The 57,671-nt window shown below is 65.1% G+C and carries 44 protein-coding genes (1 of these 44 cut by a window edge); 37 read left to right on the forward strand and 7 right to left on the reverse strand.

What is annotated here, in order from left to right:
* Window positions 1-316 precede the first annotated feature (316 nt).
* The 4 genes from BMY68_RS24820 (at window position 317) to BMY68_RS24835 (ending at window position 5,623) form a co-directional block, all read left to right on the forward strand.
* Complete coding sequence (locus BMY68_RS24820) at window positions 317-1,234, forward strand: LysR family transcriptional regulator (RefSeq protein ID WP_085533217.1); 918 nt, start codon at window positions 317-319, stop codon at window positions 1,232-1,234.
* Window positions 1,235-1,528: 294 nt separating this feature from the next.
* Window positions 1,529-3,073, forward strand: a complete 1,545-nt coding sequence (locus tag BMY68_RS24825; RefSeq protein ID WP_085533219.1) for an MFS transporter — start codon at window positions 1,529-1,531, stop codon at window positions 3,071-3,073.
* 25 nt (window positions 3,074-3,098) lie between these two features.
* Complete coding sequence (locus BMY68_RS24830; protein WP_085533221.1) at window positions 3,099-4,157, forward strand: HlyD family secretion protein; 1,059 nt, start codon at window positions 3,099-3,101, stop codon at window positions 4,155-4,157.
* Window positions 4,154-5,623 (forward strand): efflux transporter outer membrane subunit, encoded by a 1,470-nt coding sequence (locus tag BMY68_RS24835; protein ID WP_085533223.1) that lies wholly within the window; start codon window positions 4,154-4,156, stop codon window positions 5,621-5,623. Before BMY68_RS24830 ends, BMY68_RS24835 begins: the two co-directional genes overlap by 4 nt.
* Here the strand turns inward: BMY68_RS24835 and BMY68_RS24840 are convergent.
* Both BMY68_RS24840 and BMY68_RS24845 read right to left on the reverse strand, forming a co-directional pair.
* Window positions 5,586-6,305: a DUF3142 domain-containing protein gene (locus BMY68_RS24840; protein ID WP_085533225.1), complete on the reverse strand. Its 720-nt coding sequence runs from the start codon at window positions 6,303-6,305 to the stop codon at window positions 5,586-5,588. The two genes, BMY68_RS24835 and BMY68_RS24840, sit on opposite strands and share 38 nt — an antisense overlap.
* 2 nt (window positions 6,306-6,307) lie before the next feature.
* Window positions 6,308-8,479: a PA5441 family protein gene (locus BMY68_RS24845; RefSeq protein WP_085533227.1), complete on the reverse strand. Its 2,172-nt coding sequence runs from the start codon at window positions 8,477-8,479 to the stop codon at window positions 6,308-6,310.
* A gap of 247 nt (window positions 8,480-8,726) precedes the next feature.
* Between BMY68_RS24845 and BMY68_RS24850 the strand changes: the two genes are divergently transcribed.
* From BMY68_RS24850 to BMY68_RS24865, 4 genes are read left to right on the forward strand one after another with little or no spacing between them, the layout of a single operon-like run.
* The gene (locus BMY68_RS24850) at window positions 8,727-9,509 is read left to right on the forward strand and encodes an efflux RND transporter periplasmic adaptor subunit (RefSeq protein WP_085533229.1); all 783 of its coding nucleotides are present in this window, start codon (window positions 8,727-8,729) and stop codon (window positions 9,507-9,509) included.
* A complete protein-coding gene (locus BMY68_RS24855; RefSeq protein ID WP_085533231.1) occupies window positions 9,506-10,825 on the forward strand; it encodes an efflux RND transporter periplasmic adaptor subunit in 1,320 nt (439 codons plus the stop codon). The genes BMY68_RS24850 and BMY68_RS24855 overlap by 4 nt, the downstream gene beginning before the upstream one ends.
* Window positions 10,825-12,921 (forward strand): site-2 protease family protein, encoded by a 2,097-nt coding sequence (locus BMY68_RS24860; RefSeq protein WP_085533233.1) that lies wholly within the window; start codon window positions 10,825-10,827, stop codon window positions 12,919-12,921. Before BMY68_RS24855 ends, BMY68_RS24860 begins: the two co-directional genes overlap by 1 nt.
* Before the next feature lie 27 nt (window positions 12,922-12,948).
* Entirely contained in the window at window positions 12,949-13,452 is a 504-nt protein-coding gene (locus tag BMY68_RS24865; protein WP_009041587.1) for a GNAT family N-acetyltransferase, read from the forward strand.
* A gap of 60 nt (window positions 13,453-13,512) precedes the next feature.
* On the opposite strand, the gene BMY68_RS24870 is transcribed toward BMY68_RS24865, so the two are convergent.
* The gene (locus BMY68_RS24870) at window positions 13,513-13,824 is read right to left on the reverse strand and encodes a DUF6916 family protein (RefSeq protein WP_085533235.1); all 312 of its coding nucleotides are present in this window, start codon (window positions 13,822-13,824) and stop codon (window positions 13,513-13,515) included.
* Window positions 13,825-13,877: 53 nt separating this feature from the next.
* Entirely contained in the window at window positions 13,878-14,465 is a 588-nt protein-coding gene (locus BMY68_RS24875) for a phage tail protein (protein WP_009041589.1), read from the reverse strand.
* A 221-nt stretch (window positions 14,466-14,686) separates the two neighbouring features.
* Between BMY68_RS24875 and BMY68_RS24880 the strand changes: the two genes are divergently transcribed.
* From BMY68_RS24880 to BMY68_RS24910, 7 genes are all read left to right on the forward strand, one after another.
* Window positions 14,687-16,330, forward strand: coding sequence for a glycosyltransferase family 39 protein (locus tag BMY68_RS24880; protein ID WP_085533237.1), 1,644 nt, complete (start codon window positions 14,687-14,689; stop codon window positions 16,328-16,330).
* A 230-nt stretch (window positions 16,331-16,560) separates the two neighbouring features.
* Window positions 16,561-17,406: a sulfotransferase family protein gene (locus tag BMY68_RS24885; protein WP_009041591.1), complete on the forward strand. Its 846-nt coding sequence runs from the start codon at window positions 16,561-16,563 to the stop codon at window positions 17,404-17,406.
* A gap of 148 nt (window positions 17,407-17,554) precedes the next feature.
* Window positions 17,555-25,054 (forward strand): Ig-like domain-containing protein, encoded by a 7,500-nt coding sequence (locus BMY68_RS24890; RefSeq protein ID WP_175534873.1) that lies wholly within the window; start codon window positions 17,555-17,557, stop codon window positions 25,052-25,054.
* Between the two features lie 43 nt (window positions 25,055-25,097).
* Window positions 25,098-26,612, forward strand: a complete 1,515-nt coding sequence (locus tag BMY68_RS24895; RefSeq protein WP_085533239.1) for a TolC family protein — start codon at window positions 25,098-25,100, stop codon at window positions 26,610-26,612.
* Window positions 26,596-27,198 carry an adenylyl-sulfate kinase gene (cysC, locus tag BMY68_RS24900; RefSeq protein ID WP_053259187.1) on the forward strand — a complete coding sequence of 201 codons (603 nt, stop codon included), beginning with the start codon at window positions 26,596-26,598 and terminating at the stop codon, window positions 27,196-27,198. Before BMY68_RS24895 ends, cysC begins: the two co-directional genes overlap by 17 nt.
* Entirely contained in the window at window positions 27,195-27,986 is a 792-nt protein-coding gene (locus BMY68_RS24905; RefSeq protein ID WP_085533241.1) for an aspartyl/asparaginyl beta-hydroxylase domain-containing protein, read from the forward strand. Before cysC ends, BMY68_RS24905 begins: the two co-directional genes overlap by 4 nt.
* Window positions 27,974-28,969, forward strand: a complete 996-nt coding sequence (locus BMY68_RS24910; protein ID WP_085533243.1) for a sulfotransferase family protein — start codon at window positions 27,974-27,976, stop codon at window positions 28,967-28,969. The genes BMY68_RS24905 and BMY68_RS24910 overlap by 13 nt, the downstream gene beginning before the upstream one ends.
* Here the strand turns inward: BMY68_RS24910 and BMY68_RS24915 are convergent.
* A complete protein-coding gene (locus tag BMY68_RS24915; protein ID WP_085533245.1) occupies window positions 28,935-29,693 on the reverse strand; it encodes a slipin family protein in 759 nt (252 codons plus the stop codon). The genes BMY68_RS24910 and BMY68_RS24915 overlap by 35 nt on opposite strands.
* A 1-nt stretch (window position 29,694) precedes the next feature.
* A complete protein-coding gene (locus BMY68_RS24920) occupies window positions 29,695-31,080 on the reverse strand; it encodes an NfeD family protein (RefSeq protein WP_085533247.1) in 1,386 nt (461 codons plus the stop codon).
* Between the two features lie 223 nt (window positions 31,081-31,303).
* On the opposite strand from BMY68_RS24920, the gene BMY68_RS24925 reads away from it, so the two are divergent.
* From BMY68_RS24925 to BMY68_RS25020, 20 genes are all read left to right on the forward strand, one after another.
* Complete coding sequence (locus BMY68_RS24925; protein ID WP_062824058.1) at window positions 31,304-31,765, forward strand: aminoacyl-tRNA deacylase; 462 nt, start codon at window positions 31,304-31,306, stop codon at window positions 31,763-31,765.
* A gap of 137 nt (window positions 31,766-31,902) precedes the next feature.
* On the forward strand, window positions 31,903-32,148 hold the full coding sequence (locus tag BMY68_RS24930) for a DUF2789 domain-containing protein (RefSeq protein WP_009041599.1): 246 nt from the start codon (window positions 31,903-31,905) through the stop codon (window positions 32,146-32,148).
* 62 nt (window positions 32,149-32,210) lie between these two features.
* Entirely contained in the window at window positions 32,211-32,456 is a 246-nt protein-coding gene (locus BMY68_RS24935) for a type II toxin-antitoxin system Phd/YefM family antitoxin (RefSeq protein WP_062824057.1), read from the forward strand.
* Window positions 32,446-32,727, forward strand: a complete 282-nt coding sequence (locus BMY68_RS24940; protein WP_085533249.1) for a type II toxin-antitoxin system RelE family toxin — start codon at window positions 32,446-32,448, stop codon at window positions 32,725-32,727. Before BMY68_RS24935 ends, BMY68_RS24940 begins: the two co-directional genes overlap by 11 nt.
* Before the next feature lie 131 nt (window positions 32,728-32,858).
* Complete coding sequence (locus tag BMY68_RS24945; RefSeq protein WP_085533251.1) at window positions 32,859-33,287, forward strand: MarR family winged helix-turn-helix transcriptional regulator; 429 nt, start codon at window positions 32,859-32,861, stop codon at window positions 33,285-33,287.
* Window positions 33,284-35,368, forward strand: coding sequence for an FUSC family protein (locus BMY68_RS24950; protein ID WP_085533253.1), 2,085 nt, complete (start codon window positions 33,284-33,286; stop codon window positions 35,366-35,368). The genes BMY68_RS24945 and BMY68_RS24950 overlap by 4 nt, the downstream gene beginning before the upstream one ends.
* Window positions 35,365-35,574 carry a DUF1656 domain-containing protein gene (locus BMY68_RS24955; protein WP_007932080.1) on the forward strand — a complete coding sequence of 70 codons (210 nt, stop codon included), beginning with the start codon at window positions 35,365-35,367 and terminating at the stop codon, window positions 35,572-35,574. Before BMY68_RS24950 ends, BMY68_RS24955 begins: the two co-directional genes overlap by 4 nt.
* Window positions 35,571-36,467, forward strand: a complete 897-nt coding sequence (locus tag BMY68_RS24960) for an efflux RND transporter periplasmic adaptor subunit (RefSeq protein WP_085533255.1) — start codon at window positions 35,571-35,573, stop codon at window positions 36,465-36,467. Before BMY68_RS24955 ends, BMY68_RS24960 begins: the two co-directional genes overlap by 4 nt.
* Window positions 36,464-37,912: an efflux transporter outer membrane subunit gene (locus BMY68_RS24965; protein WP_085533257.1), complete on the forward strand. Its 1,449-nt coding sequence runs from the start codon at window positions 36,464-36,466 to the stop codon at window positions 37,910-37,912. The genes BMY68_RS24960 and BMY68_RS24965 overlap by 4 nt, the downstream gene beginning before the upstream one ends.
* Before the next feature lie 92 nt (window positions 37,913-38,004).
* Window positions 38,005-38,649, forward strand: coding sequence for an NADH:ubiquinone oxidoreductase subunit N (locus BMY68_RS24970; RefSeq protein WP_037004411.1), 645 nt, complete (start codon window positions 38,005-38,007; stop codon window positions 38,647-38,649).
* A 424-nt stretch (window positions 38,650-39,073) separates the two neighbouring features.
* Window positions 39,074-40,582: a YdgA family protein gene (locus tag BMY68_RS24975; RefSeq protein WP_085533259.1), complete on the forward strand. Its 1,509-nt coding sequence runs from the start codon at window positions 39,074-39,076 to the stop codon at window positions 40,580-40,582.
* Between the two features lie 312 nt (window positions 40,583-40,894).
* Window positions 40,895-43,372, forward strand: coding sequence for a poly-beta-1,6 N-acetyl-D-glucosamine export porin PgaA (pgaA, locus tag BMY68_RS24980; protein ID WP_085533261.1), 2,478 nt, complete (start codon window positions 40,895-40,897; stop codon window positions 43,370-43,372).
* 12 nt (window positions 43,373-43,384) lie between these two features.
* On the forward strand, window positions 43,385-45,382 hold the full coding sequence (gene pgaB / locus BMY68_RS24985; RefSeq protein ID WP_085533262.1) for a poly-beta-1,6-N-acetyl-D-glucosamine N-deacetylase PgaB: 1,998 nt from the start codon (window positions 43,385-43,387) through the stop codon (window positions 45,380-45,382).
* 3 nt (window positions 45,383-45,385) lie between these two features.
* Window positions 45,386-46,735: a poly-beta-1,6-N-acetyl-D-glucosamine synthase gene (gene pgaC, locus BMY68_RS24990; protein WP_062824051.1), complete on the forward strand. Its 1,350-nt coding sequence runs from the start codon at window positions 45,386-45,388 to the stop codon at window positions 46,733-46,735.
* Window positions 46,735-47,211, forward strand: coding sequence for a poly-beta-1,6-N-acetyl-D-glucosamine biosynthesis protein PgaD (pgaD, locus tag BMY68_RS24995; protein ID WP_009041611.1), 477 nt, complete (start codon window positions 46,735-46,737; stop codon window positions 47,209-47,211). The genes pgaC and pgaD overlap by 1 nt, the downstream gene beginning before the upstream one ends.
* Before the next feature lie 232 nt (window positions 47,212-47,443).
* Window positions 47,444-48,004, forward strand: a complete 561-nt coding sequence (locus tag BMY68_RS25000; protein WP_007930309.1) for a YbhB/YbcL family Raf kinase inhibitor-like protein — start codon at window positions 47,444-47,446, stop codon at window positions 48,002-48,004.
* A gap of 88 nt (window positions 48,005-48,092) precedes the next feature.
* A complete protein-coding gene (locus BMY68_RS25005) occupies window positions 48,093-49,844 on the forward strand; it encodes a vWA domain-containing protein (RefSeq protein WP_085533264.1) in 1,752 nt (583 codons plus the stop codon).
* Window positions 49,845-49,881: 37 nt separating this feature from the next.
* Window positions 49,882-50,463, forward strand: coding sequence for an RNA polymerase sigma factor (locus tag BMY68_RS25010; RefSeq protein ID WP_009041613.1), 582 nt, complete (start codon window positions 49,882-49,884; stop codon window positions 50,461-50,463).
* Entirely contained in the window at window positions 50,460-51,209 is a 750-nt protein-coding gene (locus BMY68_RS25015) for a hypothetical protein (protein WP_085533266.1), read from the forward strand. The genes BMY68_RS25010 and BMY68_RS25015 overlap by 4 nt, the downstream gene beginning before the upstream one ends.
* Window positions 51,210-51,291: 82 nt before the next feature.
* On the forward strand, window positions 51,292-51,483 hold the full coding sequence (locus BMY68_RS25020) for a hypothetical protein (protein ID WP_007930316.1): 192 nt from the start codon (window positions 51,292-51,294) through the stop codon (window positions 51,481-51,483).
* A gap of 12 nt (window positions 51,484-51,495) precedes the next feature.
* On the opposite strand, the gene BMY68_RS25025 is transcribed toward BMY68_RS25020, so the two are convergent.
* Window positions 51,496-52,047, reverse strand: coding sequence for a hypothetical protein (locus BMY68_RS25025; RefSeq protein WP_085533268.1), 552 nt, complete (start codon window positions 52,045-52,047; stop codon window positions 51,496-51,498).
* Window positions 52,048-52,965: 918 nt separating this feature from the next.
* Between BMY68_RS25025 and BMY68_RS25035 the strand changes: the two genes are divergently transcribed.
* Window positions 52,966-56,973, forward strand: coding sequence for an ATP-binding protein (locus BMY68_RS25035; RefSeq protein ID WP_139214905.1), 4,008 nt, complete (start codon window positions 52,966-52,968; stop codon window positions 56,971-56,973).
* A gap of 315 nt (window positions 56,974-57,288) precedes the next feature.
* Window positions 57,289-57,671 carry the start of a hypothetical protein gene (locus tag BMY68_RS25040; RefSeq protein WP_085533270.1) on the forward strand. The gene runs 1,111 nt beyond the window's last position, so 383 of the gene's 1,494 nt are visible here — the first part of the coding sequence; its start codon is at window positions 57,289-57,291; its stop codon lies beyond the right edge, outside the window.

Below are 57,671 nucleotides of genomic sequence, written 5' to 3' on the forward strand. Positions count from 1 at the left end.
ACCGCATGCGCAGATCTGGCGAGGACTTCGTCCTCGATCGCAGCCTGCGGCAGCGGCTACAGAGAGTGGTGTCCACGGTTGAACTGCCCTCCACGATCCTGTAGCCGCTGCCGAGCCCGCGAGGCTGCGATCGACGGCGCAGCCGGCGCAAAATCTGACAGCACTTTCTGTCTGGAACACCGCATGCGCAGGTCTGGCGAGGACTTTGTCCTCGATCGCAGCCTGCGGCAGCGGCTACAGAGAGTGGTGTCCATGACTGAAATGACCCTGCTAGCATTGCGCCTGACTCATTCCCGATCAGCCACGAGTGCTCAGCATGCAACTCCCGGACATGAACCTTCTGGTCGCCCTCGACGCCCTGCTCGACGAGGGCAGCGTGGTCGGCGCGGCGCGGCGCATGAACCTCAGCCCGGCGGCCATGAGCCGGACCCTCACGCGGATCCGTGAGGCATTGGGCGACCCGATCCTGGTGCGCGCCGGCCGTGGCCTGGTGCCCACGCCCAAGGCCCTGGAACTGCGTGGCCAGGTACGTGACCTGGTGGAGCAGGCGGCGCTGGTGTTCCGCTCCGGTGACCAGGTCGACCTCGGCACCCTGCGCCGGCGCTTCAATGTGCGCGCCAACGACTTCTTCGTCGGCGTCTATGGCGGTCGCCTGATCGACACCCTGGAGCGCCAGGCGCCCCATTGCGAACTGCGTTTTGTCCCGGAGGGCGATGGCGACGACGAGGCCCTGCGCGAAGGGCGGATCGACCTGCGCATCAGCAACACCCGCCCGCTGACCCCGGAAGTGAAGGTGCAGAACCTGTTCTCCACCACCTTTGTCGGCCTGGTGCGCGAGCATCATCCGCTGCTCGACGAGGAGATCACCGCCGAACGTTTTGCCGCCTTCCCGCACATCAGCATGTCCCGGCGCGGCCTCGCCCGCGGGCCGATCGACGCGGCGCTGGGCGACCTGGGCCTGCAGCGCCGGGTGCCGCTGATCGCGCCGAGCTTCCATGCCGCGATGTTCATGCTGCCGGACTCGGACCTGATCCTGCCGGTGCCCAAGGAAACCCTGCTCAGCGTGTCGCGCCTGGGCCTGCACCTGCGTTCCTTCGCCTTGCCGATTCCCCTGCCGACCCTGGTGCTGACCCAGGCCTGGCACCCGCGCTACGACAAGGACCCGGCGCACAAATGGTTCCGCGAAACCCTGCGTGCCTCCTGCAACGAAACCTGGCACGTCGCCCAGCCCTGAAAACCACAACCCTTGTAGCCGCTGCCGAGCAACGCGAGGCTGCGAACGAGGTCGGCGGCATCCGACTTAGCCCTCGCCAGGCAGCGCCCGCGATTGGCCTGTTGGATCAGGTCGCCTGGTGTTGCGACGGCTGCGCCGCCGATCGCCGCCGATCGCAGCCTCGCGGGCTCGGCAGCAGCTATATGTCATCCAATCGTTGCGTTTGGTGCACTTATAAGCTGCCGATAAGTCAGTTTTCGTCAGCTGTCGGGCTTTTTAAACTGCTTCGGTATTTCCATCGGAGTCATTCCCTTCATGAGTTCCCTCGCCGTGGCTGTGCCGGCACCCGTTGAAGTGGCCAGCAAACCGGCAGCTGTCAGCCCCGCGGTCTTCGGCCCGCGAATCATCATCGGCCTGCTCGGCGTATTGCTGGTGGTGCTGGTGTCGGGCCTCAACGAAATGGTGACCAAGATCGCCCTGGCCGACATCCGTGGCGCCCTGGCCATCGGCTATGACGAAGGCACCTGGCTGGTGGCCAGCTACACCGCCACCTCGGTGGCGGCCATGGCCTTCGCGCCCTGGTGTTCGGTGACCTTTTCGCTGCGGCGTTTCACCCTTTGCGCCATCGCCCTGTTCACCGTGCTGGGCGTGCTCTGTCCGTTCGCCCCGAACTACCAGAGCCTGTTGCTGCTGCGCACCGTGCAGGGCCTGGCCGGCGGCGCGTTGCCGCCGATGCTGATGACCGTGGCGCTGCGGTTCCTGCCGGCCAACGTCAAGCTCTACGGCCTGGCCGGCTACGCCCTGACCGCCACCTTCGGCCCGAGCCTGGGCACGCCGCTGGCCGCCCTGTGGACCGAATACGTCGGCTGGCAATGGGCGTTCTGGCAGGTGGTGGCGCCGTGCTTGCTGGCGATGCTCGCGGTGGCTTACGGCCTGCCCCAGGACCCGCTGCGCCTGGAGCGCCTCAAGGCCTTCAACTGGCGCGGCCTGCTGCTGGGGTTTCCGGCGATCTGCATGCTGGTGATCGGCATCCTCCAGGGCAATCGCCTGGACTGGTTCGGCTCGCCGCTGATCTGCCTGCTGCTGGGCGGGGGCGCGTTGTTGCTGGTGCTGTTCTTGATCAACGAATGGTCGCAACCGATTCCGTTCTTCAAGTTGCAGATGCTCGGCATCCGCAACCTGTCGTTCGCCCTGCTGACCCTGGCCGGGGTACTGGTGGTGCTGACCGCGGTGATCATCATTCCGTCCAGTTTCCTGGCCCAGGTCCAGGGCTACCGGCCGTTGCAGACCGCCCCGGTGATGCTGGTGATGGCCCTGCCACAGCTGATCGCGCTGCCGCTGGTGGCGGCCCTGTGCAACCTGCGCTGGGTCGATTGCCGCTGGGTGCTGGGCATCGGCCTGACGATGCTGGTGCTGTCGTGCCTGGGCGGCGCGCGGCTGACCTCGGCGTGGATCCGCGACGATTTCTACGTGCTGCAACTGTTGCAGATCTTCGGCCAGCCGATGGCGGTGCTGCCGTTGCTGATGCTTTCCACCGGCAGTATCCAGCCGATCGAGGGGCCGTTCGCTTCCGCCTGGTTCAACACCGTGAAAGGCCTGGCGGCGGTGATCGCCACCGGCGTGCTGGATGCCCTGACCACCCACCGCCTGCATTTTCACTCGACCATGCTGGTGGACAGCCTCGGCAACTCGCCGCTGAGCGCCGTCGACGCCAGCAACCTCGCCCAGCGCCTGCACCGCCAGGCCGTGGTGCTGACCTCCGCCGACCTCTACTACGTCATGGCTGGCGTGGCGGCGGCCTTGATCCTGCTGATTTTCTGGCTGCCGACGCGGATCTATCCGCCACGCGCGCCGACTTGAACGTTCACTGAGACAGAAGGTTTTTATGACGATCCACATCAAACACAAACTCGCCGTCAGCGTGGCGGCGGTCGCGGTCCTCGGCGTGCTGGTGTATCTGGTTACCGGCAAGGCCACCGAGCAGACCACCAACGATGCCTTCGTGAGCGCCGACTACACCCTGGTGGCCCCGCGCGTGGCGGGTTTCATCAAGGAAGTGCTGGTGGAAGACAACCAGCGGGTCAAGGCCGGCCAGTTGCTGGCGCTGATCGACGATCGCGACCTGCGCGCCGCGGCCCAGGCGGCGGACGCCGAAACCCTGGTGGCCAAGGCGCAGTTGCAGAACGCCCGCGCCACCCTCGACCGGCAAAGCACGGTGATCGCCCAGGCCCAGGCCTCGGTGGTGGCCGCGCGGGCGGAAATGGCCTTCGCCGAACATGAACTGAACCGCTACAACCACCTGGCCGGGGTCGGCGCCGGCACGGTGCAGAATGCCCAGCAGGCCCGGACCCGCATCGACCAGGCCAGCGCGCGGCTGGCCACGGCCACCGCGGCGCTGGCGGCGGAACGCAAGCAGGTGGAGATCCTCACCGCCCAGCGCGACGCCGCCGAAGGCGGGCTGAAGCGCGCCCAGGCGTCCCTGGAAATGGCCAGCTACGAGCTGTCCTACACGCGCATCGTCGCGCCGGTGGACGGCATGGTCGGCGAACGCGCGGTGCGGGTCGGCGCCTACGTCACGCCGGGCAGCAAGATCCTCGCCGTGGTGCCGCTGGAGCAGGCCTATGTGGTGGCCAACTTCCAGGAAACCCAGCTGGCCCACATGCGCGCCGGGCAGCCGGTGCAGGTGCGGGTCGACAGCCTGGACGGCGAAACCCTGCGCGGCCGGGTCGAGAGCCTGGCGCCGGCCACCGGGGTGACCTTCGCCGCGGTCAAGCCGGACAACGCCACCGGCAACTTCACCAAGGTGGTGCAGCGCATTCCGGTGAAGATCCTGCTGGAGCCCGGCCAGCCCATGGCCGAGCGCCTGCGGGTCGGGATGTCGGTGGAAGCGAGCGTCGATACCCTGGGCCAGGCCAGCTCCGCGCGTGAGGTGGCGAAGCGATGAGTCGTCTGCTCCAGCCGGTATTCGCCCTGAGCCTGTTGTCCCTGGCCGCCTGCAGTGTCGGCCCGGATTTCCAGCGCCCCGAAGGGCCGCGGGTCGAGGCCTGGGCCAGCCCGCAAAAGGCTGCGCCGAGCCAGGTGGTGAGCAGCCCCCTGGACGAGCGCTGGTGGGAGGTCTTCAACGATCGGCAGCTGTCGGCCCTGAGCCGGCGCGTGCTGACCGACAACCTCGACCTGCAACTGGCCACCAGCCGCCTAGAACAGAGCCGCGCGGCGCGCCAGGTGGTCACCTCCGAGCGTTATCCGACCAGCAGCGCCAGCGGCGGCTACGCGCGCAAACGCAACAGCGGCGAAGGCCTGAACGACCCGTCGGGTCACGAAGGCAAGTCCGCCTTCAACCTGTGGGACGCCGGCTTCTCGGCTTCCTGGGAACTGGATTTCTGGGGCCGCGTGCGGCGCGAAACCGAGGCCGCCGACGCGACCCTGGAAGTCGCGGAGAACGACCGGCGCGGGGTGCTGCTGGCGGTACTGGCCGAGACCGCCCAGGACTATATCCAGCTGCGCGGCGTGCAGAGTACCCGCGCGGTGACCGAGCAAAACCTCGACGTCGCTCGCCACAGCCTCAAGCTCTCGCAACTGCGCCTGGCCGACGGCGTGGCCACCGACCTGGACGTGGCCGAAGCCGCCGCGCAGGTGGCGACCATCGAGTCGCAACTGCCGGCCTTGCAGCAGCGCCAGGCGCAACTGATCAACGCCCTGAGCCTGCTGATGGGCGAGCCGCCCCAGGCCCTGCACGCCGAACTCGCGGCGGATGCGCCGGTGCCGCAAACCCCGCGCCAGGTCGCCATCGGCCTGCCGTCGCAACTGGCCGAACGCCGCCCGGACATCCGCCAGGCCGAAGCCCGCCTGCATGCCGCCACCGCCAGCATCGGCGTGGCCAAGGGCGACTTTTATCCGCGCATCACCCTGTCGGGCAACTTCGGCTCCCAGGCCATGCAGCTGTCGGACTTCGGCTCCTGGGGCTCGCGCCAGTTCGGCATCGGCCCGCAGTTCAGCCTGCCGCTGTTCGACGGCGGCCGCCTGCGCGGCATGCTGCATCTGCGCGAAGCCCAGCAGCAGGAAGCGGCCGTCGCCTACCAGCAGACCGTGCTGCGCGCCTGGCATGAAATCGACGACCAGCTGACCCGCTACAACAGCAGCCAGCTGCGCCGCGACAGCCTGGCCGAAGCCGTGCGGCAGAACCAGATCGCCCTGCGCACCGCGCAACAGCAGTACGTCGAAGGCGTGGTGGACTTCGTCAACGTCCTCACCGTCCAGGGCGCCTTGCTCGCCACCCAGGAGCAACTGGTGGAAAGCTCGACCGGCGTTTCACTGGCCATGGTCGGCCTGTACAAGGCCCTGGGCGGAGGCTGGGAGTCGGCGTATCCGTTGGCTAGCGCGGATTCTGCAAAAACACCACATACCCCCTGAACCACGGGCTGTCGCGCAGATAGCCCGGCTCCTGCCATTCGCCGCCCTGGATCAGCCCCACCTTGAACGGCAGGCCCATGCGATCGAGGCGGGGCAGGTAGGTGGCGTAGTTGGGGATGCTGTGGCGTCCCTGGTAGGTCTGCACCACCACTTCGTCGATGACGCCCTTGAGCCCGGCGATGGCCTCGGGGTTGGCGTTGCTGCCCCAGTCCATCAGCCCGGTGATGCTCAGGCGGTACTGCGCAGGCAGGCGCTGGCGCAGGTCACGCAGGAAGCTGGCGTACTCGTCGAGGTAGCGGGTGCGGGCGTCGAAATCGATCTGGATGCCGACCACCGGGTTGCCGGCCTGCTGCCAGCGCTGCACCTGGCCCAGCAGCTGGCGGTAGACCGGTTCCGGCCAGTGCAGGGTGTGGGCGCGATAGACCACCCAGACCTCGCCCTGGCGCAGGCGCGGAACGGCCATGCCCTGGGCGATGAAGTGCACGTTGCCGCTCGGGTCGCGACGCGAACGGCTGATCTGCCCTTGCAGGATGTACAGGGTCTTGGCCTGGCTCAGCACCGGCTGCGGGGCGACGCCGCTCCACAGCCAGAAGGCATCGTGATCGCGGGCGTCGACCGCCGCCTGGGCACTGCCGGCCAGCAACAGCCAGACCGGCAGCAGGCATCGCCAGAAGCGGCTCATGCTTACCAGTAGTACTGCTGCGACTTGCCCCACTGGGTGTCGGCGAAGGTGCCTTTGAGCTGGCGGAACCAGGCCTTGCGTACCGCGGGCTCCACGTCTTTACCGCCACAGCGGTTGTTGCCCGAGGAGGCAAAGCAATTGATCGCGCGGTACAGGGCGTAGGCGCGGTCGTCGCGTGGCGCCTTGCTGTTGGCGATCACCTGTTTGTAGCCCTCGAGGCGGGAGAACGCTTCGCCCTTGAAGGCCGACGGCGTGCCGCCCAGGGACAGCTTGTCGGGCTGGCTGTCCAGCGGCATGCCGTCCAGGCCGTTGCGCAGGATGAACTCACCGAGGCAGTTCAGGCCTTGCGGGCTTTTCCCATCCTTCTCCAATGCCGCCGCGGTTTCTGCGAGGCTCGGGCAGACGTAGCCGGACTCGGCCTCTTTGCCGTTCCACTGGAACAGCTTGAGCGACTGGCCGTTGCTGTAGACGTAACCCAGGCTGTAGCCAAGCTTGTCTTCAGGGGCGCTGGCGGGAAGCTGCCCAAGGTCGCTGGCAAAGGCCGCGTACTGGCCGCGCAGCAGGTCCTTGTAGAGCAGCACGAACTGCGCGGTATTACGTTCCACCGGGTCGGCGGCCTGGCTGATCTGCTGGCGCAGCAATTCGGCGTCGGCCACATGGCGCAGCAGGGTGAAGCGCACCTGCGGGCTTTGGATTGGCGAGTCGACGGCGAACACCTTGGCCAGCTGGTGGTTGCGCTCGTAGTTCATCGCCAGGGCCAGCTCCAGCTGTTCCCGTTGCAGCGGTTGCTTGGCCAGGGGCAGCAGTTGCAGCCATAGGGCCTGTGCGCCCGAGGCGTCGTTCTTCGCTTCCAGGGCCAGGCCGCGCAGGGTCTGCTGGCTGAAGGCGAGGTAGTCGAGCTTGGCCGCAGGCTCGGCGGGCAGAAGTTTCAGCGCGGCGTCGGGGTCGTTGTCGACGTACAGGGCGAAGGCCGCTTGCAGGTAGTCGTACAGCGCCGGTTGCCCGGCGAAGACCGCCTTTTGTTGTTGCAAGGCGTCGCGGGTCAGCCGGCCTTCGGCTTGCTCGCGCATCCACATCAGGTCGTTGACCGCCAGCAGCAGGGGCGTGCTGACCGGGTTGCGGTTGACCATCAGCAGCTTGGTGTCGACTTCTTCCACCAGATCGTCCAGCGACAGGTTGCGCTGTTCGTCCTTGGCCTGGGTCATTTGCCAGGCGTAGTCGGCGGCGAGTTTGTCGGGATTGCCGTCCAGCCAGTGCACCCGGCGCAGCAGGCCCTTGGCCGAGGCGACGTAGGCACCCTGTGGATAAGTTCGCAGGTAGGCGTCGAAGCCGGCTTCGGCCTGTTGCAGGGTGGACTTATCCACATGCTCGAGCGCCGGCATGCCGTATTCGTCGAAGGCATTCTGCTGGGCGCTGTTGAGGAGCGTACGGGCGTTCATGTACAGCGCAGTCTCTTTCAGCCAGGCATTCGGGCTGTCCTTGAGCGTGGCGAACGCCGCGCCGGCCTCGCTGAAGCGGCCGCTGTAGAAGTCGCCGGCGGCCTGTAGATAAGTGGCGAAACCCTTGCCCAGCGGTGTCTGCAGGTCGGTCGGCAGCAGGCTGGCCAGTTGCGGGCTGTCCCAGTTGCACGCGGCGAGCAGCTTGACCCGGCTCTGCGCCAGTGCCTGGCGTTCGCTGGCCGGCAGGTCGGCGGCGATCAGTTGGTCGACGAAGGCCTGGGCGCTGGCGTCCGAGTTGCTGCGGCAGCGGCTGCCTTCGCCGGACAGGAAGGCATCGCCGGCTGCTTGCGGGGTTTCGCGCACCACCTGCAAGGACTCCAGGCGGCCGTTGAGGTCGGTGTTCTCCGGGGTTTGCGCGGTATCCGCGTCCTCAGGGCCGGGCGCGGGTTGCAGGCGAAATACTGGAAACGGCACCGCCCCATAACCCTCGTCCAGGTTATCGGCGTCCAGCGCTTTCGGCGCCAGGGGCAAGGCACCGCTGTCGGCCAGCAACAGGCGCAGGTTCACCCGGCTGTCGTTGCCCGGGTTGAGAAACGGCAGGTTGCTGCAGCTGTCGAGGTTTTTTTTGACCAGGGTCCAGCGCGGGTAACAGGAATCGTCGGAGCTGGCCTGGGCCTGGTTGCAGAGGAGGGCGCCGAGCGCCAGTGTCAAAGACGACAAAAGACCGATACGCATGAATTGTCCTTAATCCGAAACGATGGGAGTCGAAGGTCCAAGTGTGGTGCAAATCATACAGAAGGCATTCGCTGGCATCTAAAATACCCACACGACACGACACGACACACGCCGCGCCGGACAAGGCATCTATGCTGTCAGGCGGGCGCTCGATGCCGTTGTCGGGATTGATAAAGATAGTGGCCACTTGCTTGACGCTTGTGCTTGCTGTCTTAGACTCCGCCCCATCCGTCAGGGAGTTACGGTTATGCGGCGATTTCATGGATTGGGATTGGGGTTGACCTGTCTGGCGTGCCTTGCACAGGCGCAGACACCTGCGCCAGATGATTCGCTGCTCAGTGACAGCGCTGCCGGCGCCGCCGTGGCCAGCGGCAGCGAAGCGCGCGGCGTGCTGCGGGCCAAGGATCAGGCGGTACTGGCCGGCGAGCTGTCCGGGCGCATCGTCGAGCTGCCCTACAGCGAAGGTGAGTCCTTCAAGAAAGGCGAGGTGCTGGCGCGCTTCGATTGCTCGGCCTACCAGGCCCAGCTCAATGCCGCCCAGGCCGCCAGCCGTGGCGCCAACGAAGAGCTGGCGCACAACCGCCAACTGGCTTCGCTCAACTCGGTCGGCCGCTTCGAAGTGGCGCGAGCCGCGGCCAAGGTCTCCGAGACCCAGGCGCAATCCCAGGTCTACCAGGTGCAGGTCAAGCGTTGCAGCGTGATCGCGCCGTTCGACGGGCAGGTGGTGGCGCGCAAGGTACAGCGCTACGAAAGCGTGACGGCCGGCTCGCCGCTGCTGGAAATCGTCGACAACCGTTCCCTGGAAATCCACCTGCTGGTGCCGTCGAGCTGGATGGGCAAGCTCAAGGCCGGGCAGACCTTCAGCTTCGTCCCGGATGAAACCGGCAAGCCGCTGGCCGCCACGGTCAAGCGCCTCGGCGCGCGGATCGACGAAGGCAGCCAGACGCTGCTGCTGGTGGCGGCCGTACCCAACGCCGAGGGCCTGTTGGCGGGCATGAGCGGCACGGCGCGGTTCGCGGAGCTCAAATGAACGCGCCGGTAGCGGGCGCCGCCGAGCAGGTTTTCGCCCGGTTCCTCGACCTGGAGCGCCAGACCCGCGCCGCGCGCACGGTCGAGCAACTGGCCTACAGCCTGGTCAACGACAGCCAGGCACTGTTCGGCTATCGCCACGCGGCGCTGGTGATCGCCGGCAAGGTCCGCGCGGTGACTGGTGTCAGCGCGCTTGATCCGAATGCACCCTTCGTGGCTTTCGTCGAACAAGCGGTGGCCCAACTGTTCAAGCTCGAGCTCGCGCAGCAGGCGCGGGTGGTCGCGGCCGAGCAACTGAGCGCCCCGGTACGGGCCGACTGGCAGAGCCTGTCGGCGGCACAAGTGTTCTGGTTACCGCTGATCGATCGTCAGGGCGCGCTCTTTGGTGGCCTGTGGCTGGCCCGCGACAACCCGTGGAACCCTTCCGAACAAGTATTGCTGGCGCAACTGGGCGACACCTACAGCCACGCCTGGCTGGCGCTGCAACCGCGCAAGCCGTGGCGCCTGCGCTGGAACCGCAAACGCCGGCTGGCGCTGTTGGCGGTGGTGTTGCTGGGCTTGCTGATTCCGGTGCGGCAATCGGTGCTGGCGCCGGCCGAAGTGGTGCCGCTGGGCGGGCGTGTGGTGGCGGCGCCGCTGGACGGGGTGATCGCCGAGTTTTTGGTCAAGCCCAACCAGACGGTGAAGACCGGCGACCTGCTGCTGCGTTTTGAAAACACCACTCTCAATGCCCAGGCCGATGTCGCCGCCCGCGCCTTGGGCGTGGCCGAGGCGGAACTGAAGGCCAATTCCCAGCGGGCCTTCGCCGATGCCGAATCCAGCTCGAAGATCGACCTGCTCGCGGCCCGGGTCGAACAGAAACGCGCCGAACGCGATTACGCCCGCGAATTGCTCAAGCGCAGCGAAGTCCGGGCCGAACGCGACGGCATCGCGGTGTTCGCCGACGCCGAGCGCTGGACCGGCAAACCGGTGCAGACCGGCGAGCGCCTGATGGAAATCGCCGACCCGAGCCAGGCCGAGTTGCGCATCGAACTGGCCGTGGGCGATGCCATTGCCCTGGAGCCCGGCGCGCAGGTGGCGCTGTTTCTCGACAGCGACCCGTTGCAGCGCCATCTGGCCAGCCTCGAACGGGCGGCCTACGAGGCGCAGCCGACGCCCGGCGGGCAATTGGCCTACCGCCTCGATGCGCGTTTTCGCGACGCGCCGCCGCGGATCGGCCTGCGCGGCACGGCCAAGCTCTTCGGTGAGCGAGCGCCGCTGGCGCTGTACCTGCTGCGCCGCCCGCTGGCCGGCCTGCGGCAGAGCGTGGGCCTGTAATGAACCTGCCGGGCCTGCGCGCGGACTTGCAGTTGTCGCCGGCGGCGCCGGCGCTGGACGGTTCGCCGCGCTGGACCCTGGCCGACCCGGTGCGCGGCCGCTATTTCAAGCTCGGCGCGGCGGCGATGCGCCTGCTCAGGCATTGGTCCCTGGGGGATGCCAACCAGGTACTGCGCGCCGCCAACCGTGAGCCGGGGCTGCCCCTGGGCGGCGCGGAACTGGAAGAGCTGCTGGGTTTTTTGCGCAGCCATGACCTGATCACCGCCCTCGATCCGCAGCAGCGCGCCAGCTATGAGCTCAAGGCTGCCGCGCAGCACCAGAGCCTGTGGCAGGTGCTGCTGCACCAATACCTGTTCTTTCGTATCCCGCTGTGGCGCCCGGACACCTTTCTCAATCGCGCCTGGCCGTGGCTGGCGCGGTTCGGCCCGGGGCTGCTGCGCTACGGCTTGCCGCTGACCCTGGGGCTGGGGGTGTTTCTGGTGTCGCGGGACTGGCAGCGCTTCCTGGCGACCTTTCCCCACCTGTTCAGCCTCGGTGGCGCCCTGGCGTTCGGCGTGGCGCTGTTCTTCGCCAAGCTGTGCCATGAGTTTGGCCATGCCTTCATGGCCAAGCGCGCCGGTTGCCGGGTGCAGAGCATGGGGGTAGCGTTCATGGTGCTGCTGCCGATGTTCTACACCGATGTCAGCGATGCCTGGCGGGTCAATGACCGTCGCGCGCGCTTGCTGATCGGCGCCGGCGGCGTGCTGGCCGAGCTGCTGCTGGCCAGCATCGCCCTGCTGGCCTGGTCGCTGCTGCCGGACGGCCCGGCGCGCACCGCGGCCTTCATGCTCGCCAGCGCCACCTGGATCACCACCCTGGTGATCAACCTGAACCCCTTCATGCGCTTCGACGGCTACTTTCTGCTCAGCGATTTCTGGGAGGTGGACAACCTGCAAGGGCGGGCTTTCGCCCTCTGTCGCTGGCGCCTGCGCGAGGCCTTGTTCGGCTACCGGGCGCCGGCGCCGGAGCCCTGGTCGCCGGCCATGCAGCGGCGTCTGCTGTGGTGGGGTTATGGCTCGTGGCTGTGGCGCGCGGTGCTGTTTTTCGGGATTGCGCTGGCGGTGTACCACCTGTTTTTCAAGCTGCTGGGCATCTTCCTGATGCTGGTGGAACTGGTCTGGTTCATCTTTTTGCCCATCGTGCGGGAATGGCGCGAATGGTGGACGCGCCGCGAACAGGCCCACGCGCCACGGGTGTTGCTCAGCGGCCTGGGGTTGTTGGCGGCGCTGCTGCTGGTGGCGGTGCCCTGGCGCGGCTCGGTGGAGGTGCCGGCGATGCTCGAAGCCGGGCGTGCCAGCGCCTTGCATGCGCCGGTGGCGGCGCGGGTCCGGCAGGTCAATGTCAGCGACGGCCAGGCGGTGAGCAAGGGCCAGGTTCTGGTTGAGCTCGAATCCCCGGACCTGGCCTCGCGCCAGGCCATCGCCCGGCGGGAAATCGAGATCCAGCAATTGCAGATGCGCCGCCGCGCCGGGCGCAGCGAGACCGCCGCCGATGCCGGGATCGTCGAGCAGCAGCTGGCCGAGGCCGTGGCCGAATATCGCGGCCTGTCGGCGCAACGCGAGCGCCTGCTGCTGCGCGCGCCCGAGGCCGGTCAGCTGCGTGACTTGCTGCCGCAACTGCAGGTGGGCCGCTGGGTTTCGCCCAAGGAGCCGCTGGCCCGGGTGGTCGAGCCGGGGGCGCGCTTGCGTGGGTTTCTCGCCGAGGCCGACCTGTGGCGGGTCGCGCCGGGCGCCACGGGGCGCTTTATCGCCGACGACCCGATGCACCCGGCGCTCGAGGTGCAATTGACCGAAGTCGATACCAACGGCGTGGCGTATATCGACCAGGAGGCGCTGACCTCCGATCACCATGGGCCGATTGCCGTGCGCCGCGATGAAAGCCGCCGCGCCGAACCGGTCCAGGCGCAGTACGGCGCGCGGCTCAAGGTGCTCGACGCCAGTGTCACCCCGAGCCAGCCGCTGCGCGGCGTGGTGGTGTTGCAGGGGCGTGGCGAGTCGTTGCTCGGTACGGCCTGGCGGCGCCTGGCGGCGTTGGGCGTGAGGGAAAGCGGGTTCTGAAACAAGGAATGTTCAGGGAGAACGCATATGTTGCATAAGGATTCGGCCATGTCCGATGGCCTGGTGGTACGTCCGTCGCGACCCACCGACGGGCCGTTCCTGCAAAGCCTTTACCGTTCGGCGCGCAGCGATCTGCAATGGATCGATGGCGAACAGGAGCAGATCGAGCAGGTGATCGCCCAGCAGTTCCAGGTCCAGGAGCAGGGCGCGGGGGAGAACTTCCCCGGCGCCATGCACTACGTGATCGAAAAACTCGGCAGCGCCATCGGTGCCTTGACCACCGATTTTGGCGCCAATGAAATTCGTGTGCTGTACCTGGCGTTCATTCCGGCTGCTCGTGGTCGCGGTTACGGGCGCACCGTGCTGCGGGGCGTGCAGAAGGCCGCCGAGCAGGTGCGCTGCCCGGTGGCCACGGTGGTCTGGGCCAGCAACCCCCATGCGCGCCGGCATTACCTGGCGCTGGGGTTTCAGGTCGAGGAAGCCAACCCGGCGGCCGAGCGGCTGGTGTGGTACCCCGGCCCGCGCGGCTGAGCGGCGTAATTCGGCGGGTTCGAGCCGGTGCCCGGGGCGCTGCCGCCAGGCACGCTCGGTTCAGTTGAAGGCGATATAGAAATAGCCCAGCGTCGGATCGCGGCCCAGGGCCGGCACCCGTGACACGAATATGCCCTGCAGGTGGCCGACGCCGGGCAGTTCCAGGTCGCACAGGCCGTCGACGAACGCTGTCGGCTCCAGGCTGTTGAGCTCGACGCAGAAGGGCATGCGCGGGCTGTTCGGCATGCGGGCCTGGGGAGTGTCCTTGATGGACTCGATATGGACCGGCAACACGCTGCCGTCCGGTAGCAACAGATTGCAGGTTTGCCCCAGCAAAGGCTGGAAATGCTCACTTTGCAGCAGATGCAGCATGGCGCCACTCCTGGCTGGAAAAAGGGCCGGGGGAATGTCCCCCGGCGCGAACTTCAATTGCGCGATGGGAACAGGCCGTTCAGGGCCACGCTGAAGTTGATCACCAGGAACGGGTTCATGACTTCCAGCGGCAGGCCGTTGCCGGCGGGCGAGATGGTGCCGGAGATCGTGGTGCTGACCCCCTGGAGGGGCACCGGCGTGGCGCCCAGCCCATCGGAATAGATGGTCGCGGTGCCCGGCCCGCCGCCGGAGGTGCCGATGAAGGAATTGGTGGCCGTCGGCACGCTGACCGGGCTGCTGGCGGGGTTGGCCAATTGCAGCGTGGTGGCGGCGCTCACGCTGGCGAGGGTGTGGGTGTGGGACGGCAGGTTGTTGAGGGTCGGGGTGACGTTTTCGGTACCGGAAACCTCGCCGATCACCCGTGGCGTCAGGCCCAGCCCGTTACCCTGGCCGATGGGCAGCCGCCCTTGCAGGTTCGGCAGCTGGAAGTTGGTGGTGCCGTTGCCGCCGTAGTAGGTGCCCAGCAGGGAAAACAGCGCCTGGTATTGCGAGATCCCCAGGGTCTGGCCGTAACACGAGGCCCAGCCGTTGGGAGGGAAGTTAAAGGAAAAAGCTTGAATGGTGCCCATGAACACTTCCATAGTTTTTTATCCTTCAGGTTAATCAGTGGGACTCCCTGAGCCGATCCCTGGTGTCTGGCCTGACAGCTTGACCGATATGGTCAGAACGCCAAGCGGGCTCGTCGACAGCAATGGTTAGCGTAGACGCTGCTCCGCCAGTCGCCTGGGGTGATGGGGTGCCTTATGTCTGGCCGGATAAACCGCGATGCTGTGCTGGTAAAACGTTGGCGCAGGGGACATTCATGGCGTTTCGCAGAGAGCCACAATTGCTGGATACGGCCGGGCCGGGCATCGCCCATCGGCTGGCGAGCGACGCACAGCGCCTGGTCGCGGTGCTGCGGGCGTACTGGCTGCTGCCGATTTTGCTGCTGGCGGCGGCCACCCGCTTCTACGACCTGACCGCCGCGGCCATCTGGGGCGATGAAGGCTCCAGCCTGTTGCTCAGCCGCTACGGCCTGAGCGAACTCTGGGGGCATGCCGCCCACGATGTGCATCCGCCGCTGTACTTCATGCTGCTGCGCGGCTGGATCGCGCTGTTTGGCGACGGCATCTTTGCCATTCGCAGTTTCAGCGCCTGGCTGGGGATCGTCTGTGTCGGCCTGGGGGTGTGGCTGGTGGCGCAGATCGCCAGCCGCCGCGCGGCGATCCTCGCCGGGTTCCTGCTGGCCCTGCTGCCCACCGCCGTGCGCTACAGCCAGGAAGTGCGCATGTATGCCCTGTTGGGGGTGTGGCTGCTCGGTGCCACCCTGGCCCTGGTGTACTGGCTCAGGCAGCCCCGGCGCCAGAGTTACCTGGTGTACTACACGCTGCTGATGAGCGCGGCGTTCTACACCCACTATTTCACCGCGCTCTGTGTGCTTGCCCACTGGGCGTACCTGTTGCTGTTGCGCCTGCAAGCGACGCCTGCGAGCCGGGCGATCAGCCAGCCGGGCTGGTGGCTGGCCAACCTCGCCATCGTCATGCTGTTCGTCCCCTGGCTGCCGGGGCTGGTGGACCTGCTGCAGCATATCGACCAGCTGAAAGCCAGCGGCGACGTGGGCTGGGAGCCGTCGGTGGACTTTTTGTCGTTACCCTCGATGGTCTGGCAATTGCTGACCCAGGACGATGGCGAAAGCCGTTCCCCGCTGCTGTTCGCGGGCCTGCCGCTGCTGGTGCTGGGCGTTGTCGCAATGCTCGCCTGGCGCGACCGCACGCCCTGGCGCTGGAGCTGGCTGCTGGTGACCTACAGCGTGCTGCCGCTGTTGCTGGTGTTTGCGGTGTCGTTCGTTTCGCCGGTGTTCATCGAGCGCTACCTGACGGCCTATGCCCTGGGCCTGCCGCTGCTTTTCGCGATGGCGATCGACCGGCTGCTGGAGCATGCCCGCGCGCTGGCGCTGGCGGTCCTGCTGCTGTTCGCCGGGGCCGAGGGGGTCGGCCTGAACAACAACGCCACGGTGGATAGCAACGATCAGATCAGCGTTCTGGTGGACTACGTGAACCAGCGCTACGTGGCCGGCGACCGGATCGTCACCAGCGACCTGCTGTGGTACCTGAGCTACGTCTACTACAACCGTACCGACGCCCAGCCGCTGCTCTACACCCCGCCCACGCCCGCCGGCGTCTCCACTCGGCCCAACGCCTATGGTTTCGGCACCCTGGTCGAGCAGCAGGCTGACAGGCTTTACCTCGACCGGCTGTCGGCGCTGCCGGTGGGCAGTGGTCGCGTCTGGCTGATTGGCACGGCCGACCAACCCGACGAATTCGCCCCGCTGCCGGCGCAATGGCGAAAAGCTGGCGAATTCACCGCCGGCGGGGTCACGGCGCGGTTGCTGGTGATATGCGGCGTGACGCAGCGCCAGGCGTCGCTGCAAGCACTGTGCGCCCAGGCTGGGAAACCTGCTGGATAGCAGCCTTGGGCGGTTTTGCGCAAAAGATCGGCCTGTGAACCGGTCGATGGACGAAAGGCAGAATTCAGGGCCAGCAGTGGCTTGATCGGTTCACGTTCGGTTCCAGAGCGGCGAGTGTTTTTAAAACACACGTTTTTTATGGTTTTTGCTTCGAATTGATATCAAAGCACCACTAGTTGGTTTTCTGACCTTGCACTACGCTTTTTCCTACAAATGGACTTATAGCTAGGGTGAAGGGATTGCCGCAGTTCCACTTTATCTCCGGTTTACCGCGCTCAGGGTCGACCCTGCTGTCGGCCATCCTGCTGCAGAACCCGCGTTTTCACGCCGGCATGACCAGCCCGGTGGGGGCGCTGTTCAGCGGCATCCTCGAACAATGCAGCGCCGGCAGCGAATTCGGCGCGGTCATCGACATCGATATGCGCCGCCGCCTGTTGCGCGGGCTGTTCGACTCCTACTACGCCGACAAGGCCGACAAGCCCGTCGTCTTCGACACCAATCGCCAATGGTGCGCGCGCCTGCCGGCCTTGAAGGACCTGTTTCCCAAGGCCAGGACCATCGCCTGTGTGCGCAATGTCGCCTGGGTCATGGACAGCCTGGAACGGCTGTACCGGGCCAACCCCTTCGAAAACACCAAGCTGTTCGGCGATGCGGTCGAGCGCAATTCGGTCTACAGCCGCTGCGAAACCCTGGCCCAGCACAACCGGCTGGTGGGGTATGCCTGGACCGCCTTGAAAGAAGCCTATTACGGCGAAAACGCCGATTCGCTGCTGATCGTCGACTACGACCTGCTGAGCCAGGCCCCGGAGCGGGTGATGCGGCTGATCTACGACTTTATCGACGAACCCTGGTTCGAACACGATTTCGACAGCCTGGCCTACGACGCGCCCGAGTTCGACCAGGCGCTGGGGGTCGCGGGCCTGCACAAGGTCAAGGCGCGGGTGGCGCTGCAGTCGCGGCGCACCATCCTGCCGCCGGACCTGTTCGAGAAGTATGCGGAGCTGTCCTTCTGGAAAGACGGGGCATCCAGCGCCGCCAATGTCATTCGCATGAAATCCGACGCTGCGGCCCGTTGACCGCGGTTTTTCAATTCGCACCTTTCAGCACGTTCGAGTCCGGGTGAGCATCATGTGGTGGAGCAAAGGCAAGTCGCGGGTCAATCAGCGGGCCACCGGGCGGGCGAATGCCCTGGCCTCTCCGATGATCATGCCGCTGGAGCCGCGCATGTTGTTCGACGGTGCGGTGGCGGCGACGGTGGCCGATGTCGCCCAGCCGGACAGCCACACCACCACGGACGTGGCCAAGACGCCGACCGCCGCCGATCAGCCGAGCGTCAGCCAGGACACCCACGGCCAGGCCGATGCCGCGCCTGCCGCGACCCCGACCGCGGTGCCGGGGCTGACGGTGGTGTTCGTCGACTCGCGGGTCAAGGACGCCGACAGTCTGCTCCAGGGCCTGGCGCCCGGCACCCAGGTGGTGCAACTGGGGGCGAACCAGGATGGCCTGCAGCAGATCGCCGATTACCTGGACCAGCACCAGGGCGTCAGTTCGGTGCAGATCATCGCCCACGGCAATGCCGGCGACCTGTGGCTGGGCAACAGTTACCTCTCGGCTGACAACGTCCAGGCGCGCAGCGCGGTGCTGGCGGACATCGGCCAGGACATGAACGCCGGCGGCGATATCCTGATCTACGGCTGCTACACCGCCGAGGGCGAACGTGGCCTGAATTTCGTCGACTCGCTGGCGCAACTCACCGGTCGCGACGTGGCCGCCTCCAGCGACCGCACCGGCTTGGGGGGCGACTGGGAACTGGAGATCGCCACCGGCACCATCGAAAGCGCCAACGTGCTGTCCACCCAGGCCATGCAGGATTATCAGTGGGGGCTGGCGACCTGGACCGCCACCAACAACGCCAACACCGGCGTGGGTTCGTTGCGGGCGGCGCTGGCGTCGGCGCAGAACGGCGACATCGTCACCTTCAGCAGCGGCATGACGGTGCAGCTGACCTCCGAACTGCTGGTCAACAAGAACGTGACCATCGACGGCGACCTGAACAACGACGGCGCGGCGGACGTGATCCTCGACGGCCAGTACCGCACCCGGGTCATCGAAGTCAGCGCGGGCAGTACCGTGACCCTCGACGGCCTGGTGATCACCCGGGGCCTGGTCTCGGGTAACGGCGGCAATGGCGGGTACGGTGCGACCGGCGCCATGGCCGGGGGGATTTTCAACGCCGGCAACCTCACCCTCAACAACGTCACCGTGACCTCCAACGCGGCTTCGGGCGGCGGCGGTGGTGGCGGTGTCACCGGCGCGTTCTACGGCGGTGGCGGTGGTGGTGGCGGCGGGCTGGGTGGCCAGGGTGGCGGCCACGGCGGTTCCGCCGGCCCCGGCACCGGCACACTGGGCGGCCAGGCTGGCGGCGGTGGCGTGGGCGGTTATGGCGGTGGCTACGACGCCACCCACATGGGTGGTCGCGGCGGTACCAGCACCGGCGGCGCGGGCGGTCTGGGCGTGTCCTACTACAGCAACGGCGGCAACGGCGCCACGGCCACCAACGGCACGATTTCCATCGGCGGCGGTGGCGGCGGCGCGGGTTGGGACAAGGTCGGCGGCGCGGGCGGCAATGCCGCCGGCGGGATCTACAACGCCTCCAGCGGCACCCTCACGGTGATCGGCACCTCGACCATCAGCAACAACATTGGCGCGGGCGGCGGCGGTGGCGGTGGTGGCGGCCAAGGCAGCAACGCCAGCAATGGCGGGATTGGCGGCCGCGGCGTCGGCGCGGTCTGGAACAAGGGCACCTTCCTGATCACCGCCGCCAACTTCGCCGCCCTGAGCGGCAACGCGGCGGCCAGTGGCGCCGGTGGCGTAGCGCTGGGCGGTGGCAGCACCGGTACTTCGCCGACGTCGGTGGCGACCATCTACAACGACGGCGGCAACCTCAATACCGCCTATGCACCACCGCCCACCGCGACCATAGTGGTCGCGGACACCGCGCTGAAAATCGGTGAGACCTCGCTGGTGACCATCACCTTCAGCGAGGCGGTGACCGGCTTCACCAACGCCGACCTGAGCATCGCCAACGGCACCCTGAGCGCGGTGAGCAGCAGCGACGGCGGCATCACCTGGACCGCCACCTTCACCCCGACGTCGAGCATCACCGATACCAGCAACGTCATCACCCTGGATAACACCGGGGTGATCAATGGCCTGGGCACCGCCGGGGTCGGCACCACCGACTCCAATAACTATGCGATCGACACCGCACGGCCGACCGCGACCATAGTGGTCGCGGACAACGCCTTGAGGGTTGGCGAAACCTCGCTGGTGACCATCACCTTCAGCGAGGCGGTCAGCGGCTTCACCAACGCCGACCTGAGCATCGCCAACGGCACCCTGACCGCAGTGAGCAGCAGCGACGGCGGCATCACCTGGACCGGCACTTTCACCCCGAGCGCCAGCATCACCGATACCACCAACCTGATCACCCTGGACAACACCGGCATCGCCGACCTGGCCGGCAACGCCGGCAGCGGCACCACCGATTCCAACAACTATGCGATCGACACCGTGCGCCCGACTGCGACCATCGTGGTCGCCGACAGCACCCTGACGGCGGGCGAAACTTCCCTGGTGACCATCACCTTCAGCGAAGCGGTGAGCGGCTTCACCAACGCCGACCTGAGCATCGCCAACGGCACCTTGAGCGCGGTGAGCAGCAGCGACGGCGGCATCACCTGGACCGCCACCTTTACCCCGACCGATGGCATCAGCGATAGCAGCAACCTGATCACCCTGAACAACACCGGCATCGCCGACCTGGCCGGCAATACCGGCAGCGGCACCACGGACTCGGGCAACTACGTGATCAATACCGCGCATCCGACAGCGACCATAGTGGTGGCCGACAATGCCCTGAGGATCGGTGAGACCTCGCTGGTGACCATCACCTTTTCCGAGGCGGTGACGGGTTTCACCAACGCCGACCTGACCGTCGCCAACGGCACCCTGAGCGCGGTGAGCAGCAGCGACGGCGGCATTACCTGGACCGCGACCTTCACCCCGAGCACCAGCATCACCGATGCCACTAACGTGATCACCCTGGACAACAGCGGCGTCCAGAACAGCGTGGGCAACCTGGGCCAGGGCAGCTCCAATTCCAACAACTACGCGATCGACACGGTGCGGCCGACCGCGACCATTGTGGTCGCCGACAGCGCGCTGAGGATCGGCGAAACCTCGCTGGTGACCATCACCTTCAGCGAAGCGGTGAGCGGCCTCACCAACGCCGACCTGAGCGTCGCCAACGGCACGTTGACGGCAGTGAGCAGCAGCGATGGCGGCATCACCTGGACCGCCACCTTTACCCCGAGCGCCAGCATCAGCGACACCAGCAACCTGATCACCCTGGACAACACCGGCATCGCCGACCTGTCCGGCAACGCCGGCAGCGGCACCACCGACTCCAATAACTATGCGATCGATACGGTGCGCCCGACTGCGACCATCGTGGTCGCCGACAGCACCCTCAGCGCTGGCGAAACCTCGTTGGTGACCATTACCTTCAACGAAGCGGTGAGCGGCTTCACCAACGCCGACCTGAGCATCGCCAACGGCACCCTGACCGCGGTCAGCAGCAGCGACGGCGGCATCACCTGGACCGCCACCTTCACCCCGACCGTCGGTATCGCCGATGCCAGCAACCTGATCACCCTGAACAACACCGGGGTCAGCGACCTGGCCGGCAACACCGGCAGCGGCACCACCAACTCCAACAACTACAGCATCGACACCGTCCTGCCGACCGCGACCATAGTGGTGGCGGACAACGCCTTGAGGATCGGTGAAACCTCACTGGTGACCATCACCTTCAGCGAGGCGGTGAGCGGCTTCACCAACGCCGACCTGACCATCGCTAACGGCACCTTGACTGCGGTGAGCAGCAGCGACGGCGGCATCACCTGGACCGCGACCTTCACCCCGACGTCGAGCATCACCGATAGCAGCAACCTGATCACCCTGGATAACAGCGGCGTCACCAATGCCTCCGGCAACGCCGGTAGCGGCACCACCGACTCCAACAATTACGCGATCGATACGGTGCGCCCGACCGCGACCATTGTGGTCGCCGACAGTGCCCTGGGCGTGGGCCAGACCTCACTGGTGACCATCACCTTCAGCGAGGCGGTGACCGGCTTCACCCTGGCCGACCTGACCGTGGCCAACGGTACGTTGAGCGGCTTGAGCACCAGCGACAACATCACCTACACGGCGACCCTCACCCCGACCGCCAGCATCACCGATTCGACCAACCTGATCACCCTGGACAACACAGGCATTACGGATGGGGCGGGCAATACCGGCAGCGGCACCACCGATTCCAACAACTATGCGGTCGACAGCCTGCGTCCGACCGCGACCATCGTCCTTGCCGACACAACCCTCAAGGCCGGCGAAACCTCGCTGGTGACCATCACTTTCAGCGAGGCCGTGAGCGGTTTCACCAACGCCGACCTGAGCATCGCCAACGGCACCTTGAGCGCAGTCAGCAGCAGCGATGGCGGTCTCACCTGGACCGCCACCTTCACCCCAACGGCAGGCATCGCCGACGCGAGCAATGTCATCACCCTGAACAACACCGGGGTCAGCGACCTGGCGGGCAACACCGGTAGCGGTACCACCAACTCCGGCAACTACAGCATCGACACCGTCCTGCCGACCGCGACCATCGTGGTGGCGGATGACAACCTGAAGATCGCTGAGACCTCGCTGGTGACCATCACCTTCAATGAGGCAGTGAGCGGCTTCAGCAACGCCGACCTGACCGTCGCCAACGGCACTTTGAGCGCGGTGAGCAGCAGCGATGGCGGGGTCACCTGGACCGCCACCTTCACCCCGACGTCGAGCATCACTGACACCAGCAATGTCATCACCCTGGATAACAGTGGGGTGACCAACGCCTCGGGCAACGCCGGCAGCGGCACCACCGATTCCAACAACTATGCGATCGACACCGTGCGCCCGACGGCGACCATAGTGGTCGCCGACAGCGCCCTTGGTGTGGGCCAGACCAGTACCGTGACCATCACCTTCAGCGAGGCGGTGACCGGCTTCAGCCTGGCCGACCTGACCGTGGCCAACGGTTCGCTGAGCGGCTTGGGCACCAGCGACAACATCACCTACACGGCGACCCTCACCCCGACTGCCAGTATCAGCGACAGCAGCAACCTGATCACCCTGGATAACACCGGTATTACGGATGGGGCGGGCAACGCCGGCAGCGGCACCACCGACTCCAACAACTACGCCATCGACAGCCTGCGCCCGACCGCCACCATCGTCCTCTCCGACTCGACCCTCAAGGCCGGCGAAACCTCGGTGGTGACCATCACCTTCAGTGAAGCAGTGAGCGGTTTCGACAACAGCGACCTGACGGTGGCCAACGGTACCCTGAGCGCAGTGAGCAGCAGCAACGGCGGTATCACCTGGACCGCCACCTTCACCCCGACGGCGGGTATCACCGACCTGAGCAACCTGATCACCCTGAACAACGCCGGTTTCACCGACGTGGCCGGCAACAGCGGTACCGGGACCACCAACTCAGCCAACTACAGCATCGAAACCGTAGTGCCGACGGCCACCCTCGTGATCGCCGACACGGCCCTGAAGGCTGGCGAAACCTCGCTGGTGACCATCACCTTCAGTGAGGCGGTCAGTGGTTTCGACAACAGCGACCTGACGGTGGCCAACGGTACCTTGAGCGCGGTGAGCAGCAGCGATGGCGGGGTCACCTGGACCGCTACCTTCACGCCGACTGTGGGTGTCGGCGATACCAGTAACGTCATCACCCTGAACAACAGCGGCGTGATCAATGTCTCGGGTAATACGGGCAGCGGCACCACGGATTCGAACAACTATGTCATCGACACGGCTCGCCCAACCGCCACCATAGTGGTAGCCAACCCGATCCTGCCGATCGGTGAAACCAGCCTGGTGACCATCACCTTCAGCGAGGCGGTCAGCGGCTTCGACAACAGCGACCTGACGGTGAGCAACGGCATCCTGAGCGCGGTCAGCAGCAGCGACGGTGGCATCACCTGGACCGCGACCTTCACCCCGAACGTCAACGTCAGCGATGCGACCAACCTGATCAGCCTCAACAACAGCGGGGTCAGCGACGCGGCGGGCAATGCCGGCAGCGGCAGCACCGACTCGAACAATTTCATCATCGACACCGGGCGGCCGACCGCCACCATCGTGCTGGCCGACACGGCCCTGAAAGCGGGCGAAACCACCACGGTCACCATCACCTTCAGCGAGGCGATCAGCGGCTTCACCAACTCGGACCTGACAGTGGCCAACGGTAGCCTGGGGTCCCTGAGCAGCAGCGATGGCGGGGTCACCTGGACCGCCACCTTTACCCCAGCCATCAACATCAGCGACAGCAGCAATCAGATCACCCTGAACAATGCCGGAGTGATAGACGCCGTCGGCAACACCGGCAGCGGCACCACCGACTCGGCCAACTACGTCATCGACACCGTGCGCCCCACCGCTACCGTGGTGGTCGCCAACCCGATGCTGGCCGTGGGCGACACGTCCCTGGTGACCATCACCTTCAGCAAGGCGGTGAGCGGCTTCGACAACAGTGACCTGACGGTGGCCAACGGTACCTTGAGCGCGCTCAGCAGCAGCGATGGCGGCATCACCTGGACCGCGACCTTCACCCCGAACACCAACCTCAGCGATACGAGCAACCTGATCAGCCTCAACAACAGCGGGGTCAGCGACGCCTCGGGCAATACCGGGCTGGGCAGCACGGATTCGAACAATTACCTGATCGATACCCAGCGTCCGACCGCCACCATCGTGGTCGCCAACAGCAGCCTCGGCGTGGGCCAGACCAGCGGCGTGACCATCACCTTCAGCGAAGCGGTGAGCGGCTTCACCAACTCGGACCTGACGGTGGCCAACGGCACCCTGAGCGCCCTGGGCAGCAGTGACGGCGGCCGGACCTGGACCGCGACCCTGACGCCCACCGCCAACATCAGCGACACCAGCAACCTGATCACCCTGAACAACAGCGGGGTCAGCGACTCCTTCGGCAATACCGGCACTGGCAGCACCGACTCCAACAACTACGCGATCAACACCGTGCCGGCGGCCAACCCACCCACGGAGCTGCCGGTGGGCGATCCGGAATTCCGTTCGAGCGACCCGGTGGTTCCGCCGCTGCCGCCTTATGTGCCGCTGCAACCCACGGTCACCACGCCACCCGCTGGCGACCTGGCTTCGCCACTGGCCTTCGCGCCGTTGTTCGAGCAGCGGGTGCTGGGCGATGGCATCCGGCCGCTGGGGGACATTTTCATCAATCGCGGGGCACTGGCGCCGAGCTTCATTGCCCAGGTATTCGGCAGCAGCGATGCCGGGGGCGATGGCAATGGCCATGGTTTCCTGGGTTTTGGTGGCGGCGATGGCGGGGTGTTCAGCCAAAGCACGCTGTCGCTGCTGTTCGACCAGGACTCCGCCGAGGATGGCGGTTTTCTGAAGTCTTTCGGCGACAAGCCCAAGGCCGGCGATCTTTCCCAGGGCGGGCGCGGGGTGTTCGGGGCACCGTCGTTGACCCAGCAATTGCAAGTGATGCAAGACACAGAACAACGGCCGATCCGCGATCTGGCCAGGGCGTTCGAACAGGCCGGCATCAGCGCAATGCAGGCCTGAAACACTACATAAATACGATGCGGCACCCAGGGGCGAGACAAGGATGAATAATAGTCAGAAGTTGTTCGGGGTCAGCTTGTTGGCGCTGATGGTCAGCGGTTGTGCCGTCAGCAGTAAACCGATCGAACGCAGTGCCAGCGAGCAGCGCGCCAGGAGCGACCTGCACAGCATGTACAAGGACCAGGAGCCGCTGAGCGGCCCGCTGACCCTGCACCAGGCCATGGCCCGGGCGGTGAAGTACAACCTCGAAGGCCGCTTGAAAATCATGGAAGAGGCCCTGGCCAAGCGCCAGCTGGACCTCGCCAGTTTCGACATGCTGCCGCGCATGGCCCTCTCCGCCGGCTATGTGGGGCGCAACAACGTCAGCGCCTCCAGCAGCCAGAGCGTGGAGACCGGCACCCAGTCCCTGGAACCTTCGACCTCCCAGGACCGGGACCGCAGGGTGGCCGACCTGACCATGGTCTGGAACGTGCTGGACTTCGGCGTCAGCTACATCAACGCCAAGCAGCAGGGCGACCAGCGGCTGATCGTCCAGGAGCGCCGGCGCAAGGTGATCAACACCATCGTCCAGGACGTGCGCTCGGCCTATTGGCGGGCGGTGGCGGCCGAACGCCTGCTCAAGCAGATCGACAGCCTCATGGGCCGGGTCGAGCAGGCCCGCGACAATAGCCAGAGCATGAGCCAGCAACGCATCGGCGACCCGGTGCAGGCCCTGGCCTACCAGCGCTCGCTGATCGAGGCCACGCGCCAGCTGGAGGAGCAGCGCCGGGCGTTGTCCCTGGCCAAGACCGAGCTGGCGACCCTGATCAACCTGCCGATGACCACCCACCTGACCCTGGCGACCAGCGACGATTACCCGGTGCCGGAACTCAAGGTCGATATGGCCCGCCTCGAGCACGAGGCCCTGACCAGCCGCCCGGAACTGCGCGAGCAGGATTACCAGAGCCGCATCAGCGCCGCGGAGACCCGCAAGGCCATGCTGCGCCTGCTGCCGGGCCTGGAGTTCTCCGCCGGCGGGCATTACGACAGCAACTCGTTCCTGGTCAACGACAAGTGGGCCGACTACGGGGTGAAGGTCACCTGGAACCTGTTCAATGTGCTGTCCGCGCCGGCGGCCATCGACACTGCCAAGGCCGGTGAAGACGTCGCCGCGGCGCGCCGCCAGGCCATGTCGATTGCCGTGCTGGCCCAGGTCTACGTGGCCAACGCCAACTACCGCGACGCCTTGCGCCAGTTCAAGACCAGCCAGGAACTGGCGGACATCGACGGGCAGATCGTCGGCCAGCTGCGCAACCGCTACCAGGCCAACAGCATCGGCGAACTGGACCTGATCCAGGGCGAGCTGAACACCTTGCAGGCGGACCTGCGGCGCGACCTGGCCTATGCCGACCTGCGCAACGCCTACGGGCAGATCTTCGCCAGCGCCGGCCTCGACCCGCTGCCCGACGAGGTGCAATCGACCCAGGTGCAGTCCATCGCCACGGCGCTGGCCAGCCGCGAGGCCGACTGGGCGGCGGGCAACATCAGCACGCCGGTGGCCCATGCCCAAAGACAATAACCTGCAGGCCCCCCAGGCCAGCGTCAGCCGCGCCCAGCGCGAGGCGCGCAACGGCCATCGCGGCGTGGCGATCCTGTTGACCGGCCTACCGGCGGCGGGCAAGTCGACCCTGGCCCAGGCGCTGCAGGCCGGGCTGTTCCAGCACGGTCGGCAGAGCCTGGTGCTGGACGGCGATGCCTTGCGCGGCGGCCTGAACCGCGACCTGGGGTTCGCCGAGGCCGACCGCCGGGAAAATATCCGCCGCGCCAGCGAGCTGGCAGCCTTGCTGGTGGACAACGGGCAGATCGTGATCCTGGCGATGATCGCCCCGCTGATCGAGCAGCGCGAGCTGTTCGCCCGGCGCCTGGGCGAGGACTACCTGGAAGTCTGGTGCAGCGCCTCGCTGGCGGTCTGCGAGCAGCGCGACCCCAAGGGCCATTACGCCCGCGCCCGCAGCGGCGAGTTGCCGGGGTTCACCGGTATCTCGGCGCCCTACGAGCCGCCACGGGCGGCGCTGGAACTGGACACCGGCGCTCAGTCGGTCGAAGACTGCCTGGGGCAATTGCTCGGCTGGCTGGTCGAGCGCCAGGTGCTGCCGGCCTCATGAGTCGTCCGGCGTTCGCCCGCCTGCCCGTCAGCGTGGACCTGCCGCGGCTGTTGCGCGCCCTGGCGCGAATCGACGCGAGCGCCTGGCAGGGCCACTTCAACGGCGACTATTACGAGGGCGACTGGAGCGGCGTGGCCTTGATCTCGGCGCTTGACGCACCCTCCGAGCTGGCGCCGGGCAAGGGCCTGCCGGTGCAGCGCGAGCCCTGGCGGCAGGACCCGGACTGGCAACAGGCATTGCGGCAGCTGCCCTTGCGGATCGTCTCGGCGCGCCTGCTGCGGTTGGGGCCGGGGGCACGCATCCATGAACACCGCGACTACGACCTGGGCGGCCCGGACGCCGACCTGCGCCTGCATATCCCCCTGCTCAGCCCGCCGCGGGTGGACTTCCTGCTCGACGGGCAGCGCATGCCGATGCTGGCGGGAGAGTGCTGGTTTCTCGACCTGTCGCGCCCGCATCGGGTCGATAACTACGACACTCAGGCACGTATTCATCTGGTACTCGACTGTCTCCCCGACCCTTGGCTGGAACAGGCGATTGCCGCCGGAGCGCCGACCACCCCGGCACCTGGCCTGGGCCGCGCGGCCCTGGACTTCGCGCGGTTTTGCCAGCTGCTTGAAGAGGACGCCGCGCTGTGCCAGGCCTTGCAGGCGCTGACCGACAGCGAAGCCTTTATCGAGCGCACCCTGGCCCTGGCGGCCGAGCGTGGCCTGGCGTTCACCCGCGAAGACCTGCGTTCGGCCATGCGCCAGGGGCGGCGTCTGTGGAATGAACAATGGACGGCCTGAACCTGCGCGGCTGGTTGCCGATCCGCGTCTGGCAGCCGGGTGACGAGTGGCGGGTCGACTGGTGCTGGTTCGGCGACCGGCCGTTGCAGCAGCCGTTTTTCCGCGAGGCGGTCGAAGAGGCCCTGCGCCTGCCGTTCAATCAGGCGTTCCGCCGCCAGACGCCTTTGTCTGCCCTGACCGAATGGCGCCAACGCAGCCCGGGCCTGGCTCCCAGCGCCTTTATCTTTCATGCCTCGCGCTGCGGCTCGACCCTGCTCAGCCAGATGCTGGCCTGCCTCGACGACCATATCGTGGTGTCCGAACCGCCGCCGCTGGATGCCCTGCTGCGCGGCTCGCTGGCGCCACAGGAGCGGGCTGCCGCGCTTGTGGGCCTGGTGTCGGCCTATGGGCAGGTACGCCGTGGTACTGAGCAGCGGTTGGTGATCAAGCTCGATGCCTGGAACATCGGCGAGCTGCCGCTGCTGCGCCAGTGCTTCGCCGATACGCCGTGGCTGTTTGTGTATCGCGACCCGCTGGAAATCGCCGTGTCGCATCTGCGCCGGGCCGGCATGCACATGACGCCGGGCCTGATCGGGCCCAGCGCGTTGGACGACGGCGAGCCTTTCCTGGACCGGGAAAGCTGGGTCGCCCGGCGTCTGGGGCGTTTGTTGCGGCTGGGGTTGGAACACTGCCGCGAACACCATGGCCTGGCGCTGAACTACAGCGAACTGCCCGCCGCCATGGACGGCCACCTGGGCGATTTTTTCGGCCTGGGCACCGAGCAACGCCGGGCGGCCTTCGCCCGTATCGGCCAGCACGCCAAGCAGCCGGCGCAGGCCTTTGTCGATGATCGCCAGGGCAAGCAGCAACAGGCTTCAGCGCGGCTGCGGGAGCAGCTGGAGCAATGGGCGCAGGCGCCTTACGCGGCGCTGGAACAGTGGCGCAGCAGGGCGGTGCCGCAATTGCGGCTCAGCTCTTCGGCGACAAGTCCGCCATGCCCTTGAGTAGTTCGATGGGCAGCGGAAAGACAATGGTCGAGCTCTTGTCGCCGGCAATCGCGCCCAGGGTCTGCATGTAGCGCAGTTGCATGGCGCCGGGCTGGCGGCCGAGCATTTCGGCGGCCTGCATGAGCTTTTCCGAGGCCTGCAATTCGCCTTCGGCGTGGATCACCTTGGCCCGGCGTTCGCGCTCGGCTTCGGCCTGTTTGGCGATGGCGCGGATCATCGATTCGTTGAGGTCGACGTGCTTGATCTCGACGTTCGCCACCTTGATGCCCCAGGCGTCGGTCTGGGCGTCGAGCACCTGCTGGATATCGGCGTTCAGGCGTTCGCGCTCGGCCAGCAGTTCGTCCAGCTCGTGCTTGCCCAGCACCGCGCGCAGGGTGGTCTGGGCCAGTTGGCTGGTGGCCATGAGGAAATCCTCGACCTGGATGATCGCCTTCTGAGCGTCCAGCACGCGGAAATACAGCACGGCGTTGACCTTGACCGAGACGTTGTCGCGGGTGATCACATCCTGGGTCGGCACGTCGAGCACCACGGTGCGCAAATCGACGCGGACCATCTGCTGGACGACCGGAATCAGCAGGACCAGCCCCGGCCCCTTGACCCTCCAGAAGCGCCCGAGCTGGAACACCACCCCGCGCTCGTATTCGCGCAGGATGCGAAACGTCGAGACCGCCAGCGCCAACAGCAGCGCCAGCAGCGCGCCAAAACCCAATTCCAGACCCATTTCATCCTCCTCGCGGCGCGGCCTCGGCCGTCGCCACTTCCAGAAGCAGCCCTTTGCGGGCCACCACCCGTACCAGTTGTCCGGTTTGCAGCGGCGTTGCGCTCAGGACCTGCCAGTGTTCGCCCTGCAACAGCACCCAGCCGTTGTAAGGGTTGCCCGTTTGCACCGCGGTGATCGCCGTGACACTACCCACCAGCCCCGCGTCGCCGGCCACCTGCTGGCGCTGTCGCGCGCGCAGCGCCATGCTCGCCAGCGTCGCCAGGAGCAGCGCGCTGACCACCGCCAGGCCGACGATGAGCGGCAGGGGAATGCCATAGCCCGGGACATCGGTGTCCATCAGGATCACCGCGCCGACCACAAAGGAGACGATGCCGCCGAAACCGATGACGCCGAAGGTCGGTAGAAAGGCCTCGGCGACCATGAAGGCGATGCCCAGCAGGATCAGGGCCACGCCGGCGTAGTTCACCGGCAGCAGTTGCAAGGCGTACAAACCGAGCAGCAGGCAGATGCCGCCGAGCACGCCGGGCACCGCGGTGCCCGGGTTGACGAACTCGAAGAACAGCCCGTAGATGCCGATCATCATCAGGATCAGCGCCACGCTGGGGTGGGTGATGACCGACAGCAGCTGGGTGCGCCAGTCCGGGTCGTGATGGATCACCGCCGCCCCCAGGGTATGCAGCTGCACCGCCTGGCCAGCGGCGATGAGGAACTTGCCGTCGAGTTGCCTGAGCAGGCCGCTCAGGTCATCGGCGACATAGTCGACCACCTTCAGCTTCAAGGCTTCCTGGGCCGGCAGGCTGACGGCCTCGCGCACGGCCTGTTCCGCCCATTCGGCGTTGCGTCCGCGCAATTGCGCCAGGCCACGGATATAGGCCGCGGCGTCGTTGATCTGTTTGTGGCTGAGGGTGTCGGTGTCCGGCTCCGGGTTCTTGTCCGAGCGTGGCGCGGCGGGCGGGTTGCCGCCCGGGTCGGGCTGCCCCGGCATGCCGACCCGCACCGGGGTGGCGGCCCCGAGGTTGGTGCCTGGGGCCATGGCGGCGACGTGGCTGGCATACAGGATGTAGGTGCCGGCGCTGGCGGCGCGGGCGCCGCTGGGGGCGACGTAGCTGGCCACCGGCACCGGGCTGGCGAGGATCGCCTTGATGATCGAGCGCATCGAGGTGTCGAGGCCGCCCGGGGTGTCGATGCCCAGCACCACCAGTTGGGCGTGCTCGTCGGCGGCCTTGTCCAGGCCGCGCACCACGTAGTCGGCGCTGGCGGGGCTGATCACATCGTTGACGGTGAGCACCACCACTGGCTTCACGGCCTGGGCGTGCCCGGTCGGCAGGCCGATCAGCAAACCCAGCAGCAGCCCTTTCAGTGTCGCCCGCCACCCACGCTCGTTCATTCGACCCTCCTGGAGAGTCATGTGCCTCGGTTGCCAGCCGTTCGCTGGCTTTGTCCTTGAGTCTAGTAGAGCGTGGGATTGAGCAAATTTTGAGCAGCCTCTTGCTCGCGTGCCGTTCGGAAGTTCGTCAGTGGGCGAGGGCGGCGCGGCCTAGACTTTGTGAAGGGAGTGACAGTCGTTAACCCATAGTCCTGCAAAGCCGTTCAGGACACCGAGGTGCATCATGCGTATGGCAAGAACCGTGCAACGCAGCCTGGAACAGGCGCATTGCGATTTTGACGTGGTGGCTCATCCACATTCGTCGAGCAGCCTGGAGACCGCCCGGGTGGCGGGAGTTCCCGCCGAGCGCGTAGCCAAGTCGGTGATCCTCGACGACAGTCACGGCCACTACCTGATGGCCGTGCTGCCGGCCAGCCGCCACCTGGATCTGAGCAAGGTGCGCGGCAGCAACGAATGGCAGATCACTCGGGAAAGCACCCTGGCGCATCTGTTCAACGATTGCGAACGCGGCGCGGTACCGGCCCTGGGCGAATCCTATGGGCTGGACGTGGTGATCGATCCGCTGCTGACCCGGCAGAAAGACATCTACCTGGAAGCCGGCAACCACAACAACCTGGTGCATCTGAGCATGGACGAGTACCTGAAAATGGTGCCTCATGCCGAGGTGTGCGAGGTCAGTTACTAGCGCCGTTGGCGTATGTAACCACCTTTCGCGAGCAAGCTCGCTCCTACAAAAATGCTTGTTTTCTGTAGAAGCGAGCTTGTTCGCGATCGACTGCGCAGCAGTGGTTCAACCAACACCCAACCCATTCAGGAGCCCCCATGGAATCCCCATCCCACAGCCTGCCCGCCCTGTTCAAACAACTCGGCCTGCCCGACGACCCCGAGGGCATCGACCGTTTTATCGCCACCCATTCGCCGCTCAAGCCGGAACTGCACCTGGCGGATGCCTTCTTCTGGACCAGCAGCCAGGCGGATTTCCTGCGCAACGAGATCCTCGACGACGCCGACTGGGCGGAAGTGGTGGATCAGCTGGATGTGTTGTTGAGGAAGGGGCGGGGTGTTTGAGGCGCGAATTGATGTTGCTATGGAAATAGACCAGAATTAAGACCAAATTAGAGGTCTTAATCATGCAAAGCGTATTGGCTGATAAAGCTGTCAGCGTGTCTGAACTGAAAAAAAACCCCTCGGCTGTCCTGAGCGGCGCACACGGTGGTCCGGTTGCGGTGCTCAATCACAACCGGGTCATGGGCTATATGGTCCCGGCCGACGTGTTTGAAGCCATGATGGAGCGTCTTGACGATCTTGAACTGGCGGAGATTGTCCGTGCCCGTCGGCACGAGACCCCGGTCCCGGTAAATCTGGATGACTTATAAGCTCCAGTTTCTACCTTCGGCGCGCAAGGAATGGGACAAGCTCGGTCATACCCTGCGCGAGCAATTCAAGAAGAAGCTGGCCGAGTGCCTGGAAATGCCACGGGTGCCCGCGGATGCCCTTCACGGCATGGCGGACTGCTACAAGATCAAGCTCAAGGCCTCTGGCTATCGCCTGGTTTACCAAGTGATCGAGGATCAGGTGGTGGTTTCGGTGGTGGCCGTGGGCAAACGTGAACGCAGCGCCGTGTATGAGCGGGCACGAAAGCGCTGAGGTATTTTCCGGTTAATGGTCATTCAATTGTTTCAAAACTTGACTGAGATTATCCCCCCATGCACCATTGATAGTTAGCAAACTAACAGTGTGCGAACCTTCTTTTGCCCGACTCTCTCGAATCACTCCAGATGAATATCAGCAGTGGCATGGTGGTCGCCGCCCGACATTGGCGGCGGATCTGCCAGAGCACGCTGGTCAACTATGGAATCTCCGAAGCCTGCGCCGTGCCCCTGCTGATGATCGGGCGCCTGGGCGAGGGCGTGCGCCAGGTGACGGTGGCGCAGGCGGCGGGGATGGAAAGCCCGTCCCTGGTGCGCCTGCTGGACCAGCTGTGCAGCGCCGGCTACGCCTGCCGTACCGAGGACCCCCACGATCGCCGGGCCAAATGCCTGAGCCTGACCGACACCGGCCGCGAGCTGGTGCAGTCGGTGGAAGCCGAGCTGGTGCGCCTGCGTCGCGAGGTGCTGGAAGGCATCACACCAGCGGACCTTGAGACGGCGCTGAAGGTGATCCGCGCCTTCGAGTCGGCTGCCCAGCCGTCGGCGGTGCCTTCTTGAGCGGATTCTTTACCGGCGTGCCGCCGGCGCGCGACTGGTTCTACGGCGTGCGCACCTTTGCTGCGTCGATGATCGCGCTGTACATCGCCATGCTCATGCAGATGCCGCGTCCATACTGGGCGATGGCCACGGTGTACATCGTCTCCAGCCCGTTCGTCGGGCCCACCAGTTCCAAGGCGCTGTACCGTGCAATCGGCACCTTGCTCGGCGCCTCGGCGGCGGTGCTGTTCGTGCCGATGTTCGTGCAAAGCCCCTATCTGCTGGTGGTGATCATCGCCCTGTGGACCGGGATCCTGCTGTTCCTCTCCCTGCACCTGCGCACCGCCAACAGCTATGCGCTGATGCTGGCCGGCTACAGCCTGCCGCTGATCGCCCTGCCGGTGGTGGATAACCCGCTGGGGGTGTGGGACGTGGCGGAGGCCCGCACCGAGGAAATCTTCCTCGGCATCGTCTGCGCGGCCGTGATCGGCAGTATGTTCTGGCCACGGCGGCTGGCGCCGGTGTTCGTCGATTCGGCGGGCAAATGGTTCGCCGATGCCTCCACCTATAGCCAGCGCTTTCTCAGCCGCAACGTGCAGCCCGAAGAAGTCAGCGCCCTGCGCGCGTCCATGGTCGCCACCTTCAACAGCCTGGAGCTGATGATCGGCCAGTTGCCCCATGAGGGCGCGCGCCCGCAGACCGTGCGCAATACCAAGGAGCTGCGCGGGCGCATGATCCACCTGCTGCCCGTGGTGGACGCCCTGGACGATGCGCTGTACGCCCTGGAGCGACGTACCCCGGAGCTGGTGGAGCGGTTCGCGCCGCTATTGGCCCAGGCCGGGCAATGGCTGGAAAGCACCGCCCAGGGTGCTTCGGTCGAGCGCTGGCAGGCCCTGCGCGGCCAGCTCGAAGCGCTGCAACCGGACGCCGCAGCCCTCGACGACCGGCGCCAGCTGCTGTTTTCCAACGCCCTGTACCGCCTTGGCGAGTGGATCGACCTATGGCAGGACTGCCGCAGCCTGCAACACGCCATCCAATGCGAAAGCCAGGACATCTGGCGCGCCGTCTATCGCCACTGGCGCCTGGGCCGCCTGACGCCATTCCTCGACCGTGGGCTGATGCTGTACTCGGTGGCTTCCACCGTCCTGGCGATCATCGTCGCCTCGGTGCTGTGGATCCTTCTGGGCTGGACCGACGGCGGCAGCGCGGTGATCCTCGCGGCGGTGGCCTGCAGCTTCTTCGCCTCGATGGACGACCCGGCGCCGCAGATCTACCGGTTCTTCTTCTGGACCGCGATGTCGGTGCTGTTCGCCAGCCTCTACCTGTTCCTGATCCTGCCCAACCTGCACGATTTCCCGATGCTGGTGCTGGCCTTCGCCGTGCCATTCATCTGCGTCGGCACCCTCACGGTGCAGCCGCGCTTTTACCTGGGCATGCTGCTGACCATCGTCAACACCTCGTCCTTCATCAGCATCCAGGGCGCCTACGACGCCGACTTCCTGAGCTTCGCCAACTCCAACCTGGCCGGGCCCATGGGCCTGCTGTTCGCCTTTGTCTGGACCCTGGTCGCCCGGCCGTTCGGCTCGGAACTGGCGGCCAAGCGCATGACCCGCTTCAGCTGGCAGGACATCGTCGGCATGACCGAGCCCGCCAACCTGGCCGAACACCGGCATCTGGGGGTGCAGATGCTCGACCGCCTGATGCAGCACCTGCCGCGCCTGGCCATGACCGGCCAGGACACCGGCGGCGCCCTGCGCGAAGTGCGCGTCGGCCTGAACCTGCTGGACCTGCTGGCCTATGCGCCGCGGGCCCAGGGCAACGCGCAGGTGCTGTTGCGCCAGGTGGTGGCCGAGGTCGGCGCCTACTTCAAGGCTTGCCTCAAGGCCGGCGAACGCCTGCCGGCGCCGAGCGGCCTGCTGATGACCCTGGACCGCGCCCGTCGCACCCTGGATGCCCACAGCCAGGACGACCGCGAAACCCGTTTGCATCTGCTGCACGCCCTCAGCGGCCTGCGCCTGGCCCTGCTGCCCGGTGTGGAATTCGTCGGCGGTGGCGAGCTTGAGGAACCGCTTCCCCATGGCATCGATGGAGCGCCTTTATGATCGGTGACCTGGATATCAGCGGGGTGTTCCTGCCCACGCTGCTGGTGCTGATGGGCCTTACCTATGGCTTGTACCTGGTGGTCCACGGGCTGCTGACGCGCCTGCATTTTTATCGCCTGGTCTGGCACCGGGCTTTGTTCAACGTTGGTCTGTACGCTTTGCTGCTCGGCGCCGTGGACTCACTCAGTCGATACCTGATGACATGAAAAAACCTTTATTGACCATTGGCCGTGTGGTCCTGACCTTGCTGGTGGTGAGCTTCGCGGTCGTGGTGGTCTGGCGCATGGTGATGTACTACATGTTCGCGCCCTGGACCCGGGACGGGCATATCCGTGCCGACATCGTGCAGATCGCCCCGGACGTCTCCGGGCTGATCCAGCAGGTGCAGGTGCGCGACAACCAGCTGGTCAAGCGCGGCCAGGTGCTGTTCAGCATCGACCAGGACCGCTTCAGCCTGGCCCTGCGCCAGGCCAAGGCGTCCCTGGCCGACCGCCAGGAAACCCTGGCCCAGGCCCAGCGCGAGGCCAGGCGTAACCTCGGCCTGGGCAACCTGGTGCCGCGCGAGCAGCTGGAAGAAAGCCAGTCCCGCGTGGCCCGTGCCCAGTCGGCCCTGATCGAAGCCCAGGTGGCGGTGGACAGCGCCCAGCTGAACCTCGACCGTTCGGTGATCCGCAGCCCGGTGGACGGCTATGTCAACGACCGCGCGCCACGCACCCAGGAATTCGTCACCGCCGGGCGCCCGGTGTTGTCGGTGGTGGACAGCAACTCCTTCCATATCGACGGTTATTTCGAAGAAACCAAGCTCGACGGCATTCATATCGGCCAGAGCGTCGATATCCGCGTGGTCGGCGATCGCGCGCGGCTGCGCGGGCATGTCGAAAGCATCGTCGCCGGCATCGAGGACCGCGATCGCAGCAGCGGCTCCAACCTGCTGCCCAACGTCAACCCGGCCTTCAGCTGGGTGCGCCTGGCCCAGCGGATTCCGGTGCGCATTGCCTTCGACGAGGTGCCGGAAGACTTCCGCATGATCGCCGGGCGCACCGCCACCGTGTCGATCATCGACGATCAGGCGCCAATCCGGTCGGAGCCGGCGCAATGAACAGCGCCCTGCGTGTGGCCACGGCTGGGCTCGGTCTGCTGCTGTCGGCCTGCCAGATGGTCGGCCCGGACTACCACCTGCCGGACGACGCGGCGCTGCATCGCGGCGATTTGCAGGGCGAGCTGGCCGGATCGAGCGACAAGGTGGTCTCGGCGCCGGTCCCGGCAGACTGGTGGCGCTTGTACCAGGACCCGCGCCTGGACCAGCTGGTGCAGCAGGCCATGGCCTCCAACACCGACCTGCGGGTCGCGGCGGCCAACCTGGCGCGGGCCCGCGCCCAGGTCGACGAGGCCCAGGCGGCCGGCGGCTGGAGCGGCGGGGTCAAGGCCGGGGTCGAGCGCCTGCAGGAGTCCGGCGAAGCCTTCCTGCTGCCGGAGAAAGTGCCGGTGGCCAACGTCGGTAACCTGTCCGTCAGCACCTCTTATCAGTTCGACCTGTTCGGCACCCTGCAGCGCGGCATCGAGGCGGCCCAGGCCAACGCCGATGCCACCCAGGCCGCGGCCGACACCGCGCGCATCACCCTGGTGGCCGACGTGGTGCGGGCTTACACCCAGGTTTGCGCGGCCAATGAAGAGCGCGAGATCGCCGAGCACTCCCTGGATCTGCAGGCCCAGAGCACCGCGCTGATCCAGCGCCTGCGCGACGCCGGGCGTGGCGACGAAACCCAGGTCACCCGGTCGCAGACCCAGTTCAAGTCCCTGCGCGCCGAGCTGCCGCGCTATGAAGCGGCGCGCCAGGCCGGCCTGTTCCGCTTGTCGATGCTCCTGGCCAAGCCGCTGAACCAGTTGCCGGCCGGCACCGACAGCTGTGCCGAGCTGCCGCACATTGCGCAATTGTTGCCGGTGGGTGACGGCGCGACCCTGCTCAAGCGCCGCCCCGACGTGCGCCAGGCCGAACGTCGCCTGGCCGCGGCCACCGCCGATATCGGCGTCGCCACTGGCGCGCTGTACCCGGACATCAGCATTGGCGCGACCGTCGGTACCGTGGGCATTGTCGACAACCTCGGCAAACCCTCCACCAACCGCTGGGGCTTCGGCCCGCTGATCAGCTGGACGGTACCGGCCAACGGCGCCCGCGAACGCATTCATGAGGCCGAAGCCGCCAGCCAGGGCGCCCTGGCGCATTTCGACGGGGTGGTGCTCAACGCCATCCGCGAAACCCAGACCGGCCTGGCCCAATACAGTGCCCAGTTGCAGCGTCGCGACGCCCTGGCCGAGGCCGAGCAGTCGGCGCGGCAGGCCGCCGACCAGACCCATCGCTTCTTCCAGGCCGGCCGCGAGTCGTTCCTCGCCGACCTGCAGGCGACCCGCACCTATACCGACGTACGGGCCCAGCTGGCCGCGGCCAACACCCAGGTGGCGATGAGTCAGATCGACCTGTTCCTGGCCCTGGGCGGTGGCTGGGAAAGCGGACGAACGCAAGCCTCGAACCCCGCCAAACCCTGAGGCCGTTGCTATGCTTTGAACAGTTGGCTGAGCACCTTGCGTCCAGTGCTCGGCCAGCGGTCAGGCACGTGATGGTCATGGGGATTCCAATAATGAAAAACCCTTATGCTCTCGGCTTCTGGTGCGCCATCGTCGCACTGGTGCTGCTTTCTGCGACTTATTTCTACGGTGTCATGCTGGCGCACCAGATCGACAAGGCCATGATCTTTCTCGACAGCGCCAGCGCGCTGATTGCGGTGAGCGCTATCGTTTTCGTGGCCTGGACGTCGTTCCAGACCCAGAAAATCAAGAAAAGGCAGCTGGAGCAGGGCAAGACCCTGGTCGCGATCTGGGACACCAAAGTCGCCCTGCGCCGGGTCGAGACGGTGTTCGACCGTTACTTCTGGGGCAGTTACTGGCAGCCGGGGCGGACCTTCCAGGAAGTCATGGGCGAGTTGACCGGCACCCCCCTGGAAAAAAGCCTCGAAGCCCTGAAAAAACAGTGCGTATTACTGGATAAACAGGCCGCCGACGGTCGCCACTGGCTGAACAATGCCCGCGAACTGTCCGATGTCGCCGCCGCCATGGCCCGCGAACGCTATCAGCTGGATTTCTGCGACCCGCGTTCGGAAACCCCGGGCGGCGCGGTGATCAACCGCGATTTCGAAGTGCTGGTCTACACCTGGACCGCCCGCCTGAAAAGCTTCGATCACCAGCTCGACGCGCTGGAAGTCGAATACTCCGAACACGCCACGTAGCCATGTAGCCGCTGCCGAGCCCGCGAGGCTGCGAACGGTTTGGGCGGCACTCCGACGCAGCAACCGTAAACCCTGAGTCCGCGATCTGCCTGAAGAAACGCACCGTCTGGCCCAGCGACGGCTACGCCGTCGATCGCAGGCTGCGCCAGCGGCTACAGGAACGCGGCGCCTACGTAGCCGCTGCCGAGCCCGCGAGGCTGCGATCGGTTGCAGAGCAACCGCAAATCCTGACTCCGCGATTTACCTGGCTAAACGCGCTATAGCTTTCTGCCCTGCGCATTCACGACTTTTCACATGGAAAGGTTGGGCCGCCTGGCCTGGCCGGTGCTAATCTTCGGCAGTTTTACGCACAGTCGAGCCACAACCCGTGCCGGGTTCAGGGAAGACGACCACACATTCAACATCGGATCGATCGGGTCAAATAATGAATAAATCAGCAGGCGTACTGTTAGGAATCGTCGTCGCGGTGGGCGCTATCAGTGCCGGCGGCGCCTGGTATACCGGGACCAAGCTGGAAGGGGTGCTGCAAACCTCTATCGCCGACGCCAACAAGGAACTCCAGGCCGCGATGGTCGGTTCCAACGGTACCGCCAGCCTGGAGCTGGTATCGCTGGAGCGCAACCTGTTCAGCAGCACCGCGCGCTACCGCCTCAAGGGCCAGGGCGAGATGTTCGGCGACAGCGCCGAGGGCGTCGAACTGGTGTTCGTCGACCGCATCGAACACGGCCCACTGCCGTTCTCGCGCCTGATGACCCTGAAATGGCTGCCGGTCATGGCCACCAGTCACTACGAGCTGGAAAAGAACGCCCTGACCGAGAAATGGTTCGCCGCCACCAAGGATGTTTCCCCGCTCAAGGGCGTGGTCAACCTGGGGTACGACCGCTCCGCCACCGGCAACCTGGAGTTGCTGCCGCTGGACACGGCCCTGGACGACAAGTCGACCCTCAAGTTCTCCGGCCTGAAGCTGGACCTCTCGACCAGCGCCGAAGCGCAGAAGGTCAAGGCCGATGGCTACATGGACAGCCTCAAGCTCAACAGCGTCGCCGAAGACCAGACGCCGGTGCAGGTCGAGCTCAACGGCCTGACCCTGGCCAGCAACCTGACCAAGAGCAACTATGGCTTCTACGTCGGCGAAAACACCCTGGAGCTGACCAGCACCAAGGCCACGTTCGGCGAGAAACAGTCGGTGCTCAGCTTCAAGAACTCGGAGATCAAGAGCGCCACCGACGAGACCGGCGCCCACCTGGCCGGCCGTGCCGACTACAAGATCGGCGAAGTCGCCCTCAACGGCAAAGCCGTCGGTTCGGCGCAAATGACCTGGAGCATGAAGAACCTCGACATCGCCTCCGGCATGTCGCTGATGCAGGTCTACCAGAACAAGCTGCAACCCTACGAAGACGCCGTCGCCGCGGCCGAAGCCGCCGGCGAGCCAGCGCCCGAGCTGAACCTGAGCGAGGCCGAGCAGGCCCAGGTCAAGGCTGACCTGGACAAGCTGCTGGCTGCCCAGCCGCACATCGCCCTGGAAAACCTCTCGTTCAAGACCACCAATGGCGAAAGCCGCCTGAGCCTGGTGGTGGACCTGAACAAGCCGCAATCCATGGATCTGCCGCCGGCCGAACTGAGCAAGCAACTGCTCACCCAGCTGGACCTGAACCTGCTGCTGTCCAAGCCGATGATCGCCGACATGGCATCGGTGCAGGCGCAGCTGGACGGCGTGACCGACGCCAAGGCGATCGCCGACCAGGGCAGCATGGCCGCCGACATGGTCAGCGGCATGGCGCTGGGCACCCAGCTGGCCAAGCTGGAAGGCAACGACATCGTCTCCAAGCTGCGTTATGCCAACAATGAAGTGGACTTCAACGGCCAGAAAATGACGCCTGAGCAGTTCGTCGGTTTTGTCATGAGCAAACTGGGCCCGGTCACCATCCAGTAAGCCTCGAAAACCCCTCCACGGGGTTTTCAGCCAGAAACGCCCGGCCTCCGTTCCACGGAGCTGCCGGGCGTTTTTTTACCTGCATCCGGCTGGAGAATCCCCGCCCAGAGCCTCCTCGAACATGGCTACAGGCCACGTCGTTCGCGGATTCGCGCAGAAACGAATCTGAAGAAATATTGCATTTGCGCATCCGCATCAGCCTTGCATGGAAGACTCCGCCCCAATCTGGCCGAGTCATCTGATTCGGCTTCCTGGCACGTATCAGGCGGGGGGACACAAGACCCCGGCTAGCCATGTAAGGATGCTGAAGAAATGCCGTTCATTGTTCATCCTGTTCGCCTTTATGGTTTGCGACCGCTGCTGCGCCTGACGTTATGCAGCCAATTGCTGTGGCCGACCCTGGCCCTCGCCGACCCAGCGTACGACCGCCTGATTCTCGACGCCCGCGCCGGCAGCTATGCACCAGCCCTGAGCCATTTGCGCCAGGTGCCGGCCGAACGGCTGAGCACCGGGCTGGTCAGCGATCACCTGCAGATCGCCAGCTGGGCCGGCCTCGACGCCGAAGTCGTGAATGTCTATGAAACCCAGGCCCGTGGCCGGGTGCTGCCGATCCAGGCGCTGACTGCCACCGCCCGGGCCTACCGCAATCTGCAGCGCTGGGACGCGGCGATCCAGGTGTACCGCCTGGCCCTCGAACGCGACCCGCAGAGCCCCGACCTGCAACTGGGCCTGGCCCTGACCCAGGCCGACGCTGGCAAGCCCGAGGAGGCCGTGCGCCGTGCCCGCGAGCTGGTGGCGGCCAAGCCCGACGACGCCACCCGCCGCCTGGCCCTGGGCTACGCCCTGACTCGTGCCGGTTCGCCTTATGACGCGCTGTTCGAGTTCGACCAGGCGTTCGTCCGCGCCGGCACCCGGCCGGAAGTCGCCCGCGAATACGTGTTCGCCCTGCAACGGGCCCGCCTGCCGGAGCCGGCCTTGCGTCTGGCCCGCCAGCGCCCGGGGCTGATCGATCCGGTGATCGAGCGTCGCCTGCAAGGCGACCTGGCCGCCGAGCGCGTGCGCCTGGCCGAACTGGCGACCCGCAGCGAGAAAGAGCGCTATGTCATCGCCGACCGTGCCCTGGCCGATTACGACCAGTTGCTCGCCACCTGGACCCCGGACCCCGCGGCCAGGGACGACGTGACCCGCTGGCGCATCGACCGCATGGGCGCACTCAAGGCCCGGGCACGCACCGCCCAGGTGATCGAGCAATACCACAAGCTGACCGCCGAAGACGTGGCCATCCCCACCTACGCCCGGCGTTGGGTGGCGGCCGCCTATCTGGACCAGCGCCAGCCGGAGATCGCCAGCGACCTCTATCGCCAGGTGCTGGCGGCGCCGGATGCCGATGTCAGCGACCGCGTCGAAGACAGCACCGCGCTGTATTACGCCTTGCTGGAAAGCGACCGCCCGCAGGAAGCGCAACAGGTCGCCGACGACCTGGCCAGGAACCAGAAACCGCGGGTCGAGCTCAAGGGCCTGCCGGTGGGCAACCCCAACGATGAATGGATGGACGCCCAGCAGCTCGCCGCGCAGTCCGGCACCTACAGCGCCGACCTGCCGGGCAGCGAGCAGCGCCTGGCCAGCCTGGTGGAACAGGCGCCGGGCAATATCGGCCTGCGCGTGGCCCAGGCCAACCTGTACCAGGCCCGGGACTGGCCGCGGCGCGCCGAGGGTCTGCTCAAGGAAACCGAGAGCATGGCGCCGCGCGATGTCGGCCTCGAGGTCGCCCAGGGCCACACCGCCCAGGACCTGCAGGAATGGCGTCAGCTCGATGCCCTGACCGACGACGTGGTGCAGCGTTATCCCGACAACCGTCAGGTGCAGCGCCTGGCTCGCCAGCGCGAAGTGCACGACATGGCCGAGCTGCGGGTCGAGACCTATGGCGGCAAGAGCTACGGCGGCGGCAACAGCGGCGCCGGCGCGGTTTCCGGGAGCAAGGATTTCGGCATCGAGACGGTGCTCTACAGCCCGCCGATCAATGAAGACTGGCGCCTGTTCGGCGGCCTCGGCTATGCCACCGGCGACTTCCAGGAAGGCACCGGGCATCACCGCTGGCAGCGGATCGGCGTGGAGCGCCGGACCCGCGACATGACCCTGGAAGCGGAAGTCTCCAACCACTCCTACGGCTTCGACGACAAGCAGGGCGCGCGGCTGTCCCTGGCCCGCGACATCGACGATCACTGGCAGTACGGCGCCAGCCTGGAATACCTGTCGGCCAACACGCCGCTGCGGGCGCTCAACAGCAACATCTACGCCAATGGCGGCAGCGGCTTCGTGCGCTGGCGGGCCAACGAGAGCCGGGAATGGCGACTGGCCCTGAGCCCTTCGCATTTCAGCGATGGCAACAACCGTTTCGAAGCGCTGCTCACCGGCCGCGAGGGCGTCTATGCCACGCCCCACGTGCAGGTCGACCTGGGCCTGGAAGTCGGCGCCAGCCGCAACAGCAAGGAAGACACGCCGTACTTCAACCCCAAGTCGGACTTCACGGTCCTGCCGACGGTGAACGTCAACCACGTGCTCTATCACCGCTACGAAACCTCCTGGAGCCAGCAGTTCCAGGTGGGCGCCGGTACCTACAGCCAGCGCGATTACTCCACCGGGGCGATCGGCCTGCTCAGCTATGGCCAGCGCGTGACCTGGAACGACGTGTTCGAAGCCGGCGCCGCCCTGAGCGTGCTCAACCGGCCTTACGACGGCGACCGGGAAACCGACCTGCGCCTGCTCCTCGACCTTACCTACCGCTTCTAGAAGAGTCCGAAGATGCCTCCGATGACCCGTTGCATCCTCCTGCTGGGAGCCCTGATTCTCAGCGCCTGCGCCCAGCCCGCCGCGGATTTCCTGGCGCCGGCGCAACGCCCGGTGCCCGCCAGCGAAACCCCGTGGCCGAAAAACCACGTGCTGGGCATTGCCTACCACGACGTCGAAGACCGCGACCCCGATCAGGCGGTGGTGGCCGTGCGCACCGAACGCTTGATCGAACAGCTGGCCTGGCTGCGCGAGAACGGCTACCAGCCGGTCACCGTGGACCAGATCATGGCAGCGCGCAAAGGCGGCCCCGAGCTGCCGGCCAAGGCCGTGTTGCTGAGCTTCGACGACGGTTACGCGAGCTTCTACACCCGCGTGCTGCCGGTGCTGCGCAGCTACAACTGGCATGCCCTGCTGGCGCCGGTGGGGGCGTGGGTCGATACCCCGCTGAACCAGCCGGTAGATTTTGCCGGCACCCCGCGCAAGCGCTCGGACTTCCTGACCTGGCAGCAGGTCCGCGAGATCTCCCGTTCCGGCCTGGTGGAAATCGCCGCCCACACCGATGCCAACCACAAGGGCGTGCTGGCCAACCCCCAGGGCAACCTGCAACCGGCAGCCGCCGCCCGGCGCTATGACGCCAGCACCGGGCGCTATGAAAGCGAAGCCGAATTCGAGGCGCGCCTGCGCAGCGACGTGGCGGCGATCTCGAAAAAAATCCGCGCCGCCACCGGCTACAGCCCACGGGTCTGGGTCTGGCCTTATGGCGCCGCCGACGGCACCGCGCTGCGGGTGGTGGGCGAGCAGGGCTACGACATGGCCCTGACCCTCGACGACGGCCTCGATGCCCTCGACAACCTGATGAGCAGCCCGCGCTTCCTGGTGTCCTCGGACCCGGACGCCATCCACTTCTCCAACAGCGTCGTCGGCGTCGAGGCCAGCAACCCGATGCGTGTGGCCCATGTCGACCTGGACAACGTCTACGACCCGGACCCGCAGCAGCAGGAAATCAACCTCGGCAAGCTGGTCCAGCGCATGGCCGACCTGGGCGTCAATACCGTGTTCCTGCAAGCCTTCGCCGACCCCAAGGGCGATGGCCTGGTGCACTCGCTGTACTTCGCCAACCGCCACCTGCCGGTGCGCGCCGATATCTTCGACCGGGTCGCCTGGCAACTGCGCACCCGGGCCAACGTCAAGGTGTTCGCCTGGATGCCGGTGCTGAGTTTCGCCCTCGACCCGAGCCTGCCGCGCGTGACCCGCTGGGACCCGGAAACCGGCCAGGTCGCGCCCGACCCGGACCAGTACCGGCGCCTGTCGCCGTTCGACCCGCAGGTGCGGCGCATCATCGGTGAGATCTACGAAGACGTGGCGCGCCTGACCTCGGTGGACGGTATCCTCTACCACGACGACGCGGTGCTCTCCGATTTCGAAGACGCCAGCCCCGCAGCCCTGCGCACCTACGCCGCCAACGGCCTGCCCGGTTCGATCGCCGTCTTGCGCGCCGATCCGGCGACCCTGCAGCGCTGGACCCGCTTCAAGAGCCGCTACCTGATCGACTTCACCCATGAGCTGACCGCCAAGGTCAAGGCGATCCGCGGGCCGCAGGTGCTGACCGCGCGCAACCTGTTCGCCGAGCCGATGCTCAACCCGCAGAGCGAAACCTGGTACGCCCAGAACCTCGACGACTTCCTCGCCCATTACGACTGGACCGCGCCGATGGCCATGCCGTTGATGGAGGGCCAGCAGCGCAAGGCTTCCGGCGCCTGGCTGGAGCAACTGGTGGCCACGGTCAAGGCACGTCCCGGCGCGCTCAACCGTACCGTCTTCGAACTGCAGGCCCGGGACTGGGCGCAAAAACCGGCGAGCGATATCGACGCCGCGCAGATGGCTGACTGGATGGGCCGGCTCAAGCGCCAGGGCGCGACCAGTTTTGGCTACTACCCGGATAACTTTCTCGAGAACTCGCCGGACCTGAAGACCATCCGTCCCGCGCTCTCCACCAAGTGGAATCCTTAAATCATGTTGGATCGACTGCTAGCTCTGCTCGTCCTGGCGATTGTCCTCGGTGTGCCGCTGGGCCTGATCTTCCTGGTGACCGGCCAGTTCCTGATGGACTTCGTGTTCTTCTATCCGCTGTTCATGTCCGGCCTGTGGATCGCCGGCGGCCTGTACTTCTGGCTGCACTGGGAGCGCCACTGGCCCTGGAAGGACGACACCCTGCCGCCGCCGCTGAAGGGCGAGCCGCTGATCAGCATCCTGATCCCTTGCTACAACGAGGGCGACAACGCGGCGGACACCATCCACGCGGCGCTGGCCCAGCACTACCCGAATATCGAAGTCATCGCGATCAACGACGGCTCCAAGGACAACACCGCGCAAGTGCTGGACGCCCTGGCGCTGGAAGATCCGCGGCTGCGAGTGGTGCACCTGGCACAAAACCAGGGCAAGGCCGTGGCCCTGCGCATGGGCGCCGTGGCGGCGCGCAGCGAATACCTGGTGTGCATCGACGGCGATGCGCTGCTGGCGCCGAACACCGCGGCCTATCTGGTGGCGCCGCTGCTGGAGAATTCGCGCCTGGGCGCGGTGACCGGCAACCCGCGCATTCGCACCCGCTCGACCCTGGTGGGCCGGGTCCAGGTGGGTGAGTTCTCTTCGATCATCGGTCTGATCAAGCGCACCCAGCGGGTGTTCGGGCGGATCTTCACGGTCTCCGGGGTGATTGTCGCCTTCCGCCGCTCGGCCCTGCACCGGGTCGGCTACTGGAGCCCGGACATGATCACCGAAGACATCGATATCAGCTGGAAGCTGCAGCTCGATCACTGGAGCATCTTCTACGAGCCACGGGCGCTGTGCTGGATCCTCATGCCGGAAACCCTGCGCGGCCTGTGGAAGCAGCGCCTGCGCTGGGCCCAGGGTGGCGCCGAGGTGCTGTTCAAGAACATCCGCGGGATCTGGCAATGGCGCCACCGCTACCTGTGGCCGCTGCTGTTCGAATACTGCCTGTCCACCGGCTGGGCCTTCACCTTCCTGCTGTCGGTGATCTTCTGGGGCGTCGGCCATTTCATCGTCATGCCCGAGGCCATCGCCGTCGACCGCCTGATGCCGCCGGCCTTCACCGGGCTGGTGCTGGCGATGGTCTGCCTGCTGCAGTTCGCGGTCAGCATCCTGATCGATCGCCGGTATGAAAAGGGCTTGGGCAAGACCATGTTCTGGGTGGTCTGGTACCCCCTGGTGTTCTGGCTCGTCAGCCTGTTCACCACGCTTGTCAGTTTCCCCAAGGTGCTGTTCAGCCAACACCAGAAGCGTGCGCGCTGGGTCAGCCCCGACCGTGGCATCAAGCCGATAGATGATGAAGAGGAGGCTCGCTGATGAAAATCATCAGAACCCGTCAACGCCCATTGCTGGTGATCGTCGATGCGGCGTTCACCGTGCTGGCCTGGATCGGCCTGCTGTACCTGCTGGTACGCGGCCTGTGGCCGCTGATCGACACCCACGACGGCCCGCGTATCGAGGTCGGCGTGCTGGAAGCGCTGGGCACCTTGCAGACCTACCTGTGGGTGGCCCTGCTCAACGCCGCCGTGCTGATCCTCTGGGCGCGTTATCAGCAGCGCAAGAGCAAAAGTTTTGCCCGGCGCCGCCTGCCGTCGCCGGCGCTGGACGACCAGCGCCTGAGCGAAAGCTTCAAGCTCAGCGCCGCCAATTTTGCGCGCATGCGCCAGCCCGGGACCATGACGGTGCATAACGACGAGGAGGGCGGCATCAGCCTTGTCACCACCGGTTTCTTGCGCCTGAGCCCCGAGCGCCAGCCGCATCCGCCGTTGCTGGCGGATTCCGTGGAGCGCTGATTCGGCGGCCGGTTGAAGGTCGCGGGATCAGGGCGGCCGGGTAAAAATCCCGGTGCTCGTCGAAAAAAGCCCCGGAGCTGAAAAAATCCGGGGTTTTTTCGTTTACAAGCGGCTGCGGCTCAAGCTCAATCAGCGCCAATATTGCTCAAGCGCAACGCTGCGCCGCGCAGCTATAGTCTCCAGGCTCCTGTTTCCAGGCTCCGATGAACCCATTCGCAGAAGGTGCTCGCGTATGTCCCGTTTTGCTTCTCTCAATACCTGGCTGGCCGCCGGCGCCGTCCTGCTGTGCCTGCAGTTGCCGGCCCAGGCCCAGGAGCGTTTCACCCTGAATGTGCCCGGTGTCTCGGACAACCGCCTGTTCACCCCGGCCAGCGCCAGCGATGCCAAGGGCTGCGGCGGGCATAACCTGTCGCCGGCCCTGGCCTGGACCGCCGGCCCGGAAGGCACTCGCAGCTACGCCATCGTGATGCACGACCCGGACGGCGCCAAAGGCCAGGGTATCGACCACTGGGTGCATTACGGGATCAAGCCCACGACCCGGCAGATCGCCGCGGGCGCGGGGGCCAAGGGCACCCTGGAAGGGCTGGGCGGCACCAACAGCAAAGGCACCACCGGCTACGTCGGCCCGTGCCCGCCGGTGGGCGACAGCGCGCACCACTACATCATCCAGATCTACGCCCTGGAGCTGGCGCCCGACGCCTTGCCGGCCGGCCTGACCCGCGCCCAGCTGCTGGAAAAGATCAACGGCCACGTGCTGCGCAACAGCAGCGTGGTGCGGCGCTACCTGCGCTAAGAAAAAATTTTCCGGGGGCTTAACCCGAATCGCCGAGGGGCTTCGTCTGAAGGGGGGAATGGATCAATTTCTCCCGAGGTCAGCCCCCATGTTCCTTTCTCCGTATTTCCTTCGCCCCGCCGTTCAGGGGTGCGCCGCCGGGTTGCTGTTGGCCATGGCCGGTTGCGGCCCGTCCTCGCCTGAGACCCGGGGCGCTGCCTTGCCCGCCCCGGAGGCGGCAGAGCCGCAGGCCGCCGTGCCCTCGCCGAGCGAGGCCTCGCGCGCCGATGTGATCCCGGCTGGATACAACAACGCCAAGGCGCTCGCCCCGGCGCCCAGGCACGCCTCGATGATGACGCGCGAATCGCTGCCCGCCGGCTATCGCGCCGAGCCGCGGGAGCAGTACCAGAACCTGCCGGACAACCCGATCCACAGTGTGGCGCAGGCTCCGGTCTCGACCTTCAGCGTCGACGTCGATACCGGTGCCTATGCCAATGTCCGGCGCCTGCTCAACCAGGGCAGCCTGCCGCCGCAAGGCGCGGTGCGCCTGGAAGAACTGGTCAACTACTTCCCCTACGATTACGCCCTGCCCGGCGACGGTTCGCCCTTTGGCGTGACCACTGAGATCGCGCCGTCGCCCTGGAACCCCCACACCCGCCTGCTGCGCATCGGCATCAAGGCTTCGGATCGCGCCGTCGCCGATCTGGCGCCGGCCAACCTGGTGTTCCTGGTGGACGTGTCCGGCTCCATGGATCGCCGCGAGGGCCTGCCGCTGGTGCAAAGCACCCTCAAGCTGCTGGTCGACCAGTTGCGCGAACAGGACCGGGTATCGCTGGTGGTCTATGCCGGTGAGTCGCGGGTGGTGCTGGAGCCGACTTCCGGGCGCGACAAGGCGAAGATCCGCAATGCCATCGAGCAACTGACGGCGGGCGGCTCCACTGCCGGTGCGTCGGGCATCCAGCTGGCGTATCAGATGGCCCGGCAAGGCTTCATCAAGAACGGCATCAACCGCATCCTGCTGGCCACCGATGGCGACTTCAACGTCGGCATCAGCGACTTCGACCGCCTCAAGCAGATGGCCGTCGAGCAGCGTAAAAGCGGCGTGTCGCTGACCACCCTCGGCTTTGGCGTGGACAACTACAACGAGCACCTGATGGAGCAACTGGCCGACGCCGGCAATGGCAACTATGCCTATATCGACAACCTGCGCGAGGCGCGCAAAGTCCTGGTGGACCAGCTCGGCTCGACCCTGGCAGTGGTGGCCAAGGACGTGAAATTGCAGGTGGAATTCAACCCGGCCCAGGTCAGCGAATACCGCCTGCTGGGTTATGAGAACCGCGCGCTGAAACGCGAGGACTTCAACAACGACAAGGTCGATGCCGGCGAGATCGGGGCCGGGCATACGGTCACCGCGCTGTATGAAATCGTGCCCAAGGGCGAGCAGGGCTGGCTGGAGCCGCTGCGTTATGGCCAGGCCTCCACGCAGCCGCAATCGAGCATCAAGAACGACGAGCTGGCGATGCTGCGGGTGCGCTACCAGGCACCGCAGGGCGGCGGCAGCCGGCTGATCGAGCGGCCGATCCTGGCGTCGCAACAGCACGGCAAACTCGTCCAGGCCAGCGATGATCTAAGATTTGCCGCAGCCGTGGCGGCGTTCGCCCAGCAGCTCAAGGACGCTCGTTACACCGGCGACTTCGGCCTCAAGGACACCGTTGCCCTGGCCCGCGGCGCCAAGGGCGAAGACCGTTTCGGCCTGCGCGGCGAGTTCGTGCAGCTGGTGGAACTGGCGCAGAGCCTGCAGACTGCCGCTCCGGCGGATCAGCCGGGCCGTTCCGGGGAGGCGTTGAGCCGCCGTGAATAACGTCATGACGAGCCACCCGAAGGAGTTCAGCACGACTATGCCTGCGGCGAATCGACCAGAGCCCGCCAGCAGCGACGAAACGCTGCTGGCGCGTTATCGCGCGGGTGACAGCGCCGCCTTCGAGGTTCTCTACCAGCGGCATCGCCAGGGGTTGTACCGGTTTCTGCTGAGCCTGTGCGATAAGGCCGAGTTGGCCGACGAGGTTTATCAGGACACCTGGCTCAGCCTGATCCGCACCACCAGTGCGCCACAGGGCCGGGCCAGCTTTCGCACCTGGCTGTACCAGATCGCCCGCAACCGCCTGATCGACCACTGGCGCAAGCACGGCCTGCGCAACCCGCTGCACGACAGCTACGACGAGCAGCTGCACGACCTGGCCGATGACGCCAGCGGTCCGGAACAACACCTGAGCCTGAGCCGTGAACGGCAACGCATCGACGCCGCCTTGCAGGATCTGCCCGCCGACCAGCGCGAGGTGTTCCTGCTGCGCGCCCACGGCGAACTGGAGTTGCCGCAGATCGCCAGCCTTACCGATACGCCGCTGGAAACGGTGAAAAGCCGCTTCCGTTATGCGCTGAAAAAACTGCGTCGGCTCCTGGCCGAGGAGGTACTGACATGACTGACGCCCGACAGCTTCCCCCTACCGAAGAAGAGCGCATGCTCGAGCATATTCGCCAGCACAGCCACGGCGAACCGCCGGCCAGCCTCGACGCCCTGATCATGGCCACGGCCCGGCGCGAAGCCCCGGCGCCCCGGCCGTCCCTGTGGCAACGCTGGTTCGATCTGTGCCGCCAGCCGCGCTGGCAAGTGGCGTTCGCCGGTCTGTTCGGCGTGACCCTGCTGCTGGGCGTGTTGCAGCGCTCTCCAGAGCCGGCACCGAGCCAGGCATTCGCTCCCGCGCCGGCAGCCGTGGCAAAGGCCGCTGCCCCGCAGCTTGCACGGCGCCAGGCCGAGTCCGCGCCCTCCGGCGCTGCCCCCGCGGAATCCGCCCGTGCGGAATCAACCATGGACGAATCGAACCGCTTCGAACTGGCCGCGACGCCGGAGGCGGCCGCTGGCGCCTTGTCGGCACCCGCTCCCGCGGCACCCGGGGCGGGCTTGCCGCTGACCCGGGATACCGAAGCCTTCACCGCCAAGCCTTATGAGTCCCTGGGGCACCTGGCGTCATTCCCGGGTAAGGAGCAGGGCAAGGAGCCGGTGGAACGCCATGCGTCGGAGTCGATCCTCGACGACGCCCTGCGCGAGGTATTGCGGCTGCGCCAGACCGGCCAGGACAAGGTCGCCGACCAGTACATCATCGCCCTGAAGCAGCGTTTCCCCGACGAGGAAATTGCCGAGCGCCTGGAGGCCTTGCAGCAACCCTGAGGGCAAAACGCGTGCAAGTAATGGCCTGGCACCACGAAAACGCGCACTATCGAGCCAGTTTCCTGAAAGTGAGAGGCTGGCCATGGCGCCACGCATCGACCGTATCGCTGCACTGCTGAATTGCCCGACCAAGGGCGCGGATATCCGCCAGGCCATCAAGGAGAGTCGCAAGGACTTTCTGCTCGAGGCCGGTGAAGAAGATGAAGACCCGCAACAGGCCCAACCTGCCGCGGATCAGGATGAAGCGGCGCCGCAGCGGCAGACGCCAGACTGAAACCCGGCGCGGTTACTTGCGGGCGGGCGCGCGTTTCACGTTCTGGCCCTTGGCCTCGATGGCCAGGGCAATCGCCTTGTAGCAGTCGTAGAACAGTTCCTGGTTCTTGAACATGTTCTCCACCAGTTCCATCTTGCCGTCGCTGTGCTGGACGCGGATGAAGCGCTGGTTGAAGACCTCTACCAGCTCGACGTCCGAGATATTGATCAGGCGAATCTCGCGGATCTTCGAACTGAAGTTGCTGACCGGGGCGACCAGCTTCTTATCCGTCAGCACCACATAACGATTGCCGGCACCGCGCAGGAAGATCAGCGCACCCGCGGCGGCGGCGGTCATGGCCACGCCCAGGACGCCGAGCAGTTGCATGACCAGATGACCATTGAGCCCCAGGGCCTCTATCAGCCGGATCACGCTGTTGTTCTCGCTAGGTGTGCCGAACACCGCGAACAGCGAAAGCCCACCGAAGACCAGGCCCGCCAGGGTCATTTTCTTGTAGTTGGGCCCGTAGTAATAACGCGCCTGGTGCGACGGCGCGGTGTTGCCGGAAAGGGGCGGGATATTCATCGTTTGGGGTCTTCCATGAGTCTGGCGGGAAACGCTGTGTATGCGCTCGGCAGTGGGCCGGGCGCGTGAATGGCATCAGGGGAGGCATCATCGCAAAAATAATCGGGGACACCTAAATGGCTTTCGGGGCGGGGCTGATTGTGGGGGAGAACTCGAGGTAGAAAAAACGCAGGTTGGGTGGGCGGCAGTGGAATATCTGGCGGTAGCCCAGCCACCGGCCGGTGGCAGGCGCGTTCAGGCGTAGGGGAAAGCGAGCAGGTCGATGAACTCGGTGGCGGCACCGTCCTCGGCCATGCGCCGGGCCCGCTCCGGCAGCAGCCGGGCGTGGTTTTCCAGCTGCCAGCGATACCAGCTCAGGCGCTGGACTATCCGCCGTCGGCAAGGTGCTGGCAGCTGCGCCAGCAGATCGGTGCTGGCGGGCGCCCAGCGAGCCCGGGTCGAGTAATAGCCGAACAGGTTTTCCCGCAGGCCGAAGCAGTCCTCGAAGCTTTCCTCGATGTAAAGGAAAGAAGCGTAGCTATGGACATGGCTCTATGCCTGATTACACCGCTTTTCAAACCCGCGTCTGGCTGTCCATAGGAAGAAGCCATGTTCATGCGATACGACTCAGTCGTGTCCATACCATAAGGGGTAACCCAATCGAACTCACTGGCCATTTGCATTGGCCACAGATTGTGTTCTACCTCGTTCCTATCGATGACAGAGATTCGACAGGCAGAGAACGGCCAATAGCGGGCGATGATTGTGCGTTTAACCGGGGTGTAATTCTGGCGGCTTCCATTGGACAGGCTATGTTGTCATAAACCTAGCGATAATCAGTACCCGGCCCAGACGCAACAAACTATGTTGTCAGGTTAGAACCGTGACAGAGGTGGGTGCCGTTCAATAGCTCCCCAACCCTCCCAAGGAGGAAAAAGCATGGCAGAGAAGCCCGCGCCCCTTGAGCTGGAATCCAGCACTCTCGAAGAAATTGTCGAGGCGCTGTCGTTGGGTCGATCCATTACGCTGCCTGAGGACGCGGGGAGCTTTCTTTTCAGCACCGAAGACGCCCGAATAGCATTCCGCTTCTACGCGTCTAGGCGAGAACTATGGGCCCAACAAAAACAACTCTCCAGCACCGAGATAGACCAGTTGCTCCAAGCACTGGAAACTCCTATGGCAGCTGTGCCTAAAGAACAGGTTGCACCCTCCGCGCTTAAGCGTCCTCGGTGGCGCATCACGCACATCAGAGCCCATAGGTTTGCGGGCTTACATCGACATTGCGGTGCTGATGGCCAGGCACCGGACCCTGTTTCGCTGGGACTCGACCGTGATGTCACCTGCGTTTGGGGATTCAATGGAGCCGGAAAGACAGCCTTTCAAAGCGCGATCATGTGGTGTCTGACAGGTCAGGCACATCGCTCCCAGCACAAACCGTCGTTTGTTCATCAGCCGATAACCGTGGAGATGATGCAGGCATCGGACGAGGAGAATCCTGCCCCAGATGAGGTCGCAAACGCCATCGCTCTGCCCCCCATAGTCCCACTTCCTTCTGCTGAAGATTTAGCAGCGCTGCAGGATAAGCCCGCAGTTGATACCTGGGTTGAGCTGACCCTAAGGGAGCACTCCGGGCAAGAGGTCGTGGTGCGACGAGAGCTCAAGCTAGGTACCAGAGGAACTGTCACAACCCTAGTGAGCGGCATCGAACAACTCGCCCTCCCTCAATGGGCAATTGAAGCCGGTACCCTGATGCCCGCGATCGCGACCACCATGCGCTTTGACGAGAAAACCACGTTTGCTGATGCGATTGCTCAGCTGACTGGACTGAGACCATTGCAAGATCTTGGCAAACGCTCCGAACGACTGGCCAAGCGCTTAACGGGTGAGGAAAACGACAAGGCCAATGAGGATGAGGGTGCCGCGCTTCTGCGATTTTTCACCAGCAAACGCACATTGGGTGAAGCATGGACAATGCAGGCGGAAGCGCTTGGTGATGTGCCCGACCTAATCTCCCCCGATCAGGAAAGTGAAGAAAAAAGCTGTGAAGCGACAATCGAATCGTCGATAAACCACCTAGAGGAACTTCGCCAGCAAGGACAGAATGACATAGACGAGATTCTCGCGAGCGCTGTCCGACTGGAAACGAAGGAGCAAGTGGAGGCTTTCGTAAGCACCCTCGCCACGGCGAAGGAACGTCTCTCGACTGTGGCACTTGGATCTCTGCCATCCGTCGAAACTCTCAAACGGCTAGGCGAAATTCAAGACGCCGATAGAGCCGTTGTGATCGCGAAGCTCGAAGAGCTTAGGGAAAGAGCACTTGAGCAGGTTGCGCGACAGAAGAAAAAGGAGGAAACCGCACGATGGCAGCTGTACGCCATAGTTTCCCAGTGGCATCGCCGTCATCACCCTGAAGAGCCGCTCAGCGATTGCCCGGTATGCGGTTCAGATCTTACCCAAGTACCTCCCGATGCATTGCTGGATAAGGCGGTGCTCGATGCGCTGGAAGCGAGTGCGCTCGCGCATACGGACGCCACGAAGACACTTCAGGACTGGCAGCAAGCCGCTGCAAGCGAGCTGCTGGAGGCGCTTCCTAACTCGCTTCGCCCGTTCGTTGACGTTAGATCCCGTGCAACGCTGTTGGAGGTCTATCGGGATGCGTATCTAATTGAGCTGTTGAAGGATCCGGCCTTTAGCACCCAGTTACGCTCACTGAAACGAAATGCCGAGAAGGTTTGGAACCATTCAGTGCAGGCGCATCCTCTACCAGCGTTGCCCGAGTCCCAGACAATAGAGTTACCGCAAGAACTTCGATCGACCTCTCTTGCTAGCAGGTTTGCCAATCTGCAGGCCGCGCTATTGCTCGCGCTTCATCGACAGCTAAGTGAGGATCAGATCAAGCTGGTCACGCAGCGCTATTTTGGTAGCAACTCGTTCAGCCGAGTCAAGGCCTCTGACGACCAGCTTGAAATGGCCATGTGCCCGTTAAGGCATCAAGTAATTGCACTGCAGCAAGCCGTTACATCCGCCGATCCCATCATTGCGCTTCTGCGCCAGATGAATGAGATCGACGTGATTCGCCAGAGCTGGGTGAAAGCTCGCAAGCGACATCGATTGGTACGTCGAGCCGCCGCCGCGATCAATGAGTTCGCACGATTACCTGGACTCGTTCATCACCAGGTAGAGGGCTTGATAACGGTACTAGATGAAAGGACGACGGCGTGGTTGAAGGTCATTTACAGACCGCACTACGTCGGAGGGCCTGCCTATATCGGTCTGGACCCAGCTAGGGCCCAAGGTGTTGGGCTGTACGCTGGCTTCGGATCTATTCGAGTGCACGCTCATGAGGTGATGAACTCCTCGCATCTTCGCGCTTGCGTCTGGGCGTTTGTCTTCAGTCTGTGGGAGCGTATTCGTGATCGTGCAGGGGTGCTTGAGGTGCTTCAGTTGGACGATCCGCAGACCTATTTCGATCCAATCAATACCGAGAACCTAGCTGCCGCGATACCGAAGCTCGTCGAGGCTGGCATGGCTCCGATCATAACCTCGAATGACAACCGGTTTATCGCGGCCGTCAAGAGCCGATTGCCAAAAACTTCTTTGGCTTCTCCATCGTGGACGATGCTGCAAATTAGCCCCATCTCTTCCTCTCGGTATACGGCTGCGTTCACCCCAGCCGTCGAGGAGGTGTTGGAGCGGCGCGCCGTATGGCTTGAAGACGAATCGGACGTTGCCAAGGCTCAGGAGTTCGTCGAGCGGGTACGCCTTCATATTGAGAACCGGTTGTGGGATTTGCTGGCTTCAGATCCGATCCTCATCTACAAGCCGACTCTCGCGGACCTGATCGCCCACATCAGTAGTGCTCGCAACGGCGGTGAGCAGCCCTTTAATGAAGTACCGTTCGAACGTCTGCTGAACTGCAAATCACTGCGGCCAGGCTCAACGTTCTATTCAATCATCAATAACGCGCATCATAACCTGCGCAACGTCACTCCTTTTGATGCCGGAGAAGTGAGCAGCGCTTTTGATGAAGTCGACCGATTAATCCGCAGTTGCAGTGCGTCATATGCCCGGTTCATGGGGCGACTCACCCGAGAGGACGAAGACTTTTTTTTTGCGGCTTCGCCCCTTGCTCCTGCACCGATCCCTCTCAACGAGAGTCAGATTCGAGTTCTCGGCGACTTTAGCGCTCGCACACATTCGGATGCGATTGCTGTAGAGGGTGAGCTCACAACGATCTCTCTTTCCGACTTGGGTGAGATTGCCCTTTATGCCATCCGAGGCTCCAGCCTGGGAGCACTGGCATTGCCGGGCCAGACGGTAGCTGTTTCGCTTAGCGAAGAAGCCAAAAACGGTGACCCTGTTATTGCTCTCTATGGGAGCACCGTCTTTGCCCGTCGATTTCACTCCGACCAGAGAGATCCTTCTAAACTGACTTTGGCGTGCGATCAGTCCGGTACAGAGCGTGTGGCGCCTGCCATGACGTTGCCAAAAAATAAGGTTCGGATACTTCCTATAGTTGGCATTTTCTACGGCAGCGCGTCGCGAGAGGGAGATCAGGAAGCTCGCTGCATCAATGCCTGTTCGATACTGGATAAGCCGCTACTCGCCGCGCGCATCATCGAGGACAGCGGCTACCCAGTCGTCAGGAACGGCGATCTTGTGTTGCTGGAGTCTGTTGAGCTATCGGTTGAGTCACTTCTGGATCCGATGAAGGGTGACGTTGTAGCGCTCGTGGCCGAGAAGCATGGCGAGCAGTTCGCCTATCTGAAAAGGGTCGGGTCTTCCATCCAGGGCACTGGCCTACGCATTTTCGAGAACGTGGGTACCTTCGGCGACTCATTGGCAGTGTGTTGTTCTGAAGGGAAGCACAGCACTCTTGACTGTTTACAGCTGCAGCGCATGTGGCGTGTTCATGGGGTCATCAGAGCCAGGCTGGCAAGCCACTAGATCTGTTACCGCCGCGCAATGACTGTCCGCCTTTGGCCGATTTCTGCCTGTCGTGACGGCCAGCAATTATCGAGCACCTCACACACAGCCAGCCTGTAATTGGGAGGTCCTCTTCTGATCGACCGCATTCTAAAAGGCCAACGAACTGAGCAATCTATGCGCTCTGTGACATGAAAAATTCTTTTCAGTTTAATCATTAATTACGCAAGCATATGATTTAAAAAAGAAAAATTTTAAGGAAAAATTTGCTATGCACCGCTTAGAGGTTTTTAAATTATAAATAGCGCTCTGTGACATAAAGTGAGAGAGGATCACATGATCATCGGTGCGCTGGAGGAACTGGGGCCGTGCTTGAGCTCAAAGCTGGCAGGTTACCTAGTTGATAATCATGGGCTCTCTCCAGATGCGGCTCGTCAGCGCATCAGTCGTGCACCAGAGGATGTTCGACGACTGAGCAGCTTGCCCTTCGCACATAGCGCAGCATTTGTGTATCTCAAAAGCCAATATGCGACGGAGGAGTACTGGGAGAGCCTCTACGAAGCGATCTTCTCTGTCGAGGGCACCTACTCAAGGGCTTTGGCCTCTGTCCTTTGTCGTGAGGTGATGCCAGTCCATCACTTTTACATCGCCTGTGGCGCTCCAATTGCCCAGAAGCGACATATCGCCTCAAGAGCCGCCCTTAAGCGTCTGACGGACGC

It is taken from the genome of Pseudomonas sp. NFACC41-3 (assembly GCF_900109505.1).
Taxonomy (GTDB): domain Bacteria; phylum Pseudomonadota; class Gammaproteobacteria; order Pseudomonadales; family Pseudomonadaceae; genus Aquipseudomonas; species Aquipseudomonas chlororaphis.

Bases quoted from the DNA above. Each gene is read 5' to 3' on its own strand.
- BMY68_RS24820 (WP_085533217.1), top strand. From the start codon at position 317: ATGCAACTCCCGGACATGAACCTTCTGGTCGCCCTCGACGCCCTGCTC.
- BMY68_RS24825 (WP_085533219.1), top strand. From the start codon at position 1,529: ATGAGTTCCCTCGCCGTGGCTGTGCCGGCACCCGTTGAAGTGGCCAGC.
- BMY68_RS24830 (WP_085533221.1), top strand. From the start codon at position 3,099: ATGACGATCCACATCAAACACAAACTCGCCGTCAGCGTGGCGGCGGTC.
- BMY68_RS24835 (WP_085533223.1), top strand. From the start codon at position 4,154: ATGAGTCGTCTGCTCCAGCCGGTATTCGCCCTGAGCCTGTTGTCCCTG.
- BMY68_RS24840 (WP_085533225.1), bottom strand. From the start codon at position 6,305: ATGAGCCGCTTCTGGCGATGCCTGCTGCCGGTCTGGCTGTTGCTGGCC.
- BMY68_RS24845 (WP_085533227.1), bottom strand. From the start codon at position 8,479: ATGCGTATCGGTCTTTTGTCGTCTTTGACACTGGCGCTCGGCGCCCTC.
- BMY68_RS24850 (WP_085533229.1), top strand. From the start codon at position 8,727: ATGCGGCGATTTCATGGATTGGGATTGGGGTTGACCTGTCTGGCGTGC.
- BMY68_RS24855 (WP_085533231.1), top strand. From the start codon at position 9,506: ATGAACGCGCCGGTAGCGGGCGCCGCCGAGCAGGTTTTCGCCCGGTTC.
- BMY68_RS24860 (WP_085533233.1), top strand. From the start codon at position 10,825: ATGAACCTGCCGGGCCTGCGCGCGGACTTGCAGTTGTCGCCGGCGGCG.
- BMY68_RS24865 (WP_009041587.1), top strand. From the start codon at position 12,949: ATGTTGCATAAGGATTCGGCCATGTCCGATGGCCTGGTGGTACGTCCG.
- BMY68_RS24870 (WP_085533235.1), bottom strand. From the start codon at position 13,824: ATGCTGCATCTGCTGCAAAGTGAGCATTTCCAGCCTTTGCTGGGGCAA.
- BMY68_RS24875 (WP_009041589.1), bottom strand. From the start codon at position 14,465: ATGGAAGTGTTCATGGGCACCATTCAAGCTTTTTCCTTTAACTTCCCT.
- BMY68_RS24880 (WP_085533237.1), top strand. From the start codon at position 14,687: ATGGCGTTTCGCAGAGAGCCACAATTGCTGGATACGGCCGGGCCGGGC.
- BMY68_RS24890 (WP_175534873.1), top strand. From the start codon at position 17,555: ATGTTGTTCGACGGTGCGGTGGCGGCGACGGTGGCCGATGTCGCCCAG.
- BMY68_RS24895 (WP_085533239.1), top strand. From the start codon at position 25,098: ATGAATAATAGTCAGAAGTTGTTCGGGGTCAGCTTGTTGGCGCTGATG.
- cysC (WP_053259187.1), top strand. From the start codon at position 26,596: ATGCCCAAAGACAATAACCTGCAGGCCCCCCAGGCCAGCGTCAGCCGC.
- BMY68_RS24905 (WP_085533241.1), top strand. From the start codon at position 27,195: ATGAGTCGTCCGGCGTTCGCCCGCCTGCCCGTCAGCGTGGACCTGCCG.
- BMY68_RS24910 (WP_085533243.1), top strand. From the start codon at position 27,974: ATGGACGGCCTGAACCTGCGCGGCTGGTTGCCGATCCGCGTCTGGCAG.
- BMY68_RS24915 (WP_085533245.1), bottom strand. From the start codon at position 29,693: ATGGGTCTGGAATTGGGTTTTGGCGCGCTGCTGGCGCTGCTGTTGGCG.
- BMY68_RS24920 (WP_085533247.1), bottom strand. From the start codon at position 31,080: ATGAACGAGCGTGGGTGGCGGGCGACACTGAAAGGGCTGCTGCTGGGT.
- BMY68_RS24925 (WP_062824058.1), top strand. From the start codon at position 31,304: ATGCGTATGGCAAGAACCGTGCAACGCAGCCTGGAACAGGCGCATTGC.
- BMY68_RS24930 (WP_009041599.1), top strand. From the start codon at position 31,903: ATGGAATCCCCATCCCACAGCCTGCCCGCCCTGTTCAAACAACTCGGC.
- BMY68_RS24935 (WP_062824057.1), top strand. From the start codon at position 32,211: ATGCAAAGCGTATTGGCTGATAAAGCTGTCAGCGTGTCTGAACTGAAA.
- BMY68_RS24940 (WP_085533249.1), top strand. From the start codon at position 32,446: ATGACTTATAAGCTCCAGTTTCTACCTTCGGCGCGCAAGGAATGGGAC.
- BMY68_RS24945 (WP_085533251.1), top strand. From the start codon at position 32,859: ATGAATATCAGCAGTGGCATGGTGGTCGCCGCCCGACATTGGCGGCGG.
- BMY68_RS24955 (WP_007932080.1), top strand. From the start codon at position 35,365: ATGATCGGTGACCTGGATATCAGCGGGGTGTTCCTGCCCACGCTGCTG.
- BMY68_RS24960 (WP_085533255.1), top strand. From the start codon at position 35,571: ATGAAAAAACCTTTATTGACCATTGGCCGTGTGGTCCTGACCTTGCTG.
- BMY68_RS24965 (WP_085533257.1), top strand. From the start codon at position 36,464: ATGAACAGCGCCCTGCGTGTGGCCACGGCTGGGCTCGGTCTGCTGCTG.
- BMY68_RS24970 (WP_037004411.1), top strand. From the start codon at position 38,005: ATGAAAAACCCTTATGCTCTCGGCTTCTGGTGCGCCATCGTCGCACTG.
- BMY68_RS24975 (WP_085533259.1), top strand. From the start codon at position 39,074: ATGAATAAATCAGCAGGCGTACTGTTAGGAATCGTCGTCGCGGTGGGC.
- pgaA (WP_085533261.1), top strand. From the start codon at position 40,895: ATGCCGTTCATTGTTCATCCTGTTCGCCTTTATGGTTTGCGACCGCTG.
- pgaB (WP_085533262.1), top strand. From the start codon at position 43,385: ATGCCTCCGATGACCCGTTGCATCCTCCTGCTGGGAGCCCTGATTCTC.
- pgaC (WP_062824051.1), top strand. From the start codon at position 45,386: ATGTTGGATCGACTGCTAGCTCTGCTCGTCCTGGCGATTGTCCTCGGT.
- pgaD (WP_009041611.1), top strand. From the start codon at position 46,735: ATGAAAATCATCAGAACCCGTCAACGCCCATTGCTGGTGATCGTCGAT.
- BMY68_RS25000 (WP_007930309.1), top strand. From the start codon at position 47,444: ATGTCCCGTTTTGCTTCTCTCAATACCTGGCTGGCCGCCGGCGCCGTC.
- BMY68_RS25005 (WP_085533264.1), top strand. From the start codon at position 48,093: ATGTTCCTTTCTCCGTATTTCCTTCGCCCCGCCGTTCAGGGGTGCGCC.
- BMY68_RS25010 (WP_009041613.1), top strand. From the start codon at position 49,882: ATGCCTGCGGCGAATCGACCAGAGCCCGCCAGCAGCGACGAAACGCTG.
- BMY68_RS25015 (WP_085533266.1), top strand. From the start codon at position 50,460: ATGACTGACGCCCGACAGCTTCCCCCTACCGAAGAAGAGCGCATGCTC.
- BMY68_RS25020 (WP_007930316.1), top strand. From the start codon at position 51,292: ATGGCGCCACGCATCGACCGTATCGCTGCACTGCTGAATTGCCCGACC.
- BMY68_RS25025 (WP_085533268.1), bottom strand. From the start codon at position 52,047: ATGAATATCCCGCCCCTTTCCGGCAACACCGCGCCGTCGCACCAGGCG.
- BMY68_RS25035 (WP_139214905.1), top strand. From the start codon at position 52,966: ATGGCAGAGAAGCCCGCGCCCCTTGAGCTGGAATCCAGCACTCTCGAA.